Source organism: Variovorax sp. GW821-FHT10B04 (genome assembly GCF_059415645.1).
On sequence record NZ_JBWKNQ010000015.1, the window covers coordinates 112763 to 169343 of the forward strand.

Genomic DNA, 56581 nt, shown 5'->3' on the forward strand with positions numbered 1-56581 from the left:
GAGTCGCCGTGTTTCCGAACACGTTGTCCAGACTCACGAAGAACCATTTCTTCTTGGCGTTGGCGCCTGACGCCAGCACCGACGAGCGCGGGAATGCGTAGGAGTCGACTTGCCAGTGAAAGCCGAGCGGAGAGCAGTCCTGTTCGGTGAAATTCATTGCCGCAGCGGCTGTGACGTTGGTGATCACCCCGCGCTCACGGGCCAGCGAATGCGCCGCCAATGCGGCCACGCTGGACCCACTGGGAATCAGCATGTCGATCTTGTCGACGTCGATCCAGCGCTTGGCAATGTCGATCGCCACGTCCGCCTTGTTGAGGTTGTCGCCCATGATCTGCTCGATGGGGCGGCCCAACACCGTGCCGTTGTTGAAGTCCTTGATCGCCATCTGGATCGCGAACTCCTCGCCGGGGCCGTTGGTGTCACGGTAGATACCGGTGTAGTCGGTCAACTGTCCGATCTTCACCGGCCGGGTCTGGCTGAGCGCGAGCCCTGGGAGGGCCAGGGCTGCAGCCCCGCCCGAAATCGTCTTGAGCAAGTCTCTTCTTTGCATGATCTGTCTCCGTATGGTTGGCTGCTGTCTCTCGTGAATGGAACAACATGCGCGCGCCCAGGCGCTGCCGGCCACCACACGGGCGGTCGGCGGACGGGCGGCTTCGGCCGCCCGGGGGAATTCAGGGTGTCGGGAGAACCTGGCAGGCTGGCGTTAGAGAACGCCGTGCGGCAGCAGGATCTGGCGCACCACACCACCGCCGTGGAGAAGGTCGAAACCTTCGTTCAAGCGGTCGAAGCCGATGTGCTCGCTGCGCAGCTTGTCCACGGGCAGTCGCCCGCGAAGGTACATGTCGACGTACTTCGGAATGTCCTCCTGCGGTACGCCGCCACCGAGGAAGGAGCCGCGCAACACGCGCTCTTCGCAGACCCAGTTCAGGTGCGGCACGCTGAAGGTCGCGCTGGACTTTCCGACCCCGACGCCGATGACTTCGCCGCCGCGCACGGTGATTGACTGCGCCATTTCGAGCGCCGACAGATGACCCGAGATCTCGAACGCGTGGTCGACGCCGCCGTTGCTCATGTCGAGCACCTGCTGCACCACCGTCGGGTCGCGTGCATCGAGACAGGTCGTGGCACCTACGGCGCGTGCCAGGTCGAACTTCCCTGGTAGTACGTCGATGCCGATGATCTGCGCGGCACCGGCCTCGCGGGCCGCCATCACCGCAGTGAGACCGACGCCGCCCAGGCCGATGATGGCCACTGAAGCGCCAGGGCGGACCTTGGCGCTGTTGAACACGGCGCCTGCACCAGTCACCACCGCGCATCCGAACAATGCAGCCACGTCGAAGGGCACGCCCGCATCGATCTTGATGAGCGACTGCGGCGCCACCACCGCGTACTGCGCATAGACCGAGATGCCACTGTAATGGTTGAGTCGGCCGCCGTCAGTCAGTTGCAGCCGCCGTGCGCCGGTGGCAAGCATGCCCTCGGCACGCGCACCGCTGACGGCCTGGCACACACCTGGCCGGCCGGCCAGGCAGGTGCGGCATTTGCCGCAGCCGGCGACACCGGCCATTGCCACGTGATCGCCGGGCTTCAGCCCGGTGACACCACGGCCCACTTCGCGCACGATGCCCGCGCCTTCGTGGCCGCCCACGATGGGCAGCGGGCGCTTGCGCAAGCCCTCCACGACCGAGAGGTCGGAGTGGCAGAGCCCCGCCCCGCGGACCTCGACCAGCACCTCACCCTCGCCCGGTCCGTCGAGGTCCACTTCCTCGATCCTGAAAGGCTGGCTCTGGGCATAGGGCGCTGCCATGCCTTGTTCGTACATGACGGCTGCGGTCATTCTCAACATGTTGTGTCTCCTTTGATGTCGTCGGCGCCGGAAGCGCCATTCACCTGTAGCTCACGATGGCGATGATCCATCGTCGAGAGACAGTCTAGAAAATGCGAGGCGATCGCGTCCATGGTTGTTTTCGGGAATCCGTGATCTCGTTTCGCGAATGCCGTGCGGCTCATGAGGTGCGCATCGGCTTCGACGGCTTGGGCACGAAACTCATCAGCGTCTGGCTCAACGCGCCGTCGACCAGAATGTCCTGCCCGTCGACGTATCCAGAACGATCGCTCGCCAGGAACGCAATCACATTCGCGAGGTCGACGGCGTCCGCCACCTTGCCCACCGGCACCATGCGTCGACGTGCCTCGCCGACCTCTGCGTCGCCATAGGCCACCTCGGTCGCCGGCGTTCGCACCAGCCCTGGCGACACCGAGTTGCAGCGGATGCGGTGCGCGGCCAGTTCCAGCGAGAGCATGCGTGTCATCATGAGCAGGCCCGCCTTGCTCACGCTGTAGACGCCGCCCTCTGCGAGCGGCAGGTGCCCGCAAATGGAGGCCACGTTGACGATGCTCCCGCCCTGCCCTGCATCGATCATCTGCCGTCCGAAAGCACGCGTGCAGATCAACGCGCCGGTGACATTGACCGCGAACATGCGGTCCCACCGCCCGAGGTCAGTGTCCATCAGCGGACCTGCATAGCCGACCAACGCGGCGTTGTTGACCAGCACCTGGCATGGCCCCAGCAACTCCGTCACCTTTTGCGCCGCGGAAGCGATGGCATTGACGTCCGTCACGTCTGCGGCCAAGCCGATTGCACGTCCGCCATCGCGCTCGATATCTGCGGCGACAGCTGCAGCACTGTCGGCATCGCGGTCGAGCACCGCCACTTGCGCGCCATGCCCGGCCAGCTCCCGTGCCGTACCCGCGCCAATGCCACTGCCACCACCGGTGACCACGCAGACGCGGCCGGCGAGACCCAGCCACGCATCCGCTTCCTTCTTCGTATCCATGAAAGTTCCTTGTTGAAGTTGTCGGTCGGGCGTCACTGATGCGAGAACAGCGTCGCCCCTTCCGCCAGCGCTTGCGCGCGAAAAATCAGTGAGCCGCGTCCGCCCAGTTCGTCGCGCGCAACGATCACCACATCGCGCGAGCCCGGGACAAATGCCAGGCTGGTGCTTTTGAGGAAATGGTTGTCGTCGCGACCCGGCAGCAGGATCTGGCCGATGGGAACGCCGTAGGGACTGAAGGCGAGTACGCGCCCCTGGTGGAACATCGCGACGTATACGTTGCCTTCGGCATCGGCACGCATCGAGTCAGGCGCTCGCCCGATGAAGTGGTAAGGCACCGAAGAGCCGAAATGCGCAAGGGTGACGGCGTCCTGAAGCTCGACGCGGTGCAGCCGCCCTGCAGAAAACTCGGTGGCCCAGAGCACCTTGCCGTCGGGGCTGAGCGCCACGCCATTGGCAGCGCACATCCGAGGCAACACCGCAGTGATGGCGCGGAAGTCCGCCGAGACGTGAAAGACACCGCCGGCCGGATCCGTCGACGTGCCTTTGAAGTCGGTGAAGTAGAAGCCGCCGGCACTGTCGAAGACGAGGTCGTCGGGCAGGTAGCCGGCGCTGGCTGGCACGATGGTCTGCACGTGGCCGCTGGCGGGGTCGATCGCGATCACGCTGCCGCTGGAGAAGTCGCCGACACCCGCCACGAAGACGCGACCGTCCTTGTGGATCGCGATACCCGCAGGGCGCAGCGTGGGGTCGGTATGGAGCGTCGTCAGGACGCAGGCCTGCGACAGGCACAGCACCCGCCCGCCGAAGGTGTCGACGAACAGGAGATTGCCGCTTCGGTCGTATGCGGGGCCCTCGAGGCCGAGCGCCGCATCGGAAACCTTGAAGTACGGCTCGGCCGTCACGGTCGGCAGGTCGCGTTCACTCGCGGGAATCGGCGACAGACCGCGCGTTGCGCGTGTCGGGCGCAGCGCCGCATCGGCACTCACGCCCAGGGCTCTGGATCGCATGGGGTTCCTTTTCATGGGGATCGTTGCGCGGAGCAATGCCGCGACGCCGGGTCGGCGCAGCGTCAGGTCGCTGCGGCTACCGGCGGGACCATCTGCGTGCCCGCCAGTCGGTCAACCAGCAATGCCACCGCATTGACCTGCAGCTCCGGGCCCATCTGATTGATCGCCATCTGATAGAACTCCTTGACCAGGTTGCCGAAGAGCATCGTGACCCCGGAGTCGACGCCGAGCTGACAAGCCAGACGCAGGTCCTTGTGCAGCAGACCCACGGTAAAGCCCGAGGAGAGTTGGCCGGTCAGGATATGCGAGCTCATGAAGCGTTCGACGAAAAAGTTGCGGCCGGAGCCCGACAGGATGATCTCCACGGCCCGCTGCGGCTCGATGCCGTTCTTCACCGCGAGCGCTACAGCTTCGAGACTGAACAGACGTTGTCCGGCGGCGAGCAGGTTGTTGACCAGCTTGGCGACATGCCCGGCACCGATCTCCCCCGCGCGCAGGATGTTCGGGCTGATGGCTTGCAGCACCGGCTGGATTCGCTCGTACTGCGCCTGCGTCGCGCCGACCATGATGGCGATGGTGCCGGCATCGGCGCCCTGGGGGCCACCGCTCACAGGTGCATCGATCAGCGTCAATCCGTGCTCAACGAGTTCTGCAGCCATGGCACGGGTCACGGTCGGATCGCCCGTCGTCTGGTCCACGATCAGCGTACCGGCACGGGCCGTGCTGACGATGCCTTCGTCCCCGAAGATCACCGCGCGCACGTGGTTCGAAGTGGGCAGGCACAGCAGGATGGTGTCGCATTGCGCGGCGAGCTCGCGCACGCCGGCGCAGGCTCTCGCGCCAGCGTCGACCAGCCGCTGCACGGCGGCCGCGTCCCGGTCGTAGACGCACAGCGTGTGCTGCAGTTGGAGCCTCCTGGCCAGGGCGCCGCCCATGTTGCCGAGGCCCACATATCCGATGTTCATGTCTGTCTCCATCATTGTTGCCGCGCGTCAGTTCGCATCGGTTTTGTCGGCAGTGTAGGAAGCGTCCCGCGGAAGGGTCCATGGCGTTTTTCAGCACGCCGCCTCCTTGATTCCCGAACGATGCCGATGCGCACCGGACCGTGCTGCACCGTTCGCAAAACCTGCACACCGGCTCCCGAAAAAGGCCATGGACGCGTCGCCAACGCGCTTCCTAAACTGCGCCGCAACAAGAACGCACAGGCGTCGCCACCCAGCTGGCGATGGGCCCTGGCAACAACCAGGAGACAGACATGAACACCGCATCTTTCGGGCCACGCGATCGCGACGCTCATTGCCTGCAGGTCAGGCCTGAACGCTCCGCCCGTCCCACTGCTCTTCGCCGGGGCCAGGTCATGGACGACGGACTCGATCTGGAGGACCGCGATCCGGTGCATACAGCATCACCAAGGCGGCCGCGGCCGTGTTGTCGCGCCTGATCGCACTCGAATGGGCGGCGAGCGGTGGCTTCCGGCGCATGTTGTCGAGCCTTGTTCCTCGGGAGGGCTTCGGCAGGACTGCCGAAGGCTGACCCGGAGGATCACCGGTTCAACCAGTTTCGAAGGACGGCGGAAACGCCGTCGTGCCAGGGCCGAAGACGGCCAAACCGACGGGCGGCGACACCGCCTGCGGACCACCATGGAGACAAAGATGACACCAGAAATCTCGAAGCAGGCCCGTCCTGCGACCACCCACCCGCATGCCTCGCGCCGGTTGAGATCCTCTCTGCTGGGGCTCGTGCTGTCTGCGGGTCTCGCGGCCGGCGCGGGCGCCCAGACGCTCAAGATCGGCGTGATCGCCGCGTTGACCGGACCGGGCGCACCGTGGGGGCTCGCGGCGCAGCAAGGCGCGAAGATCCTTGCCGCCGAAGTCAATGCCAAAGGCGGCCTCGAGGTCGCGGGCAAAAAATACATGGTCGACGTGGTCGCTTATGACGACCAGTACAAGGCTACCGACGCAGTGGCAGCGTACCAGCGCCTGGTGAAGCAGGACGACGTGCGCTACCTGATCCTCATGAGTTCGCCGTCCACCATGGCACTGAAGCAAAGCGTGGAGGACGACCAGGTGGTCGCGCTCACCTCGGGCATCACGCCCTTCGCGGTCGACGCCAAGACGAAGTACATGTTCCGCCTGTTCAGCAATCCGGTGGACTATGTTCCCGGCTTCGCGCAATGGCTGAGGGCCAACGTCAAGGAAAGACGCATCGTCGTGCTCAATCCGAATGACGAGGCAGGTCTGGACCAGAACCAGCTGTGCGAGGGCCTGTACCGCAAAGCGGGCTTCGACGTGGTTGGCCGAGAGCTCTTCGAGCGCGCGCAGAAGGACTTTCAGCCGCTGCTGACAAAGATCATCGGCATGAAACCCGACATCATCGATCTCGGCAGCACGGCTCCGGCGACGGCCGGGGTGCTGGTTCGCCAGGGTCGCGAGCTGGGATACAAGGGGCTGTTCGTCAAGAGTTCGGGGCCGAGTCCCAAGGAGATCGTCGCCGCCGCGGGCAAGGAGGCGGCCGAGGGCATGGTCAACCTGCTCTATGTCGATCCGGGCAACGACGGCTACAAGCAGATCGCTGCCGAGTACCGCAAGGCCATTGGTCAGGAGCCCAACGAGATCATCGTTCCGTTCTACGACGCGACAAACGTGCTGCTGCGCGCCATCCAGAAAGCCGGCGACGTGCGCGACACGACCAAGGTCGCCGCCGCATTCGCCCAGGCGCTGCCGATGCAATCGGTGCAGGGCGACACCCTCACCCTGGGCGGCAAGGCAACCTCTGGCGTCGATCGACAGATCCTCACGGTGGACTACATCGGCGTCATCAGGGATGGCAAGGCTGTCTCTGTCGGGAAGGTCAGATGAGCACGCCAGGCACGGCAGCCCTGCCGGCCATCAATAGCGGCGGCGAAGGCATCTATCAGGTCTTCTCGCTCTGCTTTGCACGGGGTCGGACACGGCGCGTACATGACAACTTCATGGATCGCGATGTACACGACGGTCCCATGCCGCTGGACTACAACGTCTGGATCCTGCGCAATGCGCACCGCACGGTACTGGTCGACACCGGCTTTGCGCAGCCGATTGCCGTCGAGCGCGACAAGCCACTCGACTTCGATCCGGTCGAGGCCTTGTCGCGCATGGGGATAGATCCCGACGCGATCGAAGACGTGATCATCAGCCACCTGCACTACGACCACGCCGGCAACATGGACCGGTTCGCCAAGGCGCGCTTCCACGTGCAGGAAGCGGAAATCACTTTCGCCACCGGGCGCTGCATGTGCGAGCGCAAGCCCCGCCTCGCCTTCCACATCGAAGACATCGTGACGCTGGTGCGGCACACCTACGCCGACCGCGCCTGCCTGTATGCCGGCGACGCGGACCTTCTGCCAGGGATCAGCCTGCATCTGCTGCCGGGTCACAGCACGGGAATGCAGGCGGTGAAGGTGATGACGCCGCGCGGGCCGATCGTGCTGGCGTCCGACGTCACCCACTACTTCGCCAACCTGCTGCGGCGTGCACCTTTCGCGTGGACCAGCGATACCGAGGCGACGCTTCGGTCCTACGACCGGCTGCTGGCGCTCGCCGGCTCGTTGGACAGGGTGATTCCGGGTCACGACCCCAAGCTGCGCTCGCTCTATCCGACGCAGCGAATCAACGGCATCGAGCTGCTCGCGCTGCACGAGCCGCCCCGGCCACACGATGTCCTCGAACTCTCGCGGATCGACAACTTTCAATGACGCGCCAGCCATGCCTGCGCAGACAGGCGGGCTGGGGCATATACCTACCAGGAGACAACCATGAAGTCGACGCCCCATTCCATTGCTCATGAGATTCGGACGACCGCAGCAGCGCTCGCCATCCGCTCGCGCGGCCCGGCACTCAGCCTCGCGCTGTCGGCGGGCCTGCTCACGGCCGTCCACGCGCAGACGCTCAAGATCGGCGTCATCGCACCGCTCACCGGCGGTGGCGCACCCTGGGGGATGGCCGCCGCAGAAGCCCCCAAGATCCTTGCTGCGGAACTCAACGCCAACGGCGGGCTGCAGGTGGGAACCAAGAAATACCGCATTGAGGTCGTCGCCTACGACGACCAGTACAAGGCCGCGGACTCGGTCGCGGCCTACAACCGATTGGTCAATCAGGACGGCGTGAAGTACATGATCGTCCACACCTCGCCAGCGGCAATGGCACTGAAGCAGAACGTCGAGGACGACAAGGTCGTCGCGCTCACGGCGGCCGCCACCGGCAAGGCATTCGACGCGAACACGAAGTACATGTTCCGTGTGGTCAATGCGCCGGTCGACTATGTGAGTTCGCTGATTCCGTGGATCAAGAACCACTACAAGGGCTCGCGCATCGCTGTGCTCAATCCCAATGACGAAACGGGTTGGGATCAGGCCAAGCTGAGCGGCAGCGTCTACAAGGAAAACGGCTACGAGGTGCTCGGCAACGATCTCTACGAGCGTTCGCAAAAGGACTTCCAGCCGGTCTTCACCAAGATCATTGGCATGAAGCCGGACGTGATCGACCTCGGCAGCACGCCTCCGGCGACCGCCGGTCTGATGATCCGGCAGGCACGGGAGCTGGGCTACAAAGGCCTGTTCATCAAGACCGGCGGCGCGGGTCCTAAGGAGATCGTCGCAGCAGCCGGCCCTGCAGCCTCCGAGGGGATGATCAGCATGCTCTATATCGATCCGACAAACGATGGCTATCGCAGGGTTGCGGCGGCCTACAGGAAGTCTGTCGGGCAGGAGCCCAACGAGATGCTGGGGTCACTGTACGACGGCGTCAATGTCCTCTTGCAGGCGATCCAGCGAGCTGGCGATGTGAACGACACGGCCAAGGTGGCCGCGAGCTTCGCCAAGGCGCTGCCGATGAAGTCCGTACAGGGCGACATGCTCACGCTCGGCGGCAAGTCGACGATCGGCGCGAACCAGCAGGTCATGTCGGTCACGTACGTCGGCGAGATCAAGAACGGCCAGCCGGTCGTCGTCGGCAAGGTCAACTGATCACTCACGCTCCGCCACTGCACGGCGCGCAAGGGCCGGGCCTGGCTGGGCCACATCACAAGGATCGACATGGTCGAACAGATAGTCGTCAACGGCCTCCTCGCGGGCCTCATCTACGTCATCATGGCGCTGGGCTTTACGCTGATCTTCGGCATCATGCGTATCGTCAACTTCGCCCACGGCGAGTTCTACATGCTGGGTGCGGTGATCGTGCTTTTTCTCTTCGGCGCGCTCGGGTGGCCCTTCTTCGTCGCGGTCGCGGCCGGTGGCCTTCTGTGCGCGGTGCTGGGGGTCGTGGTTGAGCGTGCGCTGTTCCGACCGCTCGTCGGCGAGGAGCTCCCGGGCATGATCATGTCGCTGGCGATCGGCATCATCCTGCAGTCGCTCGCATTGCTCGCATACGGACCGGCAGAGCAGACGATGTCGCGTCCATTCTCCGGCACGTGGAACCTCGGGAATGCCGTGGTGCCGTGGGACCGTACCATCGTCGCGCTCTCAGCGCTGATCATCCTCGCGGCCTTCTATCTCTTCCTGAAGTTCTCGCGGCTCGGCTTGGCGATGCAGGCCGTTGCGCAGGACCCGGAGACGTCGAGTCTGATGGGTGTCGAATCCGGCTCAATCTATGCCTCCGCGTTCGGCATCGCATGCTTGCTCGCCGGGCTGGCAGGCGGGCTGATGGCGCCTGTCTACACGATCGGGCCGTACATGGGTGAGCTGCCCATGCTGAAGGCCTTCGTCGTGGTGATCCTCGGCGGCCTGGGCAGCGTGCCCGGCGCCATGCTGGGCGGGTTGCTCATGGGGCTGAGCGAGTCCGTTCTCGCGACGCTGCTCGATTCCACTGCCGCGCTGATCGCATCCTTCGTGATCGTGCTGATGGTCGTGGTGATGCGACCTAACGGCCTCATGGGAAGGAGTGTGCGATGAAGTCGGCCATCATCTTCGCCGGGATCGCCGTGCTGGCGCTGGCGCCGTGGGCATTCGACAGCCGCTACGTGTTTCACATCACCACGATGATTGCCATCATGATTCCGATGGCCCTCGGCCTGAACCTGATGATGCGCATCGGCCAGCTCTCGCTGGCACAGCCCGCCTTCATGGGCCTGGGCGCTTACGGTAGCGCGCTGCTCACCATGCGCCTTGGCGTGCCTCCGGTGCTGGCGCTCCTGGCCAGCGCCCTGCTCGCGGCGGGGCTCGCCACCTTGGCAGGCCGGGTCTTCTTGCGAACCAAGGGCGTGTACTTCGTGCTGCTGACCTATGCATTCGGTCAGATCATCAACCTGGTCTTCCAGGAGTGGACGTCGCTCTTCGGTGGCAACAGCGGCCTGTACGGCATTCCGAAATTCTCGCTGTTGGGCATGCGACTGACGCAGGTGAGCCAGTACTACGTGCTGGCGCTCTTCTTCGCGGCGCTCGCATTCGCGGCGATGCGGGCGATCGAGCGCTCGGACATCGGCGCGATCTTCCAGTCGCTCAACGAGGACGAGATGCTGAGCCGTTCGCTAGGCTCCAACGCGCTCTCCTGGCGTATCGCAGCCTTCACGTTCAGCGCGTTCCTGGCAGGGATCAGTGGCGGCATATATGCCTTCTACATCGGCTTCCTTTCACCCGACCCGTTCGGCTTTCGCGCATCGGTCGACCTCATCGTCATCAACGCGATCGGCGGGGTCAGCTCGGTGCTCGGCCCGCTGCTCGGCGCCATCGTCGTGGTACCGCTGCCGGAGCTGCTGCGCGACGCCCGTCAGTACCAGCTTCTGATCTACGGGCTGTGCCTGATCGTCTTCCTCATCTTCATCAAGCAGGGACTCGTGTCGCTAATCGACCGTCCCAGGAGAACCACGCGATGAGCAACCTGCTCGAGGTTCAGCGACTGACCCGCCGCTTCGGCGGACTGACGGCCGTCTCGGACGTTTCCTTCACCGTGAAGAAGGCCGAAATCTTCGGCATCATCGGTCCCAACGGCGCCGGCAAGACGACGCTCTTCAACGTGATCGCCGGCCACTTTCCGCCCAGCGCGGGGACCGCGATGTTCGAAGGACAGGACATCTCCGGCGAATCCAGCGATGCGATCGGGCGGCGCGGCATCGCGCGGACCTTCCAGGCCGTCCACGTGTTCGACCAGCAGTCAGTCGCCGAGAACCTGCGCCGTGCCGACGTGATGGCGCGCCGGCATGATCCGTTCAGCTACTTCACCAACCGCCGCAAGCGCGGCGGGACGGACTTGCACGAGGTCGCCCGCTTCATCGGTCTGGCCGAGCTGCTGGACGTGCCGGCAGGCAGCCTCTCCTACGGACTACAGAAGATCCTGGGCATCGGCATGGCCATGATGGCCGAGCCCAAGCTGCTGCTGATGGACGAGCCCGCCGCAGGGCTCAACCCATCCGAGAAGAAAGAAGCTGGCGCGCTCATCCGCAAGCTGCGCGACGAACTTGGGATGACCGTGTTGCTGGTGGAGCACGACATGCCGCTCGTCATGGGCATCTGCGACCGCATCCTGGTGATCAACCAGGGCAAGCCGATCGCGCTTGGCACGCCGGCAGCCGTGAAGGCGGATGCTGCCGTCATAGACGCCTATCTGGGAGAAGACTATGAATTTGCTTGAAACCGATGGGCTCTGCGTCGACTACGGCGGTGTGCATGCGCTGCGCGACGTTTCAATCAGGGTGCCCGAGAAGCGCGTCGTGGCGGTGATCGGTGCGAACGGCGCGGGCAAGTCGACGCTGCTGAAAACGATGGCTGGCTTGGTGCGCCAGAGCAGCGGCACGGTACGCCTCGAAGGCCAGGATATTTCCAGCCTGCGGACGCACGAACGGCTGGACCGCGGCATCGTGCTGTGTCCGGAAGGCCGACGGCTGTTTCCCGACCTCACGGTGTACGAGAACATCCGGATGGGGGCCTACCGGATGCGCGACAAGGCTCAGTTCCGCCAGCGACTTGAACTGCTGCACGATGCCTTTCCGCGCGTTGCCGAACGGCGCAACCAGGTCGCTTCAAGCCTGTCCGGTGGCGAGCAGCAGATGGTTGCGATCGCGCGGGCACTGATCAGCCAACCGCGCATTCTGATGCTCGACGAGCCGACGCTGGGGCTCGCACCCAAGCTGATCCTCGAGGTTGCGCGACTCGTCCAGCGGATCAACCGGGAGGGTGTCACGGTCGTCATCGTCGAGCAGAACGCCAAGCTGGCGCTGAAGATCTCGGACCATGCCTTCGTGCTGGAGACCGGTTCGGTGACGTTGGAGGGAACGAGTGCCGATCTGCTGCTGAGCGACAAGGTGCAGGGCGCGTATCTGGGTGCATCGGCCGAGGCACAGACCGTCGCGGCATAGCTGGCGGTGACGGGGGTGCCGACCGGCACAACCCGCCCCGCCGACATCACTGACGGCGACTCAGTCGTAGACCTGCCGGAAGTTCGCGAGGCTGGCCAGTTCCGCGAGATCGTGCGGCTTCGGCACCTCGTGCAGCGCCGTAAGCTCGATGCCGCCGACCACATGACCCGGATAGAGGTCGCGCACCTTCGGATCGTGGCCAGGGACGATGCGCTCAACGGCGCCGGCGATGGCCATCAATCCGTCGTACGACCGCAGGGCCTCGCCCAGGTCGACCGTCCCGACGAAAGACTCGCGCCGCAGGAAGTTGGCGTAGAAGTGGCTGATGTCAGAAGCCAGCACGACGGGACCGCGCGGTGTGACCACCCGGACGGCCTGCATGCCCGGTGTGTGGCCGGGCAGTACGTGCAGGCTGATCCCCGGCAACGGTGCCGCGTCGCCGTCATGGAAGCGCACGCGATCTGCGAACGTGTGACGGATGAAGGTCACCACGTCTTCGACGTCGAAAGGTGCACGCTGGTGTTGGTCGCACATGCAACGTCCGGTCGCGAATCCGATCTCGGCCTGCTGAAGATGAAAGCGAGCCTTGCCGAAGCGGTCCATGTTGCCGGCATGGTCGTAGTGAAGATGTGTGATGACGATATCCTCGATCGCGTCCGGGTCGATTCCGACGCGGGACAACGCATCGATGGGATCGACGAGCAGCGGCCTGCCGCGCTGAGCCGCCGCGCGCTGGCCGAAGCCGGTGTCGACCAGCACCGTACGGTGCGCGTTGCGCAGAATCCAGATGTTGTAGTCGAGCGGCATCGGCCCGTCGTGAACGTCGCGGGCCAGCAGGTTCTGGCGTGCATTGCGCGCGAGCCTCGCATAGCGCAACGAAAAGACCTGGTAGACGCCATCGGCGAGCGACCCCGCGTCCGGCAGCACGGGCATGTCGGCCATAGTCAGTGAGTTCCGTGTGGCACTTCGCGGCGTGTCCGTCCGCACCGCGACCGGACCCGAGCAGCACGGGATTCAACCCGCATCCGCGACGCGTTCAATCGATGAGCTTGCGTTCCTTCAGCACCTCTTCCGCCACACGGAAGGCCTCGCCGGCGGCGGGCAGGCCGCAGTACACGGCGGTCTGCAGGAGAATGTCCTGCAGCTCGTCGACCGTGCAGCCATTGTTGAGCGCACCTTCCAGATGGACGCGCAGCTGGGATGGACGATTGAGCGCGGTGAGCATCGCGATGTTGAGGATGCTTCGCAGCTTGCGGTCGATTCCGTTGCGAGCCCACACCCTCCCAAAGCACACTTCCTCCGAGTAGGCGTTGAGTACGGCGTTGAACGAATTCTGCTTCTTGTCCTTCGACTCGAGATACGCTGCGCCCATGAGTTCGCGCATGATCTGGCGGCCGGTTTCCTTGGTATCCATTTCAGTCTCCATGTCCAGTTGAAGTATCGGTGGCGGATGGCGTGCACTCGCTCAGTTCAGCACGAACAGGCGTTCCTCCGTCATGTCTCGAATCGAGAACTTCGGGCCTTCGCGCCCCATGCCGCTGTCCTTCACGCCGCCGTAGGGCATCTGATCCGAGCGCCAGCGCGACGTGCCGTTGACGATCACGCCGCCTGTGCGGATCGTCTTGATGGCAGACAGCGCCAGGTCGAGCGAATTGGTGTAGATGCCGCACTGCAGGCCGTACGGGCTGTCGCTGATCGACTGGAACAGCGGAGCCACGTCCTCGTAGGACTGTATGGTCATGGCCGGCCCGAAGATCTCCTCGCAGACCACGTCCATGTCTGGCCGCACGTCGGTCAGGATAGTGCCGGCCAGCTGCGCGCCATTGCGCTCACCGCCGCGCAGTGTGCGCGCACCGCCACCGATGGCGCGCGCGATCATGCCTTCGACGCGCAGCGCCGCCTGCTCGTCGATCAGCGTGCCGACCTCGGTAGTCGCATCCATCGGATCACCGAAGCGGATCGTGTCCATCTCGCGGCAGACCGCCTCGACAAAGCCGTCATGCACCGCCTTGTGGACGAAGACGTTCTGCACGGACACGCAGCTCTGGCCAGCGAGCGCCACGGCATTGCGTGCACAGGCCTTGGCGGCTGCGGCGACATCGGCGTCCCGGTGCACGAACGTCGGGCCCACGCCGCCGAGTTCGAGCGCAACGCGCTTCATGCCGACCGCATCGCGGATCTTCTTGCCGACTGGAATCGACCCGGTGAAGCTCACGAAGTCGATGCGTCGGTCACTCACGAGCTGCGGTGCCACCACGTCGCCATAGAGGGTGTTGATGGCACCGACGGGTATACCGGCCTCCAGCACCGCCTCGATCAGCTTGTGTACGCAGAGCGGGGCCTTTGGCGACGGCTTGAGCACCACACTGTTGCCCGCGGCCAGCGCCGGACCGAGCTTGTGGATGGCCAGATTCACAGGTCCGTTGAAGGGCGTGATGGCTGCCACCACGCCGACCGGGAAGCGCATCAGCATCGCGATCTTGCCGGCACCGACGGCACTCGCATCCATCGGTATGTGCTCGCCCTGGATTCGCACAGCTTCTTCCGCGCAAAGCCTGAGCAGCTCCGACGAGCGCTGCGCTTCCACGCGTGAGTCGCGCAGGGCCTTGCCGGTCTCGCGTGTCATGGCCAATGCAATGTCTTCGGCGCGGGCGCTAACCGCATCGGCGGCGCGGCGCAGCATGGCGGCACGCTCATGGCCAGGCATGTCAGCCATGGTCTTGCTGGCCTTGCGAGCCGCCTCGATCGCGTCTTCGCAGTCGCGGAGAGTCGACACCGGCGCATGGGCGACGACGCCGCCTCGGTAGGGGTCGCGGACTTCCTGGGACTGTTCCGCGTCGCGCCACTGGCCGCCGATGTACATGCGGATGCGTTCGGGCTCGGGCCTGCTGTTCTGCTGGTTCATATGCGTGGATTCCTGAATGAGATGCGGATGGCGCGCACGCGTCACGAAGCGCGGTGCGGAAAGCGGAGGATGGTGCGTGCCGCCGGCAGCGGGCGGCTGGCGCAGATGCGTGCGATGGTCATGTTTCTTGTCTCGCAATCACGGAACGCGCATGCACTGCGCGAGGCCATGTGTTCTTGTTGCGAGGCAGTGTAGGAATCACGGCTGCCGCCGGTCCATGGCTATTTTCGGGACTCGGTGTCCACGATTTCCGAATGCGCCAACGGGCGCGTCCACTTGCACCCGCTCAGGTCTGCAGCGCGCCGTGCGCAGGCGTGATGACCATATGGGGCCAGACCTGGGTGGCAGCCGCGACGAAGGCGCCGATCAGGGGGTCGTTGCGACGACTGGCCACATGGGCCATGAAGAGCGGGTAATCGGCATGCGCGATGGGCGACACCGCGAGCAGGCCACGCTCCAACCCCGGCTTGACGTGCTCCTCTCGCATCAGCATGAGTCCGACGCCGGCCTCGAGCATGGCTCGCCCGAGCGTCGCGTTGTCGAATCGCGCGACGGCATTGAGCTCAAGCCCGCGCTCATCGAAGAGTTCGCGCAGCATGGCCGAGTAAGCCAGGCTGCTGCCGGTCGGGCATATCCACGGCATGCTGGCCAACTCCGCCCAGTTCGCGCTTTCGATGCGCTCCTTCCACGCAATGGGCCCCGCGACACGGAACGGGATGGTGTTCACCTGGTAGTAGGTAAAGCCCGGGTTGGTCGGCCGTCCCAGCAGCAGCCCCACGTCGAACTCGCCGGTCTTCAGACCTTCCTGCGCGCCATGGGAAGGCCGCGCCCGCAGGTCGACGTTGATGAGCGGATGCCCCGCGCGCAGCACGGCGACCACTTCACCGATACGGCTCGATGCCGGGTCGCTGGTCGAGCCGATGACCAGGTTGCCCTCGATCTTGCCGTGGATTTCGCGCGCGAAGGAGGTGAAGAGCGTGGCCTCGTTGAGCAATGCCTTTGCCTTGACCAGCAACAGCTGACCCGCTCGGGTCAGCTCCAGGCTGCGATTGGTGCGGACGAAGAGCTGCGTTCCGAGACTCTCTTCGACCGCGCGCACATGAGCGCTGGCAGCGGACTGGCTGACATGCAGACGCTCGGCGGCGCGCGTCAGATGCTGCTCCTCCGCCACTGCAACGAAGGTCCGCAGTTGGACGAGATCGATCAGCATGGTGTTTCCTGTTGAACCGGTTTGAAACGCTCCGCAACCGGGACGGTGGCAGCGAGCGGGTGCCTGCACGCCACATGGGATCGTTCGCGAATCGAGCATGCGGCGTCCTGAAAAAAGCCATGGACCCCACGTATCGCTGCTTCCTACACTGACCCCATACACAGAGATCCAGCACCTGGCTGGTTCGAGGCGACCCAAGGGCAACCTCGAAAACCGGAGACAACAAATGGTAGCGTCCAACAGCCTTGATGGAACCGGGATCAGTTCCGGAAGTTCCGTCGGCGGCGTCGCAAGCGACGCTGCACACGGGGAAGATTTTGCAGCGATCCTCGCCCGCTTCGCATGCGGTATTTCCCTCGAACTGCTTCCGGCGAATGTGATCGCGGCCGCACAGATGAATGTGCTGGACACGCTGACCTGTGCAGCCGCGGGCTCCAGCGCTGCGGGCGCGGCGGAACTCCGCGGACTCGCGATCGAATGGGGCGGCACGGCGCAGGCTTCGACGCTTGTCTTCGGCGACAAGGTGCCAGCCCACCATGCGGCCTGGGTCAACGGCACGATGGCCCATGCACGCGACTACGACGACACGCACGACGCCGCAGTGCTGCATGCTGGCGTGTCGGTGGTGCCCGCCGCGCTGGCCGCCGCAGAGTTACGCGGCGGTGTGAGCGGAGCGAACTTCATTGCCGCGGTCGCCGCTGGCCTGGAGACGATGTGCCGGATCGGTGTGGCAACGCAGATCGGAATCGTCGAGAGCGGCTACATGTACACCCCGCTGTTCGGCCACTTCGCGGCGACCGTGGCCGCGGGCCGCGTGCTCGAGCTCGACGAAGCGCAGATGGTCAACGCGATCGGCATCGCGTACTCGCAGGTGGCGGGAAACCATCAGGTCACACGCGATGGCGCACTCACCAAACGCATGCAGCCCGGTTTCGCTGCACAGTCCGCGCTGGTGTCTGTGCAGATGGCACGCCGCGGCGTGCGCGGTACGCAGGCAACTTTCGAAGGCGCCGACGGCTTCCTGCGCGTATACCTGCACGATCGCTGCGATCGCCACGCGCTGCGTGACGGACTCGGCGAACGCTACGAGTTCACCCGCCTGAGCTACAAGCCCTACCCATGCTGCCGGCTGAACCACAGTGGCATCGACGCGGCGCTCGCACTGCGCGTGCGGCACGGCATACAGGCCGACCAGATCCGGCAGGTGCGCGTGGGCGTAAACCACCAGGCACATCAAGCTGTGTGCACACCGATCGAGGTTCGCAAGACACCGCGCTCCGTCGTGCATGCGCAGTTCAGCCTGCCCTACACCGTCGCCGCTGCGCTGATCGACGGCGCAGTGCTGCTGAGCCATTTCGATGCGCGCTCGATCACTCGCCCCGACATCCTGGCACTCGCGCAGCGCGTCGATCCTCACGTGGACGAGCACATCGAACGCGACTGGGGTCGCAGCGTCTCCCCGGCGTCGATGCAGATCGAAATGCTCGACGGCACGGTCCATGCCCTGCAGGTGGACCTGCCGCTGGGTCACCCCGACAACCCGATGCCGGCTGCCACGCTTGACGCCAAGGCCGCTGACTGCTTCCATGCCGCCGCCCTGCCACTGGGGGACGACGCACCCGCACGACTGCGCCGAATGGTCGACGGCCTCGAGACGCTGGACGACGCCCGTCGGCTGATCGATGCGCTGCGACCCGGCCAGTGAAGCCGGTGGACGCGAACACATATCAAGGAGACAACTAAATGACCTTCATCCGCTCGATACGAAGGCTCGCGATCGCGGCCTGCGCTGCAGCTGTACTAGCACCCTGCCTCGCGGCACAGGCGACCTGGCCCGACAGGCCCATCAAACTCATCGTGCCTTTCGCGCCTGGCGGCAGCAACGACAACATCGCTCGCTTGATTGCCGTAAAACTGGGCGAGCGGCTCGGCCAACCCATCGTGGTGGACAACCGCGGTGGCGCGGGCGGCACCATCGGCACGGACGTCGTCGTGCGCTCGCCTGCGGATGGCTATACGCTGCTTTTCGCATCGAGCTCCATCACGACCAATGCGTCGATCGGCAAGAAGCTCAGCTACGACCCGATCAAGGATCTCGCGCCGATCGGCGAAATCGGCGCCGGCCCCTTCGTCATCGTCGTCGCGAACGAGGTCAAGGCGAAGTCGCTGCGCGAGCTGATCGACCTCGCGCGCGCCAAGCCGCGCAGCATCGGCTACGGCTCGGCAGGCATCGGCGGGCTCAACCACTTGGGCACAGAGCTGTTCGCCTCCGAGGCAAAGATCGAGCTGCTGCACGTTCCTTACAAGGGTATCTCGCTCGCCTTCACCGACCTGATGGCCGGCAACCTGCAGATGCTGCTGCCAAGCCTCGCGTCGGCCGTGCCGCAGATCCGTGCCGGCGCGATGCGCGGACTGGCTGTGACCAGCACGCAGCGCTCCCCGCTAGCACCCGACATCCCGACCACGGCCGAGGCGGGGTTGCCCGGCTTCCAGCTCGAAGTGTGGTGGGGGCTGGTCGGACCGGCACGGCTACCGGCACCGGTCGTGAAGCGGCTGAACGACGATCTCAATGCGGTGCTGCGTCTGCCCGACGTCATCGCATTGCTGGCGCGCGAAGCCGCCACCGCGAAGCCTGGCTCGCCCGAAGCGTTCGGCACGCTGGTCCGCGACGACTTCGCGCGCTGGACGCAGCTGACGAAAAACCTCCACATCGAGACGGAATGAACTGACATGCTCAAGACGATTACCCTGGACCGGCTGCGCATGGCCGATCATCTGAAGGCGCACGATGTGGTCGGCTGGCCACAAGGCCCCGGCGAGCCCCTGGCGCTGACGGAGGCGCTGGTGGCCCAGCGCGCAGAACTGGCGCCGACCGCACTGCTGTTCGGCCTGAGTGCATCGGCCACGCTGCGCCCGGAACTGGCCGACCGCTTCAGCTTTCGTGCGCTCAACGGCGCGGGCGGAAGCCGGCGCGTTACCGCGCTGGCCGAACTCTACCCAAGCCATGTGAGCATGCTCCCGTCGCTTTTGCGCGATGGTGTGATCCGCGCGGATGTCGTGCTGATCCAGGTCCGGCCGCTGCCGGACGGCAGCTTCACGCTCGGCATCATCTGTGACTTCACCCAGGCCTTGATCCAGCAGGCGAGACTGGTGATCGCGCTGCTCAATCCCGCCCTGCCCGCACTGGGCGGCGACGCGATGGTCGACGCGGCCGACATCGACCTGCTCGTGGAGAGCGACGAGCGCCTGATCGACATGCCCGACCCGGAGCCAACAGCCGTGGAGACGGAGGTTGCCCGGCAGGTGGCCGCGCTGGTGCCCAACCGGGCCACCGTACAGCTCGGCGTCGGCACGCTGCCGGTGGCGGTGGCCCGCGCGCTGTCGGGGCACCGCGAACTCGGCGTTCACAGCGGTGTGGTGTCCGACGTGTTGGTCGATCTGGTCGAACAGGGCGTGGTCACCAACGCACACAAGGGGCGCGACGGCGGCCGCACCGTCACCGGCGGCTTGTTCGGCACGCAGCGCCTGCGCGACTTCGCGGTGCGCTCTCGCGCGGTCGAACTGCGTAGCGCGGAATACACCCACCACATCGGCGTTACGGCGTCGCTGTCGCGCTTTCACACCATCAATTCGGCGATCGAGATCGATCTGACGGGGCAGGCCAACGCAGAGGTTGCGGGTGGACGCTACCTTGGCGCCGTCGGCGGCCAAGTGGACTTCGTGCGCGGCGGCGTGGCGTCGACCGGTGGAAGGTCGATCCTCGCGTTTCCGTCGACCACGCCAGACGGAAAGCATTCACGCATCGTCGCAAGCCTGGGCGATCGCCCGGTCACCACTGCGCGAAGCGACGTTGACGTGATCGTGACCGAGCATGGTGTGGCGCATCTGCGCGGCGTCTCGCTGCAGGAGCGTGCCCGCCGTCTGGCGGCCATCGCGCACCCCGATCATCGGGACGCGCTGCTGCGCGCCGCGTCCGGCGAAGCCAGGGAGCGTGTATGAGCCAGGACCTATTTCTCGATGCGCTCGGTGCCGGCGTCTTCCAGATCCGGCTGGAACGCCCGGAACGCATGAACGCGCTGGGCGTCGCCACTGTCGCCGCACTGCAGCAGGCCGTGGCCGATGCCGTTGCGCAGCAAGCGCGCGTGCTGCTGCTGCGCGGCAGCGGCCGAGCCTTCTGCGCCGGCGCCGACCTCAAGGAACGCAAGGGCATGGATCTCGCAGCCCGCATGGCGCACAACGCAGGCATCAATGCCGCAGTGAACGCCGTGGCCGGCATGCGCTGCGTGACCGTCGCAGTGCTCAACGGACTTGCGCTGGGCGGCGGCCTCGAGCTCGCGCTGGGCTGCGACCTTCGCATCGCCTCCTCCGGCATCACGCTGGGCCTGACCGAGAGCCGCGTCGGCGCCTTCCCCGGCGCGGGCGGCACACAACGGCTGCCGCGCCTGATCGGAGCCAGCCGCGCGCTGCACCTGATGTTGTCCGGCGAGCCCGTTACCAGTGACTTCGCACTCGGCATCGGCCTGGTCAACGAGGTCGTGGTGCCCGAAGCGCTCGATGCGCGGGCACTGGCCTTCGCTCAACTGCTGGCCAGCCGCTCGGCACCTGCCATGGCAGCCATCAAACGGCTGGTTCACCAGGGCATCGAGCGCCCGCTGGCCGACGGCCTCGCGCTGGAGCGTCAAGCGCTGCCCGCCATCCTCGGGTCGGACGACTACGCGGAGGGCCTCGCGGCCTTCGCGGAACGGCGACCGCCCCGTTTCACCGGCGTCGCGTGATGTCACCACACGCTTCAGCCACTTCGAATCCCCACGCCAACAGGCGTTCTCCGTTCACCCAAGGAACCACAGCATGAGCACCGAAAGACTCCTCCTCACAGAAGAACAACGCGCCTTGATCGGCACCGTCCGCACCCTGGCCAAGGACATGGACTTCAAGGGAAATTCCATCAAGTACCTGGATGGCACTTACCCCTGGGACAACCTCAACGCCCTGGCCAGGATCGGCGTACTGGGCATGTCGGTTCCTGAAGAGTACGGGGGCTCGAACTTCCGCGTGTTCGAGACGGCACTGGTCATGGAAGAGGTCGCGAAGCATTGCTACGCCACCGCCATGGCGCTGATGGGCATGGTCGGCGTGCAAGTCCGCGTGATCAGCACCTACGCGCCGGAAAGCATGAAGCGCGACATCCTGCCCAAGGTGTGCTCAGGCGAAGCCCACCTGGCCGTCTGCATGACGGAGCCGCATGCCGGTACCGATGTCCCAAACTACAAGACCAACACTGTCATCAACGGCGATCGCGCTGTGGTGAATGGCGTGAAGACGCTGATCAGCCGCGCGAACGAAGCGGAATGGTTTGTGGTCTTCACCCGCATCAACGGCACACCTGGACGTCAAGGTATCGGCTGCGTGCTCGTGAACCGGCATACGCCGGGCTTCGAAGTGACAGCGCGCTACCACACCATGGGTGGAGAGTATCTGGCCGAGATCCAGTTCAACAACTGTGAGGTGCCGGCCGAGAACGTGGTCTTGCACGAGGGCGGCCTCAAGAAACTCATGGCGGCATTCAACACCCAGCGTTGCCTCAACCCCAGCGTATCGCTCGGCATGGCGGAGGCCGCATTCGAGGAAGCCATCAGCTATGTGCGCGAGCGCACGATCCGCGGCAATCCGGTCTCTGAGTTCCAGGGCATCCAGTGGAAGCTCGCCGAGATGTACCGCGACATCGAGGCCGGCCGCAGCCTGTTGTACCGCGCCTGCCTCACGGCCAATCCTTTTCCCGATCCCCACGACGCAGCCATCGCCAAGATGTTCGTCAACGAGATGGCGATCCGGGTGACGAACGAAGCGCTGCAGGTGCACGGCGGTTACGGCTTCACTGACGACTATCCGATCTCGCGCATCTACCGCGGCGTGCGCTACGGTACGCTGGGCGGCGGCGCGACCGAAGCGTTGAAGGATCTCGTGGGCAGGAAGCTGGTTGCAGACTTCGACCCAGTCGACGGCTTCCTGTCGCAGGGCACGTTCTGATCATGCGTTCCCTGCTTTTCGTCCCCGGCCACGACGCGCGCAAGCTCGCCAAGGGACTCAACTGCGGCGCCGATGCGCTGATCCTCGATCTGGAGGATGCTGTGCCGCAGGCCGAGAAGGTGCGCGCACGCAGCGTGACCGCCGAGTTCGTGGCAGCACACAGCCAGCGGCTGCCGCTGTTCGTACGCATCAACGCACCGACCACCGGTCTGGCGCTTGACGATCTCGCCGCGGTGGTGCGCGCCCGACCGCACGGTATCATGCTGCCCAAGTGCGAAAGCGGCCGCGACGTGGCCCGCATCGCCGCATGGCTGTCGGCGCTCGAGGCGCGCGACGGCATCGCCGATGGCGTGGTGCGGATCCTGCCGATCGCGACCGAGAGCGCCGCAGCGCTTCTGGACATGGGCAGCTACGCTCGCGAGGCGGGAACGCGGCTGTGCGGACTGATGTGGGGCGGCGAAGATCTCGCCGCCGACCTCGGCAGCATCGCCAACCGCAATGTGCAGGGGCGCTACACCGCGCCCTTCGAACTTGCTCGCTCCCTCACGCTGCTCGGCGCGACGGCAGCACAGGTCGCGGCGGTCGACGCGGTGTACACGAACTTCCGCGATCCCGACGGTCTGCGCGCGGAAGCAGCCGAAGCACTTCGCGACGGCTTTTCGGCCAAGGCCGCGATCCATCCGGACCAGGTCGGCCCAATCAACGAAGCGTTTACGCCGTCGGCCCAGGACCTCGCCTGGGCACAACGTGTCATCGAGGTCTTCGCGCAGGCGCCGGACACGGCAATTGCCGTGCTCGACGGAAAGATGCTCGACCGACCGCACCTGCGCGCGGCACAGCGCGTGCTGTCACGCGCTGTGCGCGCACCGAATCCGGCCATTTCCCCTTGAAGAACCTGGAGGCTCCATGCCCTCGATCGAACCCACGGCCCACAGCGGCGGCCATGAACAGCCGCTCGCCGGCATCACCGTCATCGACCTCTCGCACGTCTACAACGGGCCCTACGCGACCTTTCTGATGGCAATGGCCGGCGCCACCGTCATCAAGGTCGAACCGTTTCAAGGCGAGCATCTGCGCAGCCGCGGTGACATGGGCGGCGCGGCCCTGCCCTTCGCGATGCTGAACTCCAACAAGCAACCCGTCACGCTGAACCTGAAGACCGAGCAGGGCCGCGAGCTGTTGCGAGAGATGGTCGCGCGCTCCGACATCCTTGTGGAGAATTTCGCGCCCGGCGTGATGGACCGGCTCGGCGTCGGCGCCGATGCGCTGCACGAAATCAATCCACGGCTGGTCTACGGCTCGAGCTCGGGTTACGGTAAGTCAGGTCCCTACCGCGACTACCCCGCCATGGATCTGGTGATGCAGGCGATGTGCGGCGTGATCGACTCGACCGGATTCCCCGATCAGCCACCGGTGAAGTCCGGCGCCGCCATCTGCGACTTCATGGCGGGCATTCACCTGTACGCGGCCATCATGACCGCGCTCTACGAACGCGAGCGAACAGGCAAGGGCCGCGTGGTCGAGGTGTCGATGCAAGACGCCACGTATGCGTCCCTCGCCTCGAATCTGGGCATGCTGCACGCGCGCGGTGCCGCTGCGCCGGCGCGCACCGGCAACCGGCACGGCGGGCTCGGCATTTCGCCGTACAACGTCTACCCGACGGCTGATGGCTACGTAGTGCTCAATGCACCGGGCGACCATCACTTTCGCGCGATCCTCGACGTGATGGGCCGGCCGGACATGAAAGACGACCCGCGCTTCATCAGCCGCACCGCGCGCGTCGAGAACTTCGCCGATGTGGATGCGCTGATCGAGCACTGGACCCGTACGCTGAGCCGCAACGACGTCGCTCAGCGCATGCTCGCAGCGAAGGTGCCTTGCGCGCCGGTGCGCAACCTGTCAGAAGTGATGCACGACGAGAACATGCATGCGCGCGGCAGCCTGCAATGGATCGACCATCCGGAGCTCGGCAACGTGGTGCTGCCGCACTCGCCGCTGGTCTTCGAGGGCAGCGAGCGACGCACGATCGAACCCAGCCTGCCACTCGGCGCGAGCAACCGCGCGATCTTCGGCCTGTGGCTCGGACACTCTCAGGAAGACTTGGCGACCTACGAGGCCGATGGCGTGATCGGACCAGCCCAGCGCGCTTCGCACTGACAGCATCGCCATGCCCCTGCCACCCGCAGCCCCACGCCGAGAACTGCACGACCGCCGGATCGCGCTGCAGGGCTATGTGCGCCAGGACGGACTGTACGACGTCGAGGCGCACATGGTGGACACGAAGACCGTTACGCTGGACCTGGCCGCTGGACGGCACATACCGGCGGGCGAACCGATCCACGAGATGGGCATACGCCTGGTGCTGACTTCGGCGTACGAAGTGGTCGAGGTGTTGGCTTGCATCGACGCTTCACCCTATGCCATCTGCGGCGAATCGACGCGCGCGCTGCAGTCGCTGAAGGGCCTGCGCATCGGGCCGGGCTGGTCCGCGGCGATCCGCGAACGCCTGGGCGGCCGAAAGGGCTGCACCCATCTCGCCGAACTTCTCAAGCCGCTGGCGACAGTCGCCTTCCAGACGCTGTGGCAGGTCCGCGAGCTCGCACCCTTGCCGGTCGACGGCAGCGGTCGACCGCGAAAGATCGACAGCTGCCACGCGTACGCGAGTGACCGCGAGGTGGTGCGCCAGCGGTGGCCCGGCCACTACGACGGACCGTGAGTACGCGGAGCCGGAGCACAGAAATCAGAGATACAAAGCTACAGAAGAAGGAGACAAACATGCAGAGAATCATTCAACGCCTCGTTGTCGCGGCCGCGTTGTCGACCATGGCACTGGGCGTCGCAAGAGCCGAGACGTATCCGAGCAAGCCGATACAGATCGTCATCACCAGCACGCCGGGCTCGGCATCGGACGCGATCACGCGACTGCTGGGAGTGGAGGTGACCAAGTCGCTCGGACAGCCGATCATCGTGATCAACAAGGCCAGTGCGGCCGGAACCATCGGCGCGGACTATGTCCGGCGCGCCCCACCCGATGGCTACACCCTCTTTTTCGGCGGCAACACCACGATGGCCGCCAACCTGTTCCTGGTGAAGAATCTGTCGTATGACCCGATCCGCGACTTCGAGCCGATCACGCAGGTCTCGGTTAATCCACTGCTGCTGGTTGTGCGTGCCAATCTGCCTGTCAAGTCGGTGAGCGAACTGGTGGCCTACGCGAAGCGCCGGCCCGGAGAGATGAACTACGGCGTCGGCAATGCCGGCGGCCGGGTGGCTGCGCAGTTGCTGCAGTCGATCACCGGCATGAAAGCGCAGGACATCTCGTTCAACGGCGCCTCGCAGGCCGCGCTGGACCTGGTGGCCGGCCGCCTGGACTTCATGATGGTCGATCCTTTGGTGGTCGATGCTTTCATCCAGCAAGGCACCCTCAGGCCGCTGGCCGTTACCTCGTCGGTACGGCTTCCGTCCATGCCGGCGACACCGACGATGCAGGAGGCAGGTGTGCCCGGCTACGACTATGCCTCGTGGCTCGGCTACTACGCGCCGCGAGGAACTCCGAAGGTCATCACAGACAAACTGAACACTGCCTTCGTGAAGGCCTTGGAGAGTGACGAAGCCAAGGCCTACTTCCATCGCATGGGCATGATCGGAAAGGCATCGACGCCGGCAGGCCTCGCCGCCTTCAACAAGGAGCAGATCACGTCCTGGGAGCGCTGGGTCAAGGAGGCGGGGATGGAGCCGCAGTGAAGCGGTGAGTGCGGGTCGCTGTGGAGTCGACTGGATCAACTTTTCACGCATCACGCATGACCAGTGCCGTGCGGGCCGATCGTCCGGCCAGGAGTGCCGATCTGCGTTGAGGCACGACGTCCCGCGGGAGCGCCGCACGGTACGCCAGCCGCGTCACTCGGTGACGAGCGGGCCATCCTGGTACTGCGCGTCCGTCACCGGCTCCATCCAGTCGACATTCTTGCCATCGACCATTTCGGTGATCGCCAGGTGGGACATGGCCGAGGTGGCAGACGCGCCGTGCCAATGGCGCTTTCTGCATGGACACCAAACGACATCGCCCGCGCGAATTTCAGTGCGCGGGCCACCCTCGCACTGGGTCCAGCCGACACCTGTGAGCACAGCCAGCGTCTGGCCGGCCGGATGGGTATGCCACACGGTGCGGGCACCGGGCTCGAAGGTCACGATCGCGCCACCAGCGCGGCCATCTCCCTCGGCTTGGAAAGGGCTGTCGATCCGGACCGAGCCAGTGAACCAGGCGGCAGGGCCCTTGACGGATGGCTTCGAGCCGTTGCGGATGATTTTCATGGGTGTTCCTTTTGTTGCGTAGAAAGAATTTAGCGTCCATAGCCGCTCAGTACTAGATGGCAAAATAGGCAAACACCTATGCAGGAGCGCATCAATGGCCACGCAGGACCTGAACGATCTGGTCGCGCTGCTGACAGTTGCCCGGGAGCGGAGCTTTACTCGCGCAGCAACGCAGCTTGGCGTCTCCCAGTCCTCTTTGAGCCGAACGGTAACGGCTTTCGAGCAGAGACTCGGCATGCTCCTTCTCACTCGCACGACCCGCAGCGTCGCTCCGACAGAGGCCGGTCAGCGGCTGCTGGACTCCGTGACTCCAAAGCTCGAGGAGATCAAGGCGGAGCTGGAGGCGGTCGTGGAACTGCGGGAACGCCCCATCGGCACGGTGCGAATCACGGCCACGGACTACGCAGCCAACCAATACGTCTGGCCCAAGCTTCAACCACTTCTCCGCAAGCATCCTGAGTTGAAGGTGGAACTCATCAACGACTACGGGTTCTCCGACATCGTGGCGCAGCGGTTTGACATCGGCATCCGCCTAGGCGACCAAGTGGAGAAGGACATGATTGCGGCACGCATCGCACCAGATGAGACGATGGCGATCGTCGCTACTCGTGCGTACTTCCGCAAAAAGCCCGCTCCCAGGAAGCCGCACGACCTGACAGGCCACAACTGCATCAACCTCAGATATGCGACCAAGGATTCACTGATGCCCTGGGAACTGCGCAAAGGCAAACAGCAGGTCGAAGTCAAGGTCAATGGACAGCTGGTCTTCAACAATTCATACCAGATGCTCGATGCGGCCTTGAACGGCTTTGGCCTGGCATATCTTCCCAAGGCTCTCGCGCAGCCGTTCATCGAGGCAGGACGACTCGAATGGGTTCTTCAGGACTGGTTCCCGACGCTAACCGGGCATCACGCCTACTACCCTTCCAGGAGGCAGTCATCGCTCGCCGTGCGCCTGGCCATTGCCGCCCTGAGGGAGCCGGCACAGTTCTGATTGGACCGCCTATCGGAGGGTGGTCAAAGACAAGAACCGATTGGCAATTACGCCTTGGTCAGGTCCGTGTTCTTCAGAGGGAGCTGGCGCACCCGTTTCCCGGTCGCCGCGAAGACGGCATTGAGGACCGCGGGCGCGGCGACCGCGATGGTCGGCTCGCCCACGCCGCCCCAGAATCCGCCCGATGGCATGACGATGACTTCCACCGCGGGCATACCGTTCAGGCGCAGCACGTTGTAGGTGTCGAAGTTGCCCTGCTCGATGCGACCCTCTTTGACGGTGCATTCACCGAACAGCGCGGCAGAGAGTCCGTAAGAGAAAGAGCCGGCCACCTGCGCCTCGACCTGCTGTGGGTTGACCACATGGCCTGGATCGGTTGCGGCGACGATGCGCAGGACACGAAGCTGCCCCTCCGTCACTGAGACTTCCGCCACGGCTGCCGTGTAGCTGCCGAAGCCCATGAACTGGGCAATGCCTCGGAACACGCCCTGCGGCGCAGGCCTGAGCCAGCCAGCACGCTCGGCGACGGCGTCGAGCACCGCCAGATGTTTCGGGCTTCCGGCCATGTGACTGCGGCGGAATTCATAGGGATCTTGGCCGGCGGCGTGCGCGACTTCGTCGACGAAGCACTCGCTGTAGATAGCGTTCTGGTTGGTGTTCACGCCACGCCAATAGCCGGGGCGAATGTGTGGGTTGCGCATTGCGAAGTCGACCAGCACATTGGGCATCTTGTAGGCCAGGTTCCCCTCCGCCGCATCCGCCAGCAGCCCCTGAAAGATGTAGGGGTCGCCGTTGGCGGTCATCGCCGCAGGTGCGACATAGGAAGTGATCGACTGGCCAGAGATGCGCATGTGCAGCGCTTCGAGCCTGCCATTACTATCGAGCGACGCACGCAAGCGGCACTGGGTAACCGGATGGAAGCGGCCCTGCGCCATGTCTTCCTCGCGCGTCCACATCATCTTCACCGGCGTTCCAGGCAGCTGCCGCGCGATGCGCACGGCGATGCCGAGATAGTCGGTCGCCAGGCGCCGCCCGAAGCTGCCGCCGATGCGCATCGTGTGCACCTCGCACGCCTCCGGCGCGAGGCCGGCAGCGGTAGCCACGGTCTGCAATGCCGCCTCGGCCACCTGGGTGGGGGCCCAGACGTCGCAGCGCTGCGACGTCCAGCGCACAGTGGCCGACAGCGTCTCCATCGGCGCATGATTCTGGAAGGGCGTGCTGTAGTCGGCCTCGATGACGCGGCTGGCCTTCGCCAGCACGGCGCGTGCGTCGCCCGCGCGGTTGCCGACATAGGGCGTGTCGCCCGACAGGCCTTCGCGCAGCATCGCGGAGATGCTCTCGCTCGATACCTTGGCGTTCTCGCCCTCGTTCCAGACGATCTGTAACGAGTCGAGCGCCTTCTTGGCCTGCCAGAAAGTGTCGGCAACCACGGCCACGGTCTCGTCGTCAACGCGCAGCACATGGCGCACACCAGACATGCCGGTCACGGCTTTTGCGTCGAAGCTCACCAGCTTGCCGCCATGCACGGGGCAGGCGCGCGGAAGCGCAACCAGCATGCCGGGCATCTTGAAGTCCATGCCGTAGACCAGCGATCCGTCGAGCTTGTCGAGCGTGTCAATCCGCTTCAGCGGCTTGCCGGCGATCTTCCAGTCCTTCGGATCCTTCAATGCCGCATTGGCCGGAATTTCCAGCTTTCCCGCGGCAGCCGCCACCGCGCCATAGCTCAGTTTCCGCCCGCTGGCGGCATGGACGACGATGCCGCTATCGACCCGGCAGCCAGCGACATCCACGCCCCAGGCATTGGCAGCGGCCTGGACCAGCATGCTGCGCGCAACCGCGCCTCCCATCCGCACATAGTCATGCGAACCTCGGATACCGCGCGAGCCCCCGGTGCTCATGTCACGCCAGACGCGGTTGCGCGCCCGGTTGGAGGCAGGCTTGACGAGCTCGAAGCCGACCTGATTCCAGTCGCACTCGAGCTCTTCGGCGACGAGCTGTGCAAGGCCGGTCAGGGTCCCCTGCCCCATCTCCGCACGGGCGATGCGGATGATCACTTTCTCGTCGGGCTGGACCACGACCCAGGCATTGACCTCGGTCGCCTCGGCCCCCGCCGCCATGGCCTGCGCGAGAGGAAATGAGAAGCCAAGCGTGAAGGTGCCTGCAATGGCGCCGCTGCGCTTGAGGAAAGTGCGGCGAGACGAAGGAAGGGCCTGTGCGGCGAGCGCGCTGTCAATGAGTTCGGTCATCGGGGTCTCTCAGCTCTGGGCCGTTGCAAGTCGCTTGGCGGCGAGCTGTATCGCGGCCAGCACACGCGTGTAGGTTCCGCAGCGACAGATGTTGCTGATGCCGTCCCTGATCTCATCTTCACTGGGGGATGCGTTCTGCGCGAGCAGCGCCGATGCAGCCATGATCATTCCCGGTTGGCAGTAGCCGCATTGCGCCACGTCGAGCTCGGCCCAGGCCTGTTGGACGACCTTCATCCGCGTCGCAGCAAGCCCTTCGATCGTCACGATCCTTGCAGTCGGCGGGACGACGCTGACGGGCACTGCACAGGAGCGCATGGCGGCGCCGTCGACATGCACGGTACAGGCGCCGCACTGCGCGACACCACAGCCGTACTTTGCGCCGGTAAGGCCCACGTGATCGCGGATGACCCAGAGAAGTGGCGTATCAGGCTCGACATCCACCCGCGAGACCTTGCCATTGATATTCAGTTCGGTCATATCACTTCTGCTGCAGGATCCAGGTTGCGAGTGCCTTCGCCTCGGCAGGCGAGACCTGTGCGTTGGGCGGCATGGGCATCATTCCCCAGCGGCCCGTGCTGCCTTTGCTGATTCGCTCGGCAACGCCATCAACCGAGCCATCCTGCGCAGCGTACTTCGCGGCAATTTCCTTGAATGAGGGGCCCACGACCCGCGTCCCGATTGCATGGCAGGCCATGCAGTTCTTCTGTTGGGCAAGCGCTTGACTGGCGAAGGCAAAGGCAGGTGAACACGCCAATGCAACAGACAGGACTAACCTGCAGGAAATCTTCATCGGTTCTCTTTCACGTAAGGGCGATCGGTCGGGGAGCAGGCAGCTCGAGACGGTGTCATCGTTCGGTGAAAGCCGAGCGTGCCGGTCGGTGTGTGCGCCTCTGACTCTAGGTGCTCAGGCCGATCAGGACTACTGTCCGAACGCTTGAACCAGAATCAAGAGAACCTTGCCATTGCCTCGGCGCCCGGCTCTTCTCTGCGATCATTCCAAGGTCATGGCGACGCGGAACCCAATGCTGATCCCTCGGTAGTCAGCGTCATAGACCTTGCGAAATGCGGAGCGCCAGTCCGTCGCCGTGACATGCCAGCTGCCCCCGCGCACGACCCGTCCCGAGCCTGATTCCGGCCCGGCTGGATCCGCCGCCGGGCTGCGCGCGTAGTAGCCCGCGTCGTACCAGTCTTGCACCCACTCCCATACGTTTCCGTGCACGTCGTACAGACCCCAAGGGTTGGGCAACTTGCGACCCACAGGATGCATCGAGCCGGTTGCGAAATCCGCGCCATGCCAAGCGTGCCGATCAAGCTGGCGCGAGTCGTCGCCGAACGAATAAGCCGTCGCGGTCCCCGCGCGGGCTGCATATTCCCACTCGGCCTCGGTGGGCAGCCGATACCGGCGATGGCCCTCCTTCTTGTTCAGCCGTTGCAAGAAATCCTGCGCGTCATTCCAGGACACGGTGGCAGGGTTTTCCGGATTTCGCACCCGTTCCGCCATGCCAGGCAAGCCGTAAAAGGGATTCGAGCGCGACTGGATGTAGGGACTGCTGCCCATCACGGCCTCCCACTGCGCCTGCGTAACCTCGTAGCGGCCGATGTAGAACGGCTTGCTCAGGGTCACGCGGTGGCGTGGCTTTTCGTTGGCACCGGCTTCGCGCTCACCGTCACTGGCTCCCATCAGGAAGCTTCCTGCCTCTATACGCACGAACTGCATGCCGAGGCTGTTGGTGACGGCGGTTTCGGTCGCCAGGGCGGACTGCGCGGCCAGACACGCCAAAGTCAGCGTCAAGACTGGGAGAAAGTGCTGGCGTCGATGTGGAGTCAACACTTCATGTCCTGGATTGCGGCGATGCGCTTGGCCACTGCTGCGCTGCAAAGTGCTGCAGATCTTTGCGGACATGCTGCGGTTCATCGGCCAGACGCATGTTCGTTGCGTCCCGCACGCCGTCGATGCCTCCGTAGGCGTCGCTGATCAAAGCCGAGAACAGCGCGTCCAGATCGGTGCTGGCGGGACCCTGTTCGGCCACGAGCTCCAAGGTCTTGCGCTCCGCAGAAGCCGAGGTGAGGCTGTGCACGAGCAACTCGGCAATCTGGAGGCGCGCCACGACGCCATCGCTGGGATCGCCAGCGTGCCGGGTATCGCCTTGCAGCAGAACGAGCCGCCGCTGGTCCTGGGTGTTGTAGTCGAACCAGCCAGGTCGAACGATCGTGTAGGGCATGCCACTCGCACGGACCAAGCGTTCGCCTCGCCGCTTCCAGTCGTGCGCTTCGGTCGCGCGGTTGTATCGCCCGTTGCGGTCGGTCACGCCGATCGCCGTCATGAGGGCAATCCGGACCTGGCGACCCGCCAGCGCTTCAAGCACATTGCGAACGCCGCCGTAGTCGACCCGCTCCAACTCCACCTTGCCTCCGCCAATCGAGCCGTGCGTGAACACGATCGCGTCCATCCCCTTCACGGCCGCGCGCAGGGTCTGGACGCGCGTGAGATCACCCACGACACGTTGTGCCTCGACGGGAAGTTCGCGCGCGCGCTCCACGTCGCGCACCAGAGCTCGCACGGCATGTCCGCGGCGAAGAGCCTCTTCGACCACGAGCCTGCCGACACTGCCGGTTGCGCCGACGACGAGCAGGTTCAGATGTGCCTTGTTCGGAGTCAAGAACGAACTCCCGATGCAGTCTTTTGATCCAGACCGCCGAGGTCATTGAGCAGCATGCGCGCTCTCCGCCTTGAGCGATGCCATGTCGATCGCAAATCGGTATTTCACGTCCGACTTCAACATGCGCTCGTAAGCCTCGTTGATGTCCTGGATCCGGATGACCTCGACATCCGACGTGATGCCGTGACGGCCGCAGAAGTCGAGCATCTCCTGAGTCTCTGCAATGCCACCGATCAGCGAGCCCGCGACCGCTTTGCGATTGAGCACGAGCGGCCCCGAATTGAGCATCGGATCGAGTGGCCCGAGGTAGCCAACCAACACCAGCGTGCCACCCGTTGCCAACGTCGGCACGTAGGGATTGACATCATGCACGTAAGGTACGGTGTCGATGATGAGATCGAAGCTGTTCGCGACGTCGGCCATCTGCGCCGCATCGGTAGAGAGAACGATATGGTCGGCACCCAGCCTGCGCGCATCGGCCTCCTTGCCCGGCGAGCGGGTGAACAGCGTTACCTCTGCGCCCATCGCCTTCGCCAGCTTCAACGCCATGTGGCCCAGTCCACCCAGGCCGACGACTGCCACCTTGCTCTCGGCGCCGACATTCCAATGCCGCAGCGGCGAGTAGGTGGTGATGCCGGCGCACAGCAGCGGCGCGGCGCCGGCCAGATCGAGGCCTTCCGGCATCTTGAGAACGAACGCGTCGGAAACGACGATCCTCTCGGAATAGCCTCCCTGGGTCGGCTGCCCATCGTGGCGGTCGACACTATTGTAGGTGTCCACCCGCCCATTCTCGCAGTACTGTTCCCAGCCCTTGCCACACGCGGCACAGTGCCGGCAGGAATCGACCATGCAGCCGACGCCGACGCTGTCGCCCGCCTTGAATCGCGTGACCGCAGAGCCGACTTCAACGACGCGGCCAACAATCTCGTGGCCTGGAACCATCGGATATTGAGCGCCGCCCCAATCGTCGCGCACGTTGTGGATGTCGGAATGGCACACGCCACAAAAAAGAATCTCAATCGTCACATCATCGGGGCGAAGGCTGCGGCGATCGAAGTTGAAGAGACCCAGACGCCCTGTGGGCGAATGCGCTGCGTAGGCGAGAGTTGCTGAAGTCATGAAATAGATAGCGGTGTGTTGTCTTGGAGCTGCTTGCGGCTGAACACGTCTCAGCGACCCACGCGCCCTGCGAGGTGCGCGGGATAGCGGTCGCCCTGAACCTGAATGCGGCCCAATGCCTCCTGGATTTGCTGAAGGTCCTCTGCGCCGAGTTCGACGTCGGCCGCACCGATGTTCTCGTCCAAACGATGCAGCTTCGTCGTGCCGGGGATCGGTACGATCCACGGCTTCTGCGCCAGCAGCCAGGACAGCGCGATCTGGGCGGCCGTGACCTGCCGGGCCGTTGCGATGGCCGCCAGCGCCTGCACGAGCGGCTGATTGGCCTCCCGCGCCTCGGTCGAGAAGCGCGGCACGATGTTGCGGAAGTCGTTCTGGGCGAAGGAGGTCTTGGCATCGATGCCTCCGGTGAGGAAGCCCTTGCCCAGAGGACTGAACGGCACGAAGCCGATGCCGAGCTCTTCCAGCGTCGGGAGAATTTCCTTTTCCGGCTCGCGCCACCACAGCGAATACTCGCTTTGCAATGCGGCCACAGGCTGGACCGCATGGGCGCGCCGGATCGACTGGGCGCCGGCCTCGGACAGGCCGAAGTGCTTGACCTTGCCCTGCGCGATCAGGTCCTTCACGGCGCCGGCCACGTCTTCCATCGGCACTTCGGGGTCCACGCGGTGCTGATAGAACAGGTCGATGCGATCGGTCTTCAGGCGCGTGAGCGACGCTTCGGCGACGGCACGGATGCTTTCCGGCCGACTGTCCTGTCCATCTGCCACAACGCCGCCCTTGAAGCCGAACTTCGTGGCGATCACCACCTGATCGCGGAACGGCGCCAGCGCCTCGCCGACCAGTTCTTCGTTCGTGAACGGCCCATACGCTTCGGCCGTGTCGAAGAAGGTCACGCCGCGCTCGAATGCGGCCCGGATCAGGTTGATGGCGTCCTGCTTGCCCAGCCCGTCGCCATAGCCGTAGTTCAGGCCCATGCAGCCCAGGCCGAGTGCGGAGACTTCGAGGCCGCTGTTGCCGAGTTGTCGTTTCTTCATGTTGTTTTCTTTCTGTCGGATGTGAATAGGTAGTGATCAATAGACCTGGCAAGTCGGGAGAAACACGGTCTCCCCAACACTTCCGTCGATGTTTCAGCCCATGAGGGTCTTGTCATTGACCAAGACTCACTTTAGAACTTGCAAGCACCTCGCACTAGACACCACAGGCTTGCACCACAATCAAGTAGGACTTGCGAATAGGAAGTCATGGCGTGCGAATAAGCGCAACTTCCTGATTGGGACTCCGCCCTGTCATCCCAATTCCTGACGGTGAGTCAGTGATTAGCCGGTTTCTATCTCAGTAAATCAGCGATATTACGATCGCTAACTCACAGTTAATTTCGAACTCATATTCAACTCATTTGGCCTGATTACATTGGATGCGGATCATCGTCGTGCATGTCGCATAGCGGATGGTCCTCAACTTCAGGAGTTTTCATCATGCAATCAGCTTCCTTCAAGTTTCTCGCCGTATCCGCCCTCTCCTTCGCCGCCGCAGCAGCATCCATCTCGATTCACGCTGAGCCTTATCAGGGCGTCGCGACCGTCGTATCAGTGTTGAGCCGTCAGGATGTGGTGTCTGGAGCACACGAAGTTGCGCGGGCGGGGAATATTTATGGCCAGCAGGCCGCCGCCGGGCTTTCTCCGACGCCTGCGGTATCAGTGGCCCGCGCAGAGGTTCGTCGCGACGCCGTCGCCATTGCACGTGCTGGCAACCCCTATGGCGATGCGGCGTCGGCTGGCGTCGGCTCGCAGTCGGCCGACCCCCTTGACGCCCTTGCATCTGCTCGTCGCGCGAGCCTTACTCCCACGCTCAACTGATGCCACCCCTCGATGTTCGGCGTCAGTCTCGTCCGGACGATTCTGGTGTCCGGACTGACTCCCTTTGTTGACCCATGAAAGTGACTGACGTGCGAACATTGCTGGTGGAGGATGACAAGATGATTGGCAGCAGCTTGATGCGTGCCCTTGAGAGCGCGGGTTGGTCTGTCGACTGGGTACGTGACGGAGAGCTCGCGCAGAGCGCTCTCGTCGATGGGCAGTACACATGTGTCCTGCTCGATCTCGGTCTTCCGAAAGCTGATGGCATCGAGGTTCTGAAGAAGGCTCGCGAGCGTGGCGATACAACGCCGGTTCTCGTACTGACTGCACGCGACGGGCTTGCAGATCGTGTAAGCGGCCTGGATCTCGGTGCAGACGATTACCTGCTGAAGCCGTTCCAGTTGCCTGAGCTCCTGGCACGGATGCGCGCAGTCACACGCCGCCGTCACGGCGCAGCGCACTCCATCGTCGGATGCGACAGCATTCAGCTGGACATCACCACGCGCGAGGTGATCCAAGGGGGCCTGCGCGAACTGCTGACGGCCCGTGAATTTGCCCTCATGCATGCCTTGCTCGAGAGGCCGGGAGCGATCCTTTCCCGCGAGCAGCTCGAGGGACGCATCTATGGATGGGGAGACGAGGTGATGAGCAACGCGCTGGATGTACTTATCCATGGCATGCGCAAGAAGCTGGGCCCAGACGCAATACGGAATGTGCGTGGCCTGGGCTGGCGTGTGAGCGTCAAATGATCAGGCAGCTGGCGCTGTGGGTACAGCCCACGTCGCTTCGCAACCGAATGCTGTTCTGCATCGGAGGCGTGCACCTTTTGGCTGCCGTGCTGGTTGCATGGGTGTCCTATCTGAGCCTCAGCAGTGTCGTCGCTACAGCAAAAGACGATCAGATGCAGATGCTTGCCGCCTCGTATGCGCAGAGCACTTCCGTCCCGGTCATGCGCAACATCGCTCAACCGGACCTCGTTGCGCGAGGCATCTTCGTGATTCAGATCTGGTCATCGCAAGGCGAACTGCTATCTGCATCGGTGCCGAATCTTCCCATCCCGATGCAGAGCACGTCCGGCTTTAGTGTCGTTCGAAGCGGTCAAGCGGATGCTGATGAATGGCGTGTCTACAGCGGTCCCTTCGTGCCGTCTGCAGATCCGATGGAAGCGCAAGGACTTCGCGTGCAGGTCGCGCTCAGCACCGAGTACCTGCGCCAGATAGTGGTCGATCGCGCCTTCAAGAGCGTATTGCCCATCGCGCTGCTCTTGCCTCTGTCCTTTGCAGCACTATGGCTTCTCGTTGGGTTCTCATCGCGCTCTCTTCGCTCCGTCGCCATGGATGTCTCCAGACAGGACGAGCGAAACCTCTCCGAGCTTTCGCCTACTCGCGTTCCTGACGAGATTGCGCCTCTTGTGGTGGCTTACAACAGCCTCCTGGCTCGTCTGCGCCGTGCGTTTTCCAGTCAGGAACGCTTTGTCCAGGACGCTGCGCACGAGTTGCGCACGCCAATCGCGGCAGTCAGTCTGCAACTTGAGAATCTTCGCTGCTACGTGCCGCCGGGCGAGGCGTCGGAGCAGTTCGATCAACTGGAGGGCGGTGTGGCGCGCTCTGCGCACCTCATAGAGCAACTGCTCCGGCTGTCTCGCCAAGAGAGTGAGACAGCGAGGCCGTTCGATGATGGAACCCGTGAGGTCGATGTCGCGGCCGTGTTGCGCGAGAGTGTCGGCCAGTTGATGGGCCACGCGGACCAACGGAACATCGACGTTGGCTTCGAAGGGCGCACCCATGTCGCGGTGCGCGCTTCGGCGTCGGATCTTCGAAGCATTTTCGACAACCTGATCGGCAATGCGGTGAGATATTCAGGCGAGGACGGCATCGTCGACGTGGTTCTGCATGACCTCGACGGCCATGCCGTTGTCGACGTGATCGACAGCGGCCCTGGGATTCCAGCTGAGTACCTCGACAGGGCATTCGACAGGTTCTTCCGGGTTCCAGGCACAGACGCAGGCGGCAGTGGTCTTGGACTGTCGATCGCCCAGGTAGCGGCCGAGCGCAACGGGCTTCATGTGGAGCTGATCAACCGGCACCAGGACGGCGCATCGTCAGCACGGGGCCTGACCGGTCTGATCGCAAGAGTGCACCTGCCCGGCAAGCCGACATCAGCGCAATCCATGAAGAACGGTCCCAGTCGATTCCGCAGGTCGCGTCGATCTAGGCAAGGGGCAGTACGCGGCGGCAGAGAACAAGCGCTTGTGCCTGCCGCAGTGCCTGCTGAAGACCTCGGCCTGCATCGTTGATCACAGGCGGCTCCTGGCTCGGCCCTCTGCTTCAGCAATCGCGAGTTCTTCGGGCGTCACGACGTACGAGGGATTGTCCGCCAGCAGTTCGACCGCCAGATCGATGAAAGCCCTCGCGCGAGCGGGTTGCGCCGTTCTGTTTCCGTAGTAGATGAAGAGACCCAGATGATCCGGTGTGTGATCGACCAACAGCGGGATGAGACGGCCCGCACGGATGTGCGAGGCAGCGATGATTCCAGACAGTTGACCGATTGCGTGTCCGGCGATAACCGTCTCCGTTTCGAGTTCTTCCACGTTCGTGAACATCGACGCGGTCACCTCGTAGGTGCTGATTCCGCCGTCCGTCTTGAAGTACCAGGGCACAATCTTCCCGGTTCCAGGATGGCGAAACGCGCTGCAGCGATGTGCTTGCAGCTCTCCGATGTTCTTCGGCGCTCCATGCTTCGCCAAATACGACGGGGCGGCGCAGATGATCAGCTGTAGCGGCATGAGCCGTCGCGCCACGACGCCGTCCGCCGGTGAGGCGCCGACGCGAAACCCGACATCGACCCGATCCTCCACCCAGTTTCCAATGCGATCGTCGAGTTCGACGTCTGGCATCACATCGGGATGACGGCGGCAGAATTCATTGATAACCGGCCAGAGTGCAGGCTGGAATGTGGAGCGTGGTCCGACGATACGCAGCGGCCCGGTGACTCCATCCTTGGCGCGGCGTGTCATCTCCAACGCACGCTGCATTCCGATGAGGGCCGGACCCGCCATCTCCAGAAAGAGGCGCCCCTCGTCAGTCAGGGCCATGCTGCGCGTGGTCCGATGGAAAAGCCTCACACCCAGATGCAACTCCAGTTGCGCCAAGGCCTGGCTGGCAGCTTGTGGCGTCATCCCCTGCGCAGTCGCGGCGCGTCGCAGACTCCCGAGTTCTGCAGTCTTTGCAAAGGTGGCAATGGAGCGGAGTTCGTTGATTGGCATGTGATTCGATTGTCAATGGGCGCTTGCTATAGCTTAAAGCGTCGATGCACTAGTCCCCTGGACAGCACGGGCCTACAGTGGCGCCCGAAGGAGACAGAATGAAATCAATAGCTGCAACCGTTCTTTCACTGTCGATGGCAGGCAGCCCTGTGGCTCAGGCCGAGGATGAATTGAAGCTTTCACGCGCGACACTTCGACCGTCCAGCGCGGGATCGGCCGCACATTTCACGGGCAAGGTCCGAATCTCCCGACTCTTCACGGATCGTGATGTCGCGCGCCCCACGAAAGAGTCCGTCACCTTCGAGCCGGGCGCTCGCTCCGCCTGGCACACACATGACTCCGGGCAGACGTTGATCGTCATCGCGGGTAGTGGCCGCATTCAGCGATGGGGAGGCCTTGTCGAGAAAGTCCAGGCTGGCGACGTCATCTGGATTCCCTCCGGGCAGAAGCATTGGCATGGCGCTGCCCCCGCAATGGCGATGACCTATGTCGCCATTCACGAGTCGATGACTGAACGGGATGCGAACTGGTTTGAAAAGGTCACCGCGTCGGACTATCTCCGCGCGGAGCAGCCCGTGATCGGACGAAGCTCGGGATAGCCGTTCCACGGTGCGGGCGGTCGGCGGGCTCACGATCCTCGGTGGGCGACTCGACATCATCGCGCGGCGACGGGTGCTGAGTCACTTTGCAGCGTCGGAACGACGGCGGCGCCGGCAGTATCGCTGCCATCCCATCCGCCGCCCAGGGCTCGGATGAGCTGGACCGACGCACGTCGCTGGCGCGTCTCAAGATCGAGCACGGCGCGGCGTGACTGCAACGCCGTGCTCTGCGCCGCGACCACTTCCAGGTAGCTGACGGCGCCCTTCTCGTAGCGCTGCATGGCCAACGCCAGTGCCCGTTCGCTCGCCGCGCCAGCGCGTCGCTCCTCGACAACAGCTTCGCCGAAGCGCGACACCAGCGCGAGCTGGTCCTCCACCTCGCGGAACGCATTGAGCACCACCGTTCGGTAGCGCTGCCCGACCTCGTCCAGCGCCGCTTCTGCGCGACGGGTCTCGGCAGCACGCGCGCCGCCGTCCATCAGGTTGAAAAGAAGCGACGGACCGATGGCCCAGAGGATGTTGGGCGCGCGCACGAAGCGCTCCAGATCGCTGCTTTGGAAGCCTGCAGAAGCATTCAGCCGAAGATCCGGAAAGTAGGCAGTCCGTGCGAGGCCGAGCGTGACGTTGGCAGCGGCCACCCGTTGCTGCGCCGCCTTGATGTCCGGGCGCCGCTGCAGGACAACGGACGGCACGTCGGTAGGTATCGGCTGTGTGGCCGGCGCAGGGCGCGTCTGCCGCACGAGCGAGAACCCGGATGGGTTCTCGCCGACCAGCGCGGCGATCGCATGCTCGAGCAATGCACGGCGGGCCAGCACCTGACGGGCCTGCGAACGTGCGGCTTCCAGTTGCGCCTGTGCCCGGGCCAGGTCCAGGCCGGAGGCGATGCCGCCACGATGGCGGCGCTCGGTCATGTCCGCGGCGCGTTCGAAGGCACGCACGGCGTCGTCGAACAGCGCCGCCTCCCGGTCCGCTCCGCGCAACGCGAAATAGGTCTCCGCAAGTTCGGCCTGCAGCGACGTGCGCACCGCGGCCAGATCGGCCGCCGAGGCTTGCTCCTGCGCCATTCCGCCGGCAATGCGCTGGCTCACGCGCCCCCAAAGGTCCAGTTCGTACTGGAATTGCAGGCCCAGCGTGCCGCTGTTGTAGACGTCTGGGGAAGAAGGTCCCAGGACGCGAAGCGGCCGCAGCTCGGACTGCCGGATGCGCTGTGTGTCCAGGCCCAGCCCGATGGTCGGAGACTGCGAAGAACGCAGCGAGTCGGTGAGCGCGCGTGCCTGCTGGTAGTGCGCAGTGGCCACGGCGAGGTCGGGGCTCTGCGCCGTGAGCTGCTGCTCCAATGCATCAAGTGAGGGGTCGCCGAAGAATGTCCACCACGTGTCGGACGGCAATACAGCTGATACCGATGCGTCCGTCGCGATCCAGGGGCCTTGGCTTCCCCTGAAGGTCGCCGGCAACGGCACATCCGGCATGGATGCCGGTGGCGGCGTTTGCGCGCAACCGACGACGCACGCGACCGAGACGAGAATGAATGGCCACCTCGCTGCCTTTGCAACATGCATCCCGCAGAAGTTGCTGGACTTTTTCACGGTGCGACCTTCGTATCAGCGCCAGCGATGCGAACCAGGTCGCCGTCCTGCAGTCCGTCGGGTGGGCTCTCTATCACCCGGTCCCCGATCGCGACGCCGCCTGACAGCACGATCATGTTGCCGAGGTCACGGGCGATCGTCACCGGCTTCAGGCGCACCTTCTGTTCGGCGTCGAGCACGGCCACCTGCACGCCGCTCTTGCCGAAGAGCAGCGCACTCGGCGGCAAGGCCAAGCTACCGCCTGTGGTGGCATCACTGCCGCTGACATGCTCGAAGCTTACGATGGAGAAGCCCCCAGGCAGCAGATCGCCAGCGACGTTGTCGATCGCCAACTGCACGAGCATCCCGCCCGTCGCAGCGCCGATGGATTGCGAAGTCGACTGCACGACCGCCGAGTAAGCAATGCCCGGCCGCTCCGGCACGCGAACCTGTGCCGTCGTCCCCTGGCGGATCGATGCCACCTGCCGCTGCGGCACGTTGACGTAGATGCGCAGACGCCGCGTGTCGGAGACGACGAAGAGTTCACTACCGGCCGCACCTCCTACAGAGATGAGCGATCCGACGTCCGTGTTGCGTGCCGTGACCACGCCGTCGAAAGGTGCGGTGAGCCGGGTAAAGCGCTTCAGCGCCAGCAGACGCTCGACATTGGCTTGCATCGCATTCACCACCGAACGGCGTGCAGCGAGATCACCTGCCTTCTCATCCGCCTCTTGCTTCGACACCGAATCGCTCGCGAGCAACTCGTCCCAGCGCTGCGCCGTGCTGGCGGACAAGGCGGCATTGCTGCGCGCCGTTTCCAGTTCAGCCCTCGCCTGGAGCAATTGCTGGTCGAGGTCGGGCACTTCGATATCGGCAAGCGGCTGCCCAGCCTTCACCTTGCTGCCGATGTCGGCATGCCAGTGCGCCAGGTAGCCACTGACCCGCGCGTAGATCGGTGCTCGCGCCCAGGCCTCGATACGGCCCGGAAGTTCGATCGCCGACTGTGCGGCCGGCTTGGGTTGGACGACCGCAACGGTGCGCACCACCTGCTCGGCGGCGATTTGCCGCAGCTCTCCCATGTGCTGACGGCGGCTCCACGCGCCGCTCGCGAACACCAGGAGCGCAACAATGACGATCAGGCCGGCAACAAGGCCGTAGCGGGGGAAGGATGTGCGCTCAGACATGGGTCAATGCTCCGCGGGAGCCCGGTACGGTTGGGGTCGCGCTGGCGTGCGGCTTCCGCCGATGCGCCAGGCTGAAGAGAACGGGGACGAACACCAGCGTCGCCACCGTCGAGAAGAGCAGTCCGCCGATCACCGCGCGGCCCAGCGGCGCGTTCTGTTCGCCGCCCTCGCCCACGCCAAGCGCCATCGGTAGCATGCCGATGATCATGGCCAGCGCTGTCATCAGCACCGGGCGGAAGCGCACGAAGCCGGCCTCGGCGGCTGCGGCAGCCGCATCCCCCAGCTCGGCCAGGCGTTCACGCGCGAAACTGATCACCAGCACGCTGTTGGCCGTGGCCACCCCCATGCACATGATGGCGCCGGTCAATGCGGGCACCGACAGGTCGGTGTTGGTGGCGAACAGCATCCAGGCGATGCCTGCCAGCGCCGCGGGCAACGCCGCCACGATGACCGCCGGGTCGGTCCACGACTGGAAGTTGACGACGATCAGCAGGTAGATCAATGCAACTGCGCCCAGCAGCCCCCACATGAGACCGGAGAAGGCGCGGTCCATCGTGTAGACCTGACCCAGCAGATGGACCGCCGATCCACGGGGAACGTCGCCAGCGGTTTCCGAGATGGCGCGGCGTACTTCCACCGCCACGGCACCCAGGTCGCGGTCCTGTGTGGTGGCATGGATCTGCACCATCGGCGCCACGTCGTACTGGCTCACGATCGCACTGCCTGTACGGCGCTGGATCTGGACCACGCCGCCCAGCGTCGACGCCGAGGTGCCGGCGCTGTTGCCGATCGGCAGGTTGTTCAACGCTGTTAGCGAATCGAGCTGGTATTGCGGGGTCTGCATCACGATCGGATAACTCACACCGTTCGCCGGATTGAGCCAGTAGGTCGGCGCGACCTGGCTGCTGCCGGCCACGTTGACGACCAGGCTGTTGGTCACGTCGCGTGCAGTCAGGCCGAGCATCTGGGCCTGTGTGCGGTCGAGCGTCAGGTCGAAGACGGGTGCCTTGTTCGACTGCTGGATGCGCGCATCGGCCACGCCGGGGATGGCGCGCACGCGCGCCAGCAGCTTCTGTGCATAGGCGAAGTTGGCCTCGACGTTGTTGCCGCGTATCTGAAGGTCGATCGGTGCGGGTGCACCGAAGTTCAGGATCTGGCTGACGATGTCGGCTGGCGGGAACCAGAAGGTGGTATCCGGAAACTGCTGCGGCAGCGTCTTGCGCAGTTCGCGCACGTAGTCCGCGGTCGGGCGATGCCCCTTCTTCAGCGCGATCTGGATGTCGCCGTCCTGCGAGCCCATCACACCGGTGTTGTTGTATGTGAGATTGATGTTGCTCGGCGGCAGGCCGATGTTGTCGACCAGCGTCTCGACCTCTTCGGCAGGAATGACCTGGCGGATCGCCTGCTCGATGCGCGTGAAACGCGCCGCGGTCTCCTCGACCCGCGTGCCCACCGGCACGCGCACGTGCATGAGAAGCTGGCCGGCGTCGACCGTGGGGAAGAAGATGCTGCCGATGATGGGGATCAACGCCACCGCGCTCAGCACAACCAGAACGAAGCCGGCGATCACCATCCGGTGGCGCTGGATGCCGGCATCGAGCACAGCGGCGTAGCCCTGGCGGAAGCGCTCGAACCGGCGTTCGAAGCCGCGGTGGAAGCGCGAGAACACGCCTGCTGCCGACGCCGCCACGGTGACGTCAGAGCCATGTGTCACATGCGGCTTCAGAAGGTACTTGGCCATCGTCGGCACCAACGTACGCGACAGGATGAACGAGCACACCATCGCAAACATCACAGCCAGCGCCATCGGCACGAAGAGAAAGCGCGACACGCCTTCCAGGAAGAACATCGGCACGAACACGATGCAGATGCAAAGCAGCGACACCAACGCTGGCGTCACGATCTGCTGCGCGCCATCAAGGATGGCAGCCTCGACAGGCTTGCCCTGCTCGAGATGCCAGTTGATGTTCTCGATCGTGACGGTCGCGTCGTCCACCAGGATGCCGATGGCCAGCGCGAGGCCGCCAAGCGTCATCAGGTTCAGGGTCTGGCCGAACACCGACAGCGCCATCAGCGCGCCCAGGATCGACAGCGGGATCGACACCGCGATGATCACTGTCGAGCGCCAGCTGCCGAGAAACAGCAGGATCATCAGGCTGGTCAGCACGGCCGCGATGACGCCTTCCATTGCAACGCCGCGCACCGCTGCGCGCACGAACAGCGACTGATCGTTGATGGGCAGCACCTTCAGTGCCTCGGGCCAGGACGACTGCAGCGAGGTCAGCCGCGCGCGGATGTTGTCCACGATCGACAGTGTCGAGGTCGATCCGTTCTTCAGTACCGACATCAGCACCGAACGCGAGCCGTCCACATGGACGATGTTTGTCTGCGGCGCATTGCCGTCATGCACGTCGGCAACATCGCGAAGATGGATGGTCGTGCCGCCAACGGACCGGATGGGGATCGCCCCGATATCGGCAATGGCAGAAGGCGCGCTGTTCAGTTGCAGCGTGTATTCCATGCTGTCGATCTTCTGCGTGCCGACCGGTACCAGCACGTTCTGCGCGGCGAGCGCGGCCGCAATGTCCTGCGTCGACAGCCCGCGCGCCTGCAGTGCAGCGGGGTTGACATCGATCTGGACCTGCCGCTGCTTGCCGCCATAGGGCCCCGGAATGGCCGCACCCGCAACCGAGGTCAGCGGCGTGCGCACCGTGTTCATGCCCAGGTCGAAGAGCGCCATCTCGGACAGCCCGGCGCCCGAGAGCGCCAGTTGCAGGATGGGCACCGTGGCCGCGTTGTAGTTCAGGATCACGGGCGGCGTGGAGCCTGGCGGCATCTGCCGCAGCGCGACCTGCGTGGCCGCAGTGACCTGTGCATTGGCAACCGCGACGTCGACGCCCGGCTGGAAGAAGATCTTCACGATGCTCACACCGGGATAGGTGCTGGCTTCGAGATGCTCGATGTCGTTGACCGCCGTCGTGAGGATGCGCTGGAACAGCGTCGAGATCCGGCCGGCCATCTCGTCGGGCGGCAGCCCGGTGTACTGCCATGCCACGGCGATCACGGGAATGCGGATTTCCGGGAAGATGTCAGTCGGCGTGCGCAACGCGGCAAGAGGCCCGCCAATCAACACGAGCAGGGCCAGCACCACGGCGGTGTACGGACGGCGCAGCGCCGAGCGGACGAGGCCGATCAGCACGGGTGTCCTTCAAAGAAACAGAGCATCGAAAGCCTTTGTCGAGAGAGGTCGAGCGCATCCCCGTGCACCGACGAAGGCGCGGCGGATCGGCAACTCAGGGGGTATGCGGGGGCCCAGGCGCTGTCTTCGGCTGGCCGCACTTCGGAGCAGAGAATTTATCGGTCACCGCCGCTTTCAACTAGCTGGCGCGGCCTTGAAGGACTCGCAATCGCAGCTTGCGAGTGGTGCAGCACGAGGATGAGCGGCTGGGGGGTCAGACCGTCATGCCTGCGAGCGACCGAATATCCTTGGCCTGCTTCACCTGCATGCTCGCGGGCATGGCGACGCCGTTCTTGGTGGCAAGGATCTCGGCCATCACGCTGACCGCAATCTCCGGCGGGGTCTTGCTGCCGATGTAGAGGCCGATCGGCCCGCGCAGGCGCAGCAGGTCAGCCTCGCTCATATCGAAGTGCTCTCTCAATCTGACCCGACGCGCCTCGTTGTTGCGGCGGCTGCCGATGGCCCCCACGTAGAACGCTTCCGTCTGTAGCGCATCGATCAGCGCCAGGTCGTCGAGCTTCGGATCATGCGTCAGAGCAACGATGCAACTGCGGCGGTCTGCGCGGAATGACGCGACCACGTCGTCCGGCATGCGGCTGTCGAGCGTCACGCCCGCGACGGACCAGGCCGCGCCGTATTCCCGCCGCGGATCGCATACGGTCACCGCGAACCCGCAGCCGATCGCCATCGTGGCCAGGTACTCCGAGAGCTGACCGGCGCCGATCATGAGCATGCGGTACTCGGGACCGAACATGCATGTCATCCAGCCGTCGTGGACATGCAGTTCTTCCGGCTGCACTGCGGGCGACAGACGGACGGCCCCATCGACAAGACAGACTGCACGCCGCATGAGTCGGCCGCTTTCCAGCTGAGCGACGAGCGCGGCAAGCGCGACGGGATCCGGATCGCGTTCGACCACCAGCTCGAGCGTGCCGCCACACGGCAAGCCGAACTTGTGGGCGTCCTCGCTGGCAATGCCATAGGTGAGCACCTCCACGGGGTTCGGCGAGGCCGCCTCCGCATGCTGTGGTGCATGGACACGAGTCGCCAGCAGGTCGTCCTCGATGCATCCGCCACTGACGGAGCCGACCACGGCCCCATCTCCCGAAAAGGCCATGATCGACCCCGTCGGACGAGGCGATGAGCCCCAGGTCTTCACGACGGTGACCAACCACGCGCGCTTTCCCGCACGACGCCAGTCGCGCAGCGCGCGCAGGACAATCAGATCCACGTTCTCCATATTCCTCTTGCTCCCCTGCGCTTGCGCTCAGATGCGCGGCTGCAAACGATTCGGCTACGCCTCGTTCGACGGCATGTCGGCGATCAGCTTGTCCAGCGTGACCGGGTAGTCGCGCACCCGCACGCCGGTCGCGTTGTGGATCGCATTGGCCACGGCGGCACCAACGCCGCACACGCCCAGCTCGCCGACACCCTTGGCTTTCATCGGCGAGGACATCGGATCGGTCTCTTCGAGGAACACCACGTCCTGGTGCGGAATGTCGGCATGCACCGGCACCTCGTAGCCCGCGAGATCGTGGTTGACGAAGAAGCCCACGCGCGAATCCACGGCCAGCTCTTCCATCAGGGCCGCGCCCACGCCCATCACCATGCCGCCGATGACCTGGCTGCGCGCGGTCTTCGGGTTGAGGATGCGGCCCGACGCACACACCGCCAGCATGCGGCGCACCCGCACCTCGGCGGTGAAGGCGTGCACCGCCACCTCGACGAAGTGCGCGCCGAAGGTCGACTGCTGGAAGGTCTTGTCGAGGTCGCCGAACTCCATCGTGTCCTCGGCCACGAGCTCCTGCCCGCCCGCCGCGGCGACCACCTCGGTCAGCGCCATGCTCCGGCCGCCGGCAGAGATGCGGCCGTCCGCAAAGCCGGCGCTGGCGGCATCGAAGCCGGCGCGCTGCGCGATCTGCTCACGCAACTTGACGCAGGCCGCGTAGACGCCGGCCGTCGAGCAGTTGGCACCCCACTGCCCGCCCGAACCGGCGGACACCGGAAAGCTCGAATCCCCGAGCCGCACCACCACCCGCTCGAGCGGCATACCCATCATCTCGGCCGCGGTCTGGGCAATGATGGTGTAGCTGCCGGTGCCGATGTCCGTCATGTCGGTCTCGACCGTGAGCGTGCCTTGCGCATTCAGCCGAACGCGCGCAGCCGACTTGGTCACCTGGTTGTTGCGGAAGGCGGCAGCCACGCCGATGCCGATGAGCCAGTCGCCTTCGCGGACGCGGCCGGGTGCGGCGCTGCGCCGGCTCCAGCCGAAGCGCTCGGCGCCGACGCGCATGCAGTCGATCAGGCGGCGCTGCGAGAAGCGGCGCTGCGCATTGGCCGGGTCGACCTGCGTGTCGTTGCGCACGCGGAACTCGATCGGGTCCATGCCGAGGCGCTCTGCCATCTCGTCCATCGCGATCTCCAGCGCCATCAGGCCCGGCGCCTCGCCGGGCGCGCGCATCGCGTTGCCCTCGGGCAGGTCGAGCAGCGTGAGCCGCGTGCCGGTCAGGCGGTGCGCGCCCGCATACAGCAGGCCGGTCTGCTGCACCGCGTTCTCGGGCTTGCCGTCGACCAGGTTGCCCGACCAGCTCTCGTGCCCGATGGCCGTGAGCTGGCCCTGCTTCGTGGCGCCGAGCCGGATGCGCTGGATGGTCGCGGGCCGGTGCGTCGTGTTGTTGGCGATCAGCGGCCGCTGCAGCGCGAGCTTGACGGGTCGCCGGGCGATGCGCGCGCCGATGGCGGCGAGCACGGTGTCGGCCCGCAGGAACAGCTTGCCGCCGAAGCCGCCCCCGATGAAAGGCGACATCAGGTGCACGTCGGCCTTAGGTATGCCGAGCGTCTTCGCGAGGTCGGTGGTGGTCCAGTCGATCATCTGGTTCGATGTCCAGACCGTGAGCTTGTCGCCACGCCAGGCGGCGATGGTCGCCTGCGGTTCCATCTGCGCATGCGAATGGTCGGGCGTGGTGTAGGTCGCGTCCAGTTGAACTTCGGCCCGCTCGAAGTTGGTGGCGAAGTCGCCGACGGTCCTGTCGCGGTTGGTCGTCTTCGGCTGCGTCTGCTTCGCGTGCGCGAGATCGAACTGGCCTTCGGTGCGCGCGTACTCGACATGGATCAGCTGCGTCGCGGCCCGCGCCTGTTCGAAGGTCTCGGCCACCACCAGCGCGATCGCCTGGTGGTAATGGTCGACGGCCGGCCCGCCGAGCAGCTTCGCGGTGTTGAAGCTGCCCTTGCCCAGCTTGCCCGCGTTGTCGGCCGTGACGATGGCGATGACGCCCGGCGCCACCTTCGCGCGGGCCAGGTCCATCGACACGATGCGGCCCTTGGCGATGCCGGCGCCCAGCACGTAGCCATAGGCCTGGTTGGCGACGACGTCGTGGTTCTCGTAGGCATAGCGCGCGAGGCCGGTGGTCTTGAGGCGGCCATCGACGCGGTCGACGGCCTGGCCGACGACCTTGAGCTGGTCGATCGGGTTGGTGGTTGCGGGGGTGTCGAATTTCATGGCTCAGCTCCTTGCCTGTGACGCGGCCTGCGACAGCACGGCGGCGAGCGTGCGCTCCACGAGCGGCAACTTGAATGCGTTCTGCGCCGTCGGCCGCGCATCGGCAAAGAGCGCGTCGGCGACCGCCTTCGGGCCGCGCGCGAGCTGCGCATCGGCACGTGCCATGCGCCATGGCCTGGGCGCGACGCCGCCGACCGCCACGCGACCGCTGCCGTCGCGCTGCACGACGGCCGCCACCGACACCAGCGCAAACGCATACGACGCGCGATCACGCACCTTGTAATAGACGTGCGTTCCGCCGACCGGCGCCGGCAGCGTGACGGCGGTGATCAGTTCACCGCGCGCCAGCTCGGTCTCGACGTGCGGCGTGGCGCCGGGCAGCCGGTGCAGGTCTGCGATCGGGATCACGCGGCGCGAGCCGTCGGTGCGCATCGTCTCGACCGATGCGTCCAGCACACGCATGGCGACCGCCATGTCGCTCGGGTGCGTGGCGATGCAGGCATCGCTGGTGCCCACCACGCCCTGCTGTTTGCTGAAGCCGCCGATGGCCCCGCAGCCGCTGCCGGGCCGGCGCTTGTTGCAGGCCTGGTTGGTGTCGTAGAAATACGGGCAGCGCGTGCGCTGCAGCAGGTTGCCGGCGGTCGACGCCTTGTTGCGCAACTGGCCCGAGGCGCCAGCGAGCACGGCGCGCGACAGCACACCATAGTCGCGCCGCACGCGTTCGTCGGCGGCGAGTTGCGTGTTGCTCACCAGCGCACCGATGCGCAGGCCGCCCTGCGGCGTCGGCTCGATCGCCTTCAGGCCGAGGCCGTTCAGGTCGACCAGGTGGGCCGGCGTCTCGATCTCCAGCTTCATCAGGTCCAGCAGGTTGGTGCCGCCCGCGATGAACTTCGCGCCGGGCACGCGCACGGCCTTGGCCAATGCATCTTCCGCGGACGCTGCGCGTTCATAGGTGAAGGACCTCATGCGACCCCCTTGGCCACTTCGGTGACCGCGTCGACGATGTTGCTGTAGGCGCCGCAGCGGCAGATGTTGCCGCTCATGCGCTCGCGCAGTTCGGCGGCCGAGAACATCGGCCGGGCGGTGATGTCGCCACTCACGTGGCTCGGCACGCCCTGTTCGATCTCGCGCAGCACGCCGACCGCGGAGCAGATCTGCCCCGGCGTGCAGTAGCCGCACTGGTAGCCGTCGTGCTTGACGAAGGCGGCCTGCAGCGGATGCAGCCGGTCCGGCGTGCCCAGGCCTTCGATGGTGGTGACGGCGCTGCCCTCGTGCATCACCGCGAGCGTGAGGCACGAGTTGATTCGCTGGCCGTCGAGCAGCACCGTGCAGGCGCCGCACTGGCCGTGGTCGCAGCCCTTCTTGGTGCCGGTGAGGTGCATGTGCTCGCGCAGTGCGTCGAGCAGCGTGGTGCGGTTGTCGAGCGTGAGCCGCTGCGTGCGGCTATTGACCTGCAGGGTCACGGTCGACAGCGCCGGTGCGCCGACTGACCCGATGGCCGGAGCCGGCGCATTCTGTGCAGCAGCCGGCGCCACATACACCGTGGCGGATGCGGAGGCCGCGCCGGCCGCGAGCAGTCCGCGCCTGGTGATCGGCAATTCGTGCGAGATATCCATGGTCTTCCATCCTTCATCGTGAGACGCCGACAGGTGCGGCGGGGCCGTTCAAGGCGCGTAGAACGGCTCACTCTAGGGATCGATAAAGGGCGGCACTAGTACGAATCGGCTTGATCCATCTACAAGCAGTACTTGCCAAATCGCCCGGGGGCCGTACGCCACAGAGGAGAAACAGCTTCGGCCAGACACCTTGGCAGGATCAGTCCTACGCGACTTCGGCATGTCCGCCCGCGCATCGATGCTCGGGCCGATGTGCGGCTTGCTCCTGCATTGCCAACTATTGCTTGCGAGTGCTGCAAGCTGCTACGGACTAGTTTCATCTGCGGTGAGACCCTAAAGTGCCCTTCACGAGGCAACTGCAGAGCCGCCCGCACTTCTCTCGTCTCTTGCCCCGAACGAAGCCCATGTCCATCCGCCATATCGTCCGACGCACTCCACCGTTCGCACTGATCTTCAGCCTGATCGCATTCCTCGCCTGGAATGCGTATGCCGAAGTCAACCGCGTGACCTTCCCGGCCAACCTCGACAAGCTCGTGCACTACAGCACCGTGAAGCGCGGCAACGTCACCGAGCACATGCTGACCAGCCAGGCGGCCATCGACGCAGTCAAGAAGGGCCAAGCCGTTCCCAGCGGTACGCATGTGGTGCTGGTCGACTACCGGGACAGCGAGGTCTTCCGCTACTTCGTGATGGAGAAGCGAGACGGCTGGAGTGCCGACTTCGAGCCCGGCCGCGCCACGGGCGACTGGCAGTTCCAGGCGTTCAAGCCGGACCGGACGGTCAACCTGAGCGAGAACAGCGCGCGGTGCATGTCATGCCACCAGGCGCAGAAGGAACAGCAGTTTCTGTTCACCTTCAACGACCTCCGGGGCGCGAAGTAGAGCCGGCAGCACGGGTGATCAACAGGACGCTCCTCGCTCGGCTTGCACTGGACTTCGCTGCTGCCGGCCTGCTGCTGGTGGCGCTGGCCTACTACTGGCTTGACAACGCGGCGCATGAACTCGTGGGCACGGGCATCTTCGTGCTGCTGATCGCCCACAACATCATCAACCGCCACTGGTACGGCAGGATTGCCAAGAGGCGACGCGAAGCGCGCAACGTGCTCGACCCCGTGCTGACCCTGTGCCTCGCAGTCGCCGCGATGGTGTTGCTGGCGAGCAGCCTGATGATCTCGCGCACCGTGTTCCGCTTCCTCTCATTGAACGGCGAAGTGACGGCGCGCCAGATCCATGTGCTGGCCGCTTACTGGACCGTCGTTCTCATGTCGATCCATCTGGGCCTGCGCTGGCAGATTGTCATGAACATCCTGCGCAATGCGTCGGGCATCGTTCGGTCAAGTGCAATGCGGTCCGCCGCATTGCGGCTGTCGGCCGCAGTCATTTCCTTCCACGGTGTGCAAAGCTCGTTGGCGATGGGCGTGGGCGGCAAGCTGTTGCAGCAGATGAGCATGGACTGGTGGGACTTTGGCAGTGACGGCGCGCCCGGCTTTTTCCTGCACTGGCTGTCCATCATCGGGCTCTACGCAAGCGTGACGCACTACGCGTCGAAGGCCGCTCACGCGTACCAGCGGCGCCGATGAGGCGCTGCGCCACTATCAACTCTTGCTTGCTGGACTGAACAGCAATATCGGTCTAGTCGTGTCGATGAACGCTTTCTATAGTTCTCGTGAACCTCAGGAGAACGCATGAATCCACTCGCAGCTGCAGCCGTGTCCTTGACACTGTTGGCAAGCGAAGCCCAGGCGCAGCAACCGTCGACCGTGACGGTCACGCCCGCCGGCAGCCAGCCGTCCGCCAAGGGACCCGCAAGCAATTTCACCGGCGCGGTGCGCGTCGACTCGCGCTTCCAGGGCACCGGTGCGGCACGCGTGGGTGGCGCCACCGTCACTTTCGAGCCCGGTGCACGCACCGACTGGCACACCCACCCGCTCGGCCAGACGTTGATCGTCACCGCTGGTGTTGGCTGGGTACAGCAACTAGGGGGCCTCGTGCAGGAGATCAAGCCGGGCGACGTCGTCTGGATTCCGCCCGCGGTGAAGCATTGGCATGGCGCCAAGACCACCACGGCCATGAGCCATGTCGCGATCGCCGAATCGCTGGATGGCACCGCAGTCGACTGGATGGAAAAGGTCAGTGATGAGCAATACCCGCGTTGATGTCCCGAAGTTCCGACCGCTGACGATCGCGGTCGCCGCGCTCTCGTTGGCGAACCTGTCGTCTGCCCATGCACAGGACGCCACCCGCACGAACAACGCCACAGCTTTCGAACCCGCCGGCGCAGCAGCCCAGTTGGCCGACGTTTCCCCTGCACTGGAGGCCTACCGTACCCAGATCGTGGAGGGCGAACTCTGGCGACGCCCCGATCTGAATGCGCGTGACCGAAGCATCGTGACCGTGACGTCGATGATCGCGCGCGGCCAGGTGGTCGACATGCCGCTTCAGTTCGAGCGCGCATTGGCCAACGGCGTGAAGCCCGCGGAGCTGTCGGAGATCATCACGCACCTGGCCTTCTACACGGGCTGGGAGAGTGCAATGACAGCCGTCGGTCCGATGCGCGAAGTGTTCCGCAAGCATGGCGTCACCGCGGCACAGCTGCCGGCCGCCGACGTCAAGCTGCTCCCGATCGAACCGGTTTCCGAAGCGCAACGGGCCACGATGGTGGAGCGCGAGTTCTCCAAGGTGGCGCCGGGCATGGTCAAGTACACCGGCGAAGTGCTATTCCAGAACCTGTGGCTTCGGCCGGACCTGGCGCCCCGCGACCGAAGCCTGGTCACCATCAGCGCGCTGATCGCACGCGCGCAGGTCGCGCAATTGCCCAGCCACCTGAACCGCGCAATGGACAACGGCCTGACCCAGGCGCAGGCCGCGGAGGTCATGACCCACCTGGCGTTCTACGCCGGCTGGCCGAATGTGTTCTCGGCAATGCCCGTCGCCAGGGAAGTGTTCTTGAAGCGCCCTTGAACGATACCCGTCTGCCTGTCGATGGTGACAGCCCACGCCCTCAGGTCATCTCGACGGTCGCCTGAATCAGATACCCAGCTGCACGCAAAATCTCATTGATGCTCCACGTCTTCTTTGGTTTGCCTGGCCTGTACGTTATCGGACGGCTTCTCTGGCCCCTGCGGTGGCCGCTCCCGGCAAAGGTCGTCGCGGGCCTTGCAGTGCTCGTGGCGTCGCAGTACCACCTGATCAGCCGCCTGTCGTCTGGCAGCCCTTTCTCCCCCGAGATGCCGAGGAGCCTGGTCATTGCTTTCAACTGGGGGTTTGGCGCCCTCCTCTTTCTGGCGATTTTTCAACTTGCACTCGACCTGGCGACGCTCTTTGTCATGGTGGTTCAGCGACGTCGCTTCGGCATGCCAAAGCGTGCACGGCATGGCATTGGACTGTGTGCATTGGCGCTCTCGGCTGTCGGTGTCAGCCAGGCCATTGGCGTTCCTCCGGTGAAGGATGTCGAACTGGTCGTGAAAGATCTTCCGCCATCGTTCGAGGGATACAAGGTTCTGCAACTTACCGACCTGCACATCAGTCGCCTGTTTCAGGAGCCCTGGGCACGGTCCGTGGTGAACAACTCAAACGCGTTGGGTGTTGATCTCGTTGTCATCACGGGTGACCTGATTGACGGTACCGTTGACGACCGGCGGCGGGATATCGAACCTCTGGGCGGGCTTCGCGCTCGCGATGGCGTCTATGTCATTCCAGGCAATCACGAGTACTTCTTCGGGTATCAAGAATGGATGGACCGCTTTGTCGCGCTGGGGATGAGGCCGTTGGCGAACAGCCACGCGGTACTGGAGCGGGGCGGCGCCAAACTGGTTCTTGCCGGGGTGACCGACTTTTCTGCTCCCAATGTCGGCCTTCATGGGCCAGACGTCGCAGCAGCCATCGGGGGAGCTCCCATAGGGGTGCCGATCGTGCTTCTGGACCACCAGCCTCGAAGGGCGCGGTTGGCAGCAGAAAAAGGAGTGGCAGTGCAGCTATCCGGCCATACCCACGGCGGCATGATATTCGGCCTGCATCGGCTGCTGGCGCTGGCCAACGAAGGTTTTGTGTCGGGACTCTACGACGTGAAAGGCATGCAGCTCTATGTAAGCAACGGGACCGCACTATGGCCCGGTTTTGCCATTCGGCTCGGGCAGCCATCCGAGCTCACCAGAATCACGCTAGTACGTAAAGCGGGCTGATCAGCTGCCTGCAACTGCCGGGTTCGTCACCGAGCCGAGCGAAAGCCTGGAAGAGCAGATCCCTGCGAACAGTCCTTCTGTTTCTTCGTACGCCGGCGATCAGCCAGACGCAACGTTCGCAAAGTCGGACTTCTGGGCCGCTGCCAGACCATCTGAGCGCGGCTTGTCTTACTAGCTGCGTCGCCCTGGTTTCACTCCAATCGTGGCCTTCCCCCTGTTCACAAGGCAGGACCGCATCGATATTTACGATCACGATTCAGATCAGTCGAACTTGATCACATCCTTTGAAGATTAGTGGACCCAACTGTCTACGCACGCCTGCACAGGCAATCCTCCTTCAGATCCCACCAAGTTTGATCGGCGAGAAGCCAGGTTTTCCGCAAGCGCACCCATCTTCGCCGCTGCGCTCTCACGTATCTTCACCAAGCGCAACGCTTTGCTTTAGCAGGATGCAGAAGGCGCTTTGCGCCTTACGAGGCAAGTGCCGACGCGGGCCGTCCATCTGACGTCCGGCCCAAGCCGGCATTTGAAGTTAGGGCTCAGACTGCAAAGCTACGGCATGCGCCGGTTTGGCAATCGATTTTCCCGGCGCGCGCGGCGGCCGATGTCGTGGGGGCGATGGCAAGGCCGCGGCCAGAGAAGGCAGGTGAAGCGCGCTGCGGGCGCCGCGCGCGAAACTGCCTTCGGTCTAGATGAAGGAAGTAGCGTCGGCGCGTGCACGCCTGCCGACGTGGATAGCCCAGGAGTTGAGCGCGCTGGTTCCGCATGGCTGAGTTCTTCGAACTCTCCGTCGAATAGTCCTACCTTCGCACCATCGCCTTGAACGCCCTGTCCCGCGCAATGAACGCTGCCAACATGTGTGGGATCAATACCATCGCATCCGCCGGTGCCTGGTGCACCCTGGCATGGACCTCGGCATAGGCGTCCAACTGCGCCTTCAGCTCAGCCGGCATCGTGATCGTCAGCCTTACCGCATCGGGTTTAGCGATCGGCCCCAGGCTCAATCTGTTCGCGCCCCTGCTCATTGCGAACCACCGCGAGTGAAGAAAAGCGGCTGGTACGGCCGCAGGATCAAATCCTTGCTCACCATCACCCGCATCGCAAACCCGGGCCGGATGGTCAGCGTCGGCTGGATGCTCACATTGCGCTTCGTGATCTCCTGCCCGACTTGGTTGATCGAGTCCTGCGCGCCTTCACGGATCGCAATCACCGTTCGGTTTCCGTCCTGATCCGTACGGCTCTCAGGCGCAGCGAGCTCGGCACCCACGCCGAGCAGTGTCGACAACGCCGCGCCGGCGAGGATGCGATCCCAGTGCCAGTCGATGCCATCCTCGAGGCCGGCATAGCCCGCTGGATCGATCCCCGGCAAGCGGTCCAGCGCCACCGACGATGTGTCCGGCAGGATGAGCCGTGTCCACACCAACAGCACGCGCCGTTGCCCGAATGCGACCTGGCTGTCGTAGCGCCCCATCAGCCGCGAACCCTGCGGGATCAAGAGATGACGCCCTGTGGCCGTGTCGTAGACCGCCTCGGTCACGTTCGCGATCACCTGCCCCGGCAGATCCGAGTTGATCCCCGTGATCAACGCCGCAGAAATCACCGTGCCCGCCATCACCTGGTACGGCGATGCTGGCAGTTGCAGGCTCCCAGGATTGCGTGTCGCGTCTGTCCTGGCTTTCGTCAGGAAGGCCTCTTTCGAATCCTGCCGATTCTGGGCGGCGATCGGGTCGGCCGGAACCACGGGCGGCGTGGTTCCGGCCGCTGCATTGAACGGGTTCTGGTTCGGAGTGACGATGCCCGGATTCAGGTCGGCCGCTGGAGTCGCAGGTGAAGCGGCAGCCACCGGCCGCACGCCACCCACGCTGCTTCCGGATCCCCGGAAGAACACCGAAGATCGTGCGGCCTCTTCGGCCGCCAGCTGCGCCGGGTCCGTACCAT

General features: G+C 64.7%; 53 protein-coding genes (2 of these 53 cut by a window edge). 26 read left to right on the forward strand and 27 right to left on the reverse strand.

Annotation, left to right across the window (positions count from 1 at the left end; translation table 11 throughout):
• The 5 genes from AC07PZ_RS28085 to AC07PZ_RS28105 form a co-directional block, all read right to left on the reverse strand.
• On the reverse strand, positions 1-550 hold the 5' portion of the coding sequence (locus AC07PZ_RS28085) for an ABC transporter substrate-binding protein (RefSeq protein WP_495298454.1). It extends 659 nt beyond the left edge of the window; the window shows 550 of its 1209 coding nt (coding positions 1-550); its start codon is at positions 548-550; the stop codon falls past the left edge of the window.
• Positions 551-703: 153 nt separating this feature from the next.
• Complete coding sequence (locus AC07PZ_RS28090; RefSeq protein WP_495298455.1) at positions 704-1846, reverse strand: alcohol dehydrogenase catalytic domain-containing protein; 1143 nt, start codon at positions 1844-1846, stop codon at positions 704-706.
• A 160-nt stretch (positions 1847-2006) separates the two neighbouring features.
• The gene (locus tag AC07PZ_RS28095) at positions 2007-2837 is read right to left on the reverse strand and encodes an SDR family NAD(P)-dependent oxidoreductase (RefSeq protein WP_495298456.1); all 831 of its coding nucleotides are present in this window, start codon (positions 2835-2837) and stop codon (positions 2007-2009) included.
• Between the two features lie 32 nt (positions 2838-2869).
• Entirely contained in the window at positions 2870-3844 is a 975-nt protein-coding gene (locus AC07PZ_RS28100) for an SMP-30/gluconolactonase/LRE family protein (RefSeq protein WP_495298457.1), read from the reverse strand.
• 62 nt (positions 3845-3906) lie between these two features.
• Positions 3907-4809, reverse strand: coding sequence for an NAD(P)-dependent oxidoreductase (locus tag AC07PZ_RS28105; RefSeq protein WP_495298458.1), 903 nt, complete (start codon positions 4807-4809; stop codon positions 3907-3909).
• Between the two features lie 486 nt (positions 4810-5295).
• Between AC07PZ_RS28105 and AC07PZ_RS28110 the strand changes: the two genes are divergently transcribed.
• The 7 genes from AC07PZ_RS28110 (at position 5296) to AC07PZ_RS28140 (ending at position 12169) form a co-directional block, all read left to right on the forward strand.
• The gene (locus AC07PZ_RS28110) at positions 5296-6702 is read left to right on the forward strand and encodes an ABC transporter substrate-binding protein (RefSeq protein ID WP_495298459.1); all 1407 of its coding nucleotides are present in this window, start codon (positions 5296-5298) and stop codon (positions 6700-6702) included.
• Positions 6703-6815: 113 nt separating this feature from the next.
• Positions 6816-7577, forward strand: a complete 762-nt coding sequence (locus tag AC07PZ_RS28115) for an N-acyl homoserine lactonase family protein (protein ID WP_495298460.1) — start codon at positions 6816-6818, stop codon at positions 7575-7577.
• Positions 7578-7637: 60 nt separating this feature from the next.
• Positions 7638-8846, forward strand: a complete 1209-nt coding sequence (locus AC07PZ_RS28120) for an ABC transporter substrate-binding protein (RefSeq protein WP_495298461.1) — start codon at positions 7638-7640, stop codon at positions 8844-8846.
• Positions 8847-8915: 69 nt separating this feature from the next.
• Complete coding sequence (locus tag AC07PZ_RS28125; protein ID WP_495298462.1) at positions 8916-9770, forward strand: branched-chain amino acid ABC transporter permease; 855 nt, start codon at positions 8916-8918, stop codon at positions 9768-9770.
• On the forward strand, positions 9767-10690 hold the full coding sequence (locus AC07PZ_RS28130; RefSeq protein WP_495298463.1) for a branched-chain amino acid ABC transporter permease: 924 nt from the start codon (positions 9767-9769) through the stop codon (positions 10688-10690). Before AC07PZ_RS28125 ends, AC07PZ_RS28130 begins: the two co-directional genes overlap by 4 nt.
• The gene (locus AC07PZ_RS28135) at positions 10687-11445 is read left to right on the forward strand and encodes an ABC transporter ATP-binding protein (protein ID WP_495298523.1); all 759 of its coding nucleotides are present in this window, start codon (positions 10687-10689) and stop codon (positions 11443-11445) included. The genes AC07PZ_RS28130 and AC07PZ_RS28135 overlap by 4 nt, the downstream gene beginning before the upstream one ends.
• Entirely contained in the window at positions 11432-12169 is a 738-nt protein-coding gene (locus AC07PZ_RS28140) for an ABC transporter ATP-binding protein (RefSeq protein ID WP_495298464.1), read from the forward strand. The genes AC07PZ_RS28135 and AC07PZ_RS28140 overlap by 14 nt, the downstream gene beginning before the upstream one ends.
• 60 nt (positions 12170-12229) lie before the next feature.
• Here AC07PZ_RS28140 and AC07PZ_RS28145 read toward each other — a convergent pair whose 3' ends face one another.
• The 4 genes from AC07PZ_RS28145 to AC07PZ_RS28160 all read right to left on the reverse strand — a co-directional run bounded on the left by AC07PZ_RS28145 (position 12230) and on the right by AC07PZ_RS28160 (position 16284).
• Positions 12230-13111, reverse strand: coding sequence for an N-acyl homoserine lactonase family protein (locus tag AC07PZ_RS28145; RefSeq protein WP_495298465.1), 882 nt, complete (start codon positions 13109-13111; stop codon positions 12230-12232).
• A 94-nt stretch (positions 13112-13205) separates the two neighbouring features.
• Positions 13206-13583, reverse strand: coding sequence for a carboxymuconolactone decarboxylase family protein (locus tag AC07PZ_RS28150; protein ID WP_495298466.1), 378 nt, complete (start codon positions 13581-13583; stop codon positions 13206-13208).
• Between the two features lie 51 nt (positions 13584-13634).
• A complete protein-coding gene (locus AC07PZ_RS28155; RefSeq protein WP_495298467.1) occupies positions 13635-15074 on the reverse strand; it encodes an aldehyde dehydrogenase family protein in 1440 nt (479 codons plus the stop codon).
• 286 nt (positions 15075-15360) lie between these two features.
• Positions 15361-16284: a LysR family transcriptional regulator gene (locus tag AC07PZ_RS28160; RefSeq protein ID WP_495298468.1), complete on the reverse strand. Its 924-nt coding sequence runs from the start codon at positions 16282-16284 to the stop codon at positions 15361-15363.
• Positions 16285-16381: 97 nt separating this feature from the next.
• Between AC07PZ_RS28160 and AC07PZ_RS28165 the strand changes: the two genes are divergently transcribed.
• The 9 genes from AC07PZ_RS28165 to AC07PZ_RS28205 all read left to right on the forward strand — a co-directional run bounded on the left by AC07PZ_RS28165 (position 16382) and on the right by AC07PZ_RS28205 (position 26055).
• The gene (locus AC07PZ_RS28165) at positions 16382-17989 is read left to right on the forward strand and encodes an MmgE/PrpD family protein (RefSeq protein ID WP_495298469.1); all 1608 of its coding nucleotides are present in this window, start codon (positions 16382-16384) and stop codon (positions 17987-17989) included.
• Positions 17990-18027: 38 nt separating this feature from the next.
• Positions 18028-19008 carry a tripartite tricarboxylate transporter substrate binding protein gene (locus AC07PZ_RS28170; protein ID WP_495298470.1) on the forward strand — a complete coding sequence of 327 codons (981 nt, stop codon included), beginning with the start codon at positions 18028-18030 and terminating at the stop codon, positions 19006-19008.
• 6 nt (positions 19009-19014) lie between these two features.
• Complete coding sequence (locus tag AC07PZ_RS28175; RefSeq protein ID WP_495298471.1) at positions 19015-20283, forward strand: acetyl-CoA hydrolase/transferase family protein; 1269 nt, start codon at positions 19015-19017, stop codon at positions 20281-20283.
• Positions 20280-21059 carry an enoyl-CoA hydratase/isomerase family protein gene (locus AC07PZ_RS28180; RefSeq protein WP_495298472.1) on the forward strand — a complete coding sequence of 260 codons (780 nt, stop codon included), beginning with the start codon at positions 20280-20282 and terminating at the stop codon, positions 21057-21059. Before AC07PZ_RS28175 ends, AC07PZ_RS28180 begins: the two co-directional genes overlap by 4 nt.
• A 73-nt stretch (positions 21060-21132) precedes the next feature.
• The gene (locus AC07PZ_RS28185) at positions 21133-22311 is read left to right on the forward strand and encodes an acyl-CoA dehydrogenase family protein (RefSeq protein ID WP_495298473.1); all 1179 of its coding nucleotides are present in this window, start codon (positions 21133-21135) and stop codon (positions 22309-22311) included.
• A gap of 2 nt (positions 22312-22313) precedes the next feature.
• Entirely contained in the window at positions 22314-23201 is an 888-nt protein-coding gene (locus AC07PZ_RS28190) for an HpcH/HpaI aldolase/citrate lyase family protein (protein ID WP_495298474.1), read from the forward strand.
• 16 nt (positions 23202-23217) lie between these two features.
• Complete coding sequence (locus tag AC07PZ_RS28195) at positions 23218-24468, forward strand: CaiB/BaiF CoA transferase family protein (RefSeq protein WP_495298475.1); 1251 nt, start codon at positions 23218-23220, stop codon at positions 24466-24468.
• Positions 24469-24478: 10 nt separating this feature from the next.
• Positions 24479-25027: a DUF2889 domain-containing protein gene (locus AC07PZ_RS28200; protein ID WP_495298476.1), complete on the forward strand. Its 549-nt coding sequence runs from the start codon at positions 24479-24481 to the stop codon at positions 25025-25027.
• A gap of 107 nt (positions 25028-25134) precedes the next feature.
• Entirely contained in the window at positions 25135-26055 is a 921-nt protein-coding gene (locus tag AC07PZ_RS28205; RefSeq protein WP_495298477.1) for a Bug family tripartite tricarboxylate transporter substrate binding protein, read from the forward strand.
• 153 nt (positions 26056-26208) lie between these two features.
• Here AC07PZ_RS28205 and AC07PZ_RS28210 read toward each other — a convergent pair whose 3' ends face one another.
• A complete protein-coding gene (locus AC07PZ_RS28210; protein WP_495298478.1) occupies positions 26209-26622 on the reverse strand; it encodes a (R)-mandelonitrile lyase in 414 nt (137 codons plus the stop codon).
• Positions 26623-26716: 94 nt separating this feature from the next.
• On the opposite strand from AC07PZ_RS28210, the gene AC07PZ_RS28215 reads away from it, so the two are divergent.
• The gene (locus AC07PZ_RS28215) at positions 26717-27616 is read left to right on the forward strand and encodes a LysR family transcriptional regulator (protein WP_495298479.1); all 900 of its coding nucleotides are present in this window, start codon (positions 26717-26719) and stop codon (positions 27614-27616) included.
• 47 nt (positions 27617-27663) lie between these two features.
• Here AC07PZ_RS28215 and AC07PZ_RS28220 read toward each other — a convergent pair whose 3' ends face one another.
• From AC07PZ_RS28220 to AC07PZ_RS28250, 7 genes are all read right to left on the reverse strand, one after another.
• Entirely contained in the window at positions 27664-29862 is a 2199-nt protein-coding gene (locus AC07PZ_RS28220) for a xanthine dehydrogenase family protein molybdopterin-binding subunit (RefSeq protein WP_495298480.1), read from the reverse strand.
• 9 nt (positions 29863-29871) lie between these two features.
• Positions 29872-30339: a (2Fe-2S)-binding protein gene (locus AC07PZ_RS28225; RefSeq protein WP_495298481.1), complete on the reverse strand. Its 468-nt coding sequence runs from the start codon at positions 30337-30339 to the stop codon at positions 29872-29874.
• 1 nt (position 30340) lies between these two features.
• Positions 30341-30652, reverse strand: a complete 312-nt coding sequence (locus AC07PZ_RS28230; protein WP_495298482.1) for a c-type cytochrome — start codon at positions 30650-30652, stop codon at positions 30341-30343.
• Between the two features lie 201 nt (positions 30653-30853).
• Positions 30854-31654, reverse strand: coding sequence for a formylglycine-generating enzyme family protein (locus AC07PZ_RS28235; protein ID WP_495298483.1), 801 nt, complete (start codon positions 31652-31654; stop codon positions 30854-30856).
• A gap of 40 nt (positions 31655-31694) precedes the next feature.
• Entirely contained in the window at positions 31695-32522 is an 828-nt protein-coding gene (locus AC07PZ_RS28240; protein WP_495298484.1) for an SDR family oxidoreductase, read from the reverse strand.
• A gap of 42 nt (positions 32523-32564) precedes the next feature.
• On the reverse strand, positions 32565-33641 hold the full coding sequence (locus AC07PZ_RS28245) for an NAD(P)-dependent alcohol dehydrogenase (protein ID WP_495298485.1): 1077 nt from the start codon (positions 33639-33641) through the stop codon (positions 32565-32567).
• Positions 33642-33691: 50 nt separating this feature from the next.
• Entirely contained in the window at positions 33692-34675 is a 984-nt protein-coding gene (locus AC07PZ_RS28250; protein ID WP_495298486.1) for an aldo/keto reductase, read from the reverse strand.
• Between the two features lie 441 nt (positions 34676-35116).
• Between AC07PZ_RS28250 and AC07PZ_RS28255 the strand changes: the two genes are divergently transcribed.
• From AC07PZ_RS28255 to AC07PZ_RS28265, 3 genes are all read left to right on the forward strand, one after another.
• Positions 35117-35497, forward strand: a complete 381-nt coding sequence (locus AC07PZ_RS28255) for a helicase SNF2 (RefSeq protein ID WP_495298487.1) — start codon at positions 35117-35119, stop codon at positions 35495-35497.
• Positions 35498-35586: 89 nt separating this feature from the next.
• On the forward strand, positions 35587-36246 hold the full coding sequence (locus AC07PZ_RS28260; protein ID WP_495298524.1) for a response regulator: 660 nt from the start codon (positions 35587-35589) through the stop codon (positions 36244-36246).
• The gene (locus tag AC07PZ_RS28265) at positions 36243-37793 is read left to right on the forward strand and encodes a sensor histidine kinase (RefSeq protein ID WP_495298488.1); all 1551 of its coding nucleotides are present in this window, start codon (positions 36243-36245) and stop codon (positions 37791-37793) included. The genes AC07PZ_RS28260 and AC07PZ_RS28265 overlap by 4 nt, the downstream gene beginning before the upstream one ends.
• Here AC07PZ_RS28265 and AC07PZ_RS28270 read toward each other — a convergent pair whose 3' ends face one another.
• Positions 37794-38762, reverse strand: coding sequence for a LysR family transcriptional regulator (locus tag AC07PZ_RS28270; RefSeq protein ID WP_495298489.1), 969 nt, complete (start codon positions 38760-38762; stop codon positions 37794-37796). It lies immediately after the preceding gene.
• A 98-nt stretch (positions 38763-38860) separates the two neighbouring features.
• Between AC07PZ_RS28270 and AC07PZ_RS28275 the strand changes: the two genes are divergently transcribed.
• Positions 38861-39361 carry a (R)-mandelonitrile lyase gene (locus AC07PZ_RS28275; RefSeq protein WP_495298490.1) on the forward strand — a complete coding sequence of 167 codons (501 nt, stop codon included), beginning with the start codon at positions 38861-38863 and terminating at the stop codon, positions 39359-39361.
• 56 nt (positions 39362-39417) lie between these two features.
• On the opposite strand, the gene AC07PZ_RS28280 is transcribed toward AC07PZ_RS28275, so the two are convergent.
• The 7 genes from AC07PZ_RS28280 to paoA form a co-directional block, all read right to left on the reverse strand.
• Positions 39418-40920, reverse strand: coding sequence for an efflux transporter outer membrane subunit (locus AC07PZ_RS28280; RefSeq protein ID WP_495298525.1), 1503 nt, complete (start codon positions 40918-40920; stop codon positions 39418-39420).
• A gap of 23 nt (positions 40921-40943) precedes the next feature.
• Positions 40944-42110 carry an efflux RND transporter periplasmic adaptor subunit gene (locus tag AC07PZ_RS28285; protein ID WP_495298491.1) on the reverse strand — a complete coding sequence of 389 codons (1167 nt, stop codon included), beginning with the start codon at positions 42108-42110 and terminating at the stop codon, positions 40944-40946.
• Complete coding sequence (locus AC07PZ_RS28290; RefSeq protein ID WP_495298526.1) at positions 42103-45306, reverse strand: efflux RND transporter permease subunit; 3204 nt, start codon at positions 45304-45306, stop codon at positions 42103-42105. The genes AC07PZ_RS28285 and AC07PZ_RS28290 overlap by 8 nt, the downstream gene beginning before the upstream one ends.
• A 256-nt stretch (positions 45307-45562) precedes the next feature.
• Entirely contained in the window at positions 45563-46588 is a 1026-nt protein-coding gene (locus AC07PZ_RS28295) for an XdhC family protein (RefSeq protein WP_495298492.1), read from the reverse strand.
• A gap of 54 nt (positions 46589-46642) precedes the next feature.
• Complete coding sequence (gene paoC / locus AC07PZ_RS28300) at positions 46643-48847, reverse strand: aldehyde oxidoreductase molybdenum-binding subunit PaoC (RefSeq protein WP_495298493.1); 2205 nt, start codon at positions 48845-48847, stop codon at positions 46643-46645.
• 3 nt (positions 48848-48850) lie between these two features.
• On the reverse strand, positions 48851-49813 hold the full coding sequence (locus tag AC07PZ_RS28305) for an FAD binding domain-containing protein (protein ID WP_495298494.1): 963 nt from the start codon (positions 49811-49813) through the stop codon (positions 48851-48853).
• On the reverse strand, positions 49810-50463 hold the full coding sequence (gene paoA / locus AC07PZ_RS28310; protein ID WP_495298495.1) for an aldehyde dehydrogenase iron-sulfur subunit PaoA: 654 nt from the start codon (positions 50461-50463) through the stop codon (positions 49810-49812). Before paoA ends, AC07PZ_RS28305 begins: the two co-directional genes overlap by 4 nt.
• A gap of 404 nt (positions 50464-50867) precedes the next feature.
• Here paoA and AC07PZ_RS28315 point away from each other — a divergent pair, with 404 nt between their 5' ends.
• From AC07PZ_RS28315 to AC07PZ_RS28335, 5 genes are all read left to right on the forward strand, one after another.
• A complete protein-coding gene (locus AC07PZ_RS28315; RefSeq protein WP_495298496.1) occupies positions 50868-51344 on the forward strand; it encodes a cytochrome P460 family protein in 477 nt (158 codons plus the stop codon).
• A 77-nt stretch (positions 51345-51421) separates the two neighbouring features.
• Positions 51422-52042, forward strand: coding sequence for a DUF4405 domain-containing protein (locus AC07PZ_RS28320; protein ID WP_495298497.1), 621 nt, complete (start codon positions 51422-51424; stop codon positions 52040-52042).
• A gap of 105 nt (positions 52043-52147) precedes the next feature.
• Positions 52148-52618 carry a (R)-mandelonitrile lyase gene (locus tag AC07PZ_RS28325; protein ID WP_495298498.1) on the forward strand — a complete coding sequence of 157 codons (471 nt, stop codon included), beginning with the start codon at positions 52148-52150 and terminating at the stop codon, positions 52616-52618.
• The gene (locus tag AC07PZ_RS28330; protein ID WP_495298499.1) at positions 52599-53423 is read left to right on the forward strand and encodes a carboxymuconolactone decarboxylase family protein; all 825 of its coding nucleotides are present in this window, start codon (positions 52599-52601) and stop codon (positions 53421-53423) included. Before AC07PZ_RS28325 ends, AC07PZ_RS28330 begins: the two co-directional genes overlap by 20 nt.
• 98 nt (positions 53424-53521) lie before the next feature.
• Positions 53522-54643, forward strand: coding sequence for a metallophosphoesterase (locus tag AC07PZ_RS28335; protein ID WP_495298500.1), 1122 nt, complete (start codon positions 53522-53524; stop codon positions 54641-54643).
• Positions 54644-55443: 800 nt separating this feature from the next.
• Here the strand turns inward: AC07PZ_RS28335 and AC07PZ_RS28340 are convergent.
• On the reverse strand, positions 55444-55668 hold the full coding sequence (locus tag AC07PZ_RS28340; RefSeq protein ID WP_495298501.1) for a DUF2274 domain-containing protein: 225 nt from the start codon (positions 55666-55668) through the stop codon (positions 55444-55446).
• Positions 55665-56581 carry the 3' portion of a TraB/TrbI/VirB10 family type IV secretion system protein gene (locus AC07PZ_RS28345; protein WP_495298502.1) on the reverse strand. It continues 373 nt past the right edge of the window, so only the last 917 of its 1290 coding nucleotides appear in the window; its start codon lies off the right edge, out of view; it ends in the stop codon at positions 55665-55667. The genes AC07PZ_RS28340 and AC07PZ_RS28345 overlap by 4 nt, the downstream gene beginning before the upstream one ends.

Coding starts and splice junctions, on each gene's coding strand:
- AC07PZ_RS28120 (WP_495298461.1), top strand. CDS start 7,638: ATGAAGTCGACGCCCCATTCCATTGCTCATGAGATTCGGACGACCGCA.
- AC07PZ_RS28140 (WP_495298464.1), top strand. CDS start 11,432: ATGAATTTGCTTGAAACCGATGGGCTCTGCGTCGACTACGGCGGTGTG.
- AC07PZ_RS28195 (WP_495298475.1), top strand. CDS start 23,218: ATGCCCTCGATCGAACCCACGGCCCACAGCGGCGGCCATGAACAGCCG.
- AC07PZ_RS28340 (WP_495298501.1), bottom strand. CDS start 55,668: ATGAGCAGGGGCGCGAACAGATTGAGCCTGGGGCCGATCGCTAAACCC.
- AC07PZ_RS28200 (WP_495298476.1), top strand. CDS start 24,479: ATGCCCCTGCCACCCGCAGCCCCACGCCGAGAACTGCACGACCGCCGG.
- AC07PZ_RS28115 (WP_495298460.1), top strand. CDS start 6,816: ATGGATCGCGATGTACACGACGGTCCCATGCCGCTGGACTACAACGTC.
- AC07PZ_RS28165 (WP_495298469.1), top strand. CDS start 16,382: ATGCGGCGTCCTGAAAAAAGCCATGGACCCCACGTATCGCTGCTTCCT.
- AC07PZ_RS28245 (WP_495298485.1), bottom strand. CDS start 33,641: ATGACTTCAGCAACTCTCGCCTACGCAGCGCATTCGCCCACAGGGCGT.
- AC07PZ_RS28335 (WP_495298500.1), top strand. CDS start 53,522: ATGCTCCACGTCTTCTTTGGTTTGCCTGGCCTGTACGTTATCGGACGG.
- AC07PZ_RS28210 (WP_495298478.1), bottom strand. CDS start 26,622: ATGAAAATCATCCGCAACGGCTCGAAGCCATCCGTCAAGGGCCCTGCC.
- AC07PZ_RS28095 (WP_495298456.1), bottom strand. CDS start 2,837: ATGGATACGAAGAAGGAAGCGGATGCGTGGCTGGGTCTCGCCGGCCGC.
- AC07PZ_RS28330 (WP_495298499.1), top strand. CDS start 52,599: ATGAGCAATACCCGCGTTGATGTCCCGAAGTTCCGACCGCTGACGATC.
- AC07PZ_RS28250 (WP_495298486.1), bottom strand. CDS start 34,675: ATGAAGAAACGACAACTCGGCAACAGCGGCCTCGAAGTCTCCGCACTC.
- AC07PZ_RS28315 (WP_495298496.1), top strand. CDS start 50,868: ATGTCCATCCGCCATATCGTCCGACGCACTCCACCGTTCGCACTGATC.
- AC07PZ_RS28180 (WP_495298472.1), top strand. CDS start 20,280: ATGAGCCAGGACCTATTTCTCGATGCGCTCGGTGCCGGCGTCTTCCAG.
- AC07PZ_RS28325 (WP_495298498.1), top strand. CDS start 52,148: ATGAATCCACTCGCAGCTGCAGCCGTGTCCTTGACACTGTTGGCAAGC.
- AC07PZ_RS28175 (WP_495298471.1), top strand. CDS start 19,015: ATGCTCAAGACGATTACCCTGGACCGGCTGCGCATGGCCGATCATCTG.
- AC07PZ_RS28225 (WP_495298481.1), bottom strand. CDS start 30,339: ATGACCGAACTGAATATCAATGGCAAGGTCTCGCGGGTGGATGTCGAG.
- AC07PZ_RS28145 (WP_495298465.1), bottom strand. CDS start 13,111: ATGGCCGACATGCCCGTGCTGCCGGACGCGGGGTCGCTCGCCGATGGC.
- AC07PZ_RS28105 (WP_495298458.1), bottom strand. CDS start 4,809: ATGAACATCGGATATGTGGGCCTCGGCAACATGGGCGGCGCCCTGGCC.
- AC07PZ_RS28170 (WP_495298470.1), top strand. CDS start 18,028: ATGACCTTCATCCGCTCGATACGAAGGCTCGCGATCGCGGCCTGCGCT.
- AC07PZ_RS28135 (WP_495298523.1), top strand. CDS start 10,687: ATGAGCAACCTGCTCGAGGTTCAGCGACTGACCCGCCGCTTCGGCGGA.
- AC07PZ_RS28100 (WP_495298457.1), bottom strand. CDS start 3,844: ATGCGATCCAGAGCCCTGGGCGTGAGTGCCGATGCGGCGCTGCGCCCG.
- AC07PZ_RS28185 (WP_495298473.1), top strand. CDS start 21,133: ATGAGCACCGAAAGACTCCTCCTCACAGAAGAACAACGCGCCTTGATC.
- AC07PZ_RS28215 (WP_495298479.1), top strand. CDS start 26,717: ATGGCCACGCAGGACCTGAACGATCTGGTCGCGCTGCTGACAGTTGCC.
- AC07PZ_RS28110 (WP_495298459.1), top strand. CDS start 5,296: ATGGGCGGCGAGCGGTGGCTTCCGGCGCATGTTGTCGAGCCTTGTTCC.
- AC07PZ_RS28160 (WP_495298468.1), bottom strand. CDS start 16,284: ATGCTGATCGATCTCGTCCAACTGCGGACCTTCGTTGCAGTGGCGGAG.
- AC07PZ_RS28155 (WP_495298467.1), bottom strand. CDS start 15,074: ATGAACCAGCAGAACAGCAGGCCCGAGCCCGAACGCATCCGCATGTAC.
- AC07PZ_RS28285 (WP_495298491.1), bottom strand. CDS start 42,110: ATGTCTGAGCGCACATCCTTCCCCCGCTACGGCCTTGTTGCCGGCCTG.
- AC07PZ_RS28190 (WP_495298474.1), top strand. CDS start 22,314: ATGCGTTCCCTGCTTTTCGTCCCCGGCCACGACGCGCGCAAGCTCGCC.
- AC07PZ_RS28305 (WP_495298494.1), bottom strand. CDS start 49,813: ATGAGGTCCTTCACCTATGAACGCGCAGCGTCCGCGGAAGATGCATTG.
- AC07PZ_RS28280 (WP_495298525.1), bottom strand. CDS start 40,920: ATGCATGTTGCAAAGGCAGCGAGGTGGCCATTCATTCTCGTCTCGGTC.
- AC07PZ_RS28125 (WP_495298462.1), top strand. CDS start 8,916: ATGGTCGAACAGATAGTCGTCAACGGCCTCCTCGCGGGCCTCATCTAC.
- AC07PZ_RS28220 (WP_495298480.1), bottom strand. CDS start 29,862: ATGACCGAACTCATTGACAGCGCGCTCGCCGCACAGGCCCTTCCTTCG.
- AC07PZ_RS28150 (WP_495298466.1), bottom strand. CDS start 13,583: ATGGATACCAAGGAAACCGGCCGCCAGATCATGCGCGAACTCATGGGC.
- AC07PZ_RS28205 (WP_495298477.1), top strand. CDS start 25,135: ATGGCACTGGGCGTCGCAAGAGCCGAGACGTATCCGAGCAAGCCGATA.
- AC07PZ_RS28270 (WP_495298489.1), bottom strand. CDS start 38,762: ATGCCAATCAACGAACTCCGCTCCATTGCCACCTTTGCAAAGACTGCA.
- paoC (WP_495298493.1), bottom strand. CDS start 48,847: ATGAAATTCGACACCCCCGCAACCACCAACCCGATCGACCAGCTCAAG.
- AC07PZ_RS28265 (WP_495298488.1), top strand. CDS start 36,243: ATGATCAGGCAGCTGGCGCTGTGGGTACAGCCCACGTCGCTTCGCAAC.
- AC07PZ_RS28255 (WP_495298487.1), top strand. CDS start 35,117: ATGCAATCAGCTTCCTTCAAGTTTCTCGCCGTATCCGCCCTCTCCTTC.
- AC07PZ_RS28275 (WP_495298490.1), top strand. CDS start 38,861: ATGAAATCAATAGCTGCAACCGTTCTTTCACTGTCGATGGCAGGCAGC.
- AC07PZ_RS28130 (WP_495298463.1), top strand. CDS start 9,767: ATGAAGTCGGCCATCATCTTCGCCGGGATCGCCGTGCTGGCGCTGGCG.
- AC07PZ_RS28090 (WP_495298455.1), bottom strand. CDS start 1,846: ATGTTGAGAATGACCGCAGCCGTCATGTACGAACAAGGCATGGCAGCG.
- paoA (WP_495298495.1), bottom strand. CDS start 50,463: ATGGATATCTCGCACGAATTGCCGATCACCAGGCGCGGACTGCTCGCG.
- AC07PZ_RS28230 (WP_495298482.1), bottom strand. CDS start 30,652: ATGAAGATTTCCTGCAGGTTAGTCCTGTCTGTTGCATTGGCGTGTTCA.
- AC07PZ_RS28295 (WP_495298492.1), bottom strand. CDS start 46,588: ATGGAGAACGTGGATCTGATTGTCCTGCGCGCGCTGCGCGACTGGCGT.